This is a genomic window from Streptomyces sp. SDr-06 (assembly GCF_003324565.1).
Lineage (GTDB): Bacteria > Actinomycetota > Actinomycetes > Streptomycetales > Streptomycetaceae > Streptomyces.
Genome location: NZ_QOLA01000004.1, coordinates 1 through 57,671 on the forward strand (window position 1 = coordinate 1; position 57,671 = coordinate 57,671).

Here is a 57,671-nt window from a genome sequence, read left to right on the forward strand (position 1 = left end):
TTCGGTGGTCATAGCGTTAGGGAAACGCCCGGTTACATTCCGAACCCGGAAGCTAAGCCTTTCAGCGCCGATGGTACTGCAGGGGGGACCCTGTGGGAGAGTAGGACGCCGCCGAACAAATTGTGGGGAAAGCCCCGCACCGGATCTGTAGGAATACAGGTCACGGTGCGGGGCTTTTTCGCGTTTGAGGGATGAATGAAGAGCCTGGAAGGAGTGGAGGGAGCTCCCCCCAGGTTCCTTCCTCACCCTTTTTACAGGCGGCCTGCCGCCTTCAGTTCGAGGTAGGCGTCAGCCAAAGCAGGGGCGAGTTCGTCCGGTGGTGCATCGACGACTGTGGCGCCGTGGCGCATCAGTTTCTCGGCCGCGCGGCGGCGCTGCTGCTGAGCTTGGCTGGCCGCTGCGGCTTCGTAGACCGCCTCGACGTCACCCCGCGCGGTCGCCATCCGCTGAATGTGAGGGTCGGCCACGGACGCCACGAGCACCGTATGGCGCTTGGTGAGTTGAGGCAGCACGGGGAGCAGTCCCTCTTCGGCTGCCGCTGTGTCCAGGCTGGTGAGCAGGACGATCAGCGAGCGGCGGGGCGCATGGGTCAGGGCTGCCGCGCTGAGGCCGCGGGCGTCGGTTTCGATCAAGGAGGGCTCCAGCGGGGCCATCGCGATGACCAGCGCGGGCAGGAGTTCGCCTGCGGCCCGGCCCTGCACCTGCGCGCGTACCTGGCGGTCGTATGCCAGGAGATCGACGCGGTCACCTGCTCGTGAGGCCAGGGCGGCGAGCAGCAGTCCGGCGTCCATTGCCGCGTCGAGTCGAGGGACGTCGCCGACGCGGCCGGCCGATGTGCGACCCGTATCAAGGACGACCAGGACGTGACGGTCGCGCTCAGGGCGCCAGGTTCGTAGGGCGACATTTCCCTGACGGGCGGTGGCGCGCCAGTCGATGGAGCGGGTGTCGTCGCCGGGAACGTATTCGCGGAGGCTGTCGAATTCGGTTCCCTCTCCGCGGGTCAACACGCTGGTGCGGCCGTCGAGTTCGCGCAGGCGGGCCAGGCGGGACGGCAGGTGTTTGCGGCTTGTGAAGGGCGGCAGCACGCGGATGGCCCAGGGGACGCGGTGGCTGCCCTGTCGCGCGGCCAGGCCGAGCGGGCCGTAGGAGCGGACGGTGACGCGGTCTGCGTGCCGGTCGCCCCGGCGGGTCGGCCGCAGGGTGGTGGACAGGCGGCTTCGTTCGCCGGACGGGATCGTCAACGGGTGCCGGGACGCGGCCTGTTCGGTGCCGGACGGCCAACTGCTGGGCGGCCAGGCGTCCCTGAGCTGCGCGCGGAGGCGCCGGTTCGACGGGTTGGTGACAGTGAGGCCGACCTCGGCCGCATCTCCGAGTCGAACGGCTGTATCACCATTTCGGGTGAACTGGAGCTTCCGCACTGGCGCGGCGCATGCGTAGTCGCACAGAATTGCGAGTGCAAGGGGGCCGTTGACTGCCAGCAACCCTGTCCAGCCCGGGGCGAAGACGCCCACGGGGATGGAGCCGAGGGCGGCCAGGAGTGCGGAGCGTCCAGTGAGAGCCATGGGGCGCCTCAGCGGGGAACGGGGACGTGGGCGAGGACCGAGGCGATGACGGAGTCGGCTGTGACGCCCTCCATCTCGGCTTCGGGGCGCAGTTGGATGCGGTGGCGAAGTGTCGGGAGTGCCAGGGCTTTCACATCGTCCGGGATGACGTAGTCCCGGCCGGTGAGCCAGGCCCAGGCCCGGGCCGTGGAGAGCAGGGCGGTGGCGCCTCGGGGGGAAACTCCGAGGCTGAGCGAGGGGGATTCACGCGTGGCACGACAGATATCGACGACATAGCCGGTGATCTCGGAGGAGACCGAGGTCTTGGCGACGGCGGCGCGGGCGGCTTCGAGGTCGGCGGGGCCGGCGACCGGGCTCACGCCCGCGGCCTTCAGGTCGCGGGGGTTGAAGCCGTTCGCATGCCGGGCCAGCACGTCTATCTCGTCCTGTCGTGACGGCAGCGGGACCGTCAACTTCAGGAGGAACCGGTCCAGTTGGGCCTCGGGCAGCGGGTAGGTGCCCTCGTATTCGACCGGGTTCTGCGTGGCGGCCACCAGGAACGGGTCGGGCAGCAGACGGGGCGTGCCGTCGACCGTGACTTGGCGTTCTTCCATGGCTTCGAGGAGGGACGACTGGGTCTTGGGCGGGGTTCGGTTGATCTCGTCGGCGAGCAGCAGGTTGGTGAAGACCGGCCCCGGCTGGAAGGAGAACTCGGCGGTGCGGGCGTCGTAGATGAGCGAGCCGGTGACGTCGCTCGGCATGAGGTCGGGGGTGAACTGGACGCGCTTGGTGTCGAGTTCGAGGGAAGCAGCCAGCGCCCGCACCAGGAGGGTCTTGGCGACACCCGGTACGCCTTCGAGCAGCACGTGGCCGCGACAGAGGAGGGCCACGACCAGACCGGTCACGGCCGAGTCCTGGCCGACCACGGCCTTGGCGATCTCGGCGCGCAGGGCTTCCAGGGAAGCGCGGGCGCTGTCCGGGTTCGCTGCGGTCTCCGGGGTGCGGTCGCTCATGAAGTGCGTACCTCTCTTTCGAGGGCGTCGAGGTCGTCCGCGAGGCGGACCAGTGCGGCGTCGTCGGCGGGTGTCGGGCCGAAGAGCAGGGAAAGGGGGTCGCGGCCGGCGGCGGGGAGCCGGGCGGCGACAGCGGGGACGAGTGCTTCGGGGGAGTGCGCCGCAGAGGCGGCCACGCCCAGGAGAGGGGCCAGGCGGGTGCGGGTGGCCGACCGGAGGGTGTCGGCCGCACGGTCGCGGGCGTTCGCCTTGCGGTAGAGGCGGGCGCGGCCCTCCGTGGCCTCCGATGCGCGGATGGCGACCGGGAGTCGCTCGGTGACGAGCGGGCCCAGGCGACGGGCGCGCCAGAGGGCGGCGAGCACGGCGGCGAGGGCGAGTTGAAGGGTGGCCCAGCGCCATCCGGCCGGGATCAGGTCGAAGAAGGAGCGTTTGCCGCCATCGGTGGCCGACGCGTCACCCAGCGAGGGGAGGTACCAGACCAGATGGGGCCGAGAGCCGAGCAGTTGGAGAGCGAGAGAGGCATTGCCCTCTTTGTCGAGCCGGTGGTTGAACAGGATGTCGGGGGCGCCGAGGAGGACGGTGTCGCCCTGTCCGTGGCCCGCGGTGTCCAGCAGGGTGGGCAGGCCGCCGGCGGCGTAGCAGCCCTCGGCGTTCTCGTCCGGGGACACGTAGCGGACGCCGCCGGTGTCCGCACGGCCCGCGCGCAGAGCGGCGGGCTGCGTGCAGGCGGGGTCGCGGGGCTTGACCGGGACGGGGCTCTCGGTGTGTACGCCGGGGGCGAGGGCCGTCAGGGACGCCTCGGTGGGGGCGAGGAGGATCGTACGGCCGCCGGAGTCGGCGGTGGCGGTGCGGAGCTGGTGCTGCTGGGCGTCGGTCAGGAGGTCGGGCACCGTGACCAGCAGGGTGCTGTCGGGGCCGGCGGAGGCTGTCGCCTCGTCCAGCGTGGTGACCACCCGGGTGGAGACGCCCTGGTCCTTGAGGAGTTGGGCGACGGCGCGGCTGCCGTACTGGTCGGCGGAGCGGGGGTCGAGGCTGCCGTGTCGGGAGTCGGAGTGCAGGGCGGCGAGCGCGACGCCAGCCGTGATCAGGACGGCGAGGGCCAGCAGCAGGCCGCGGGCGCGGGTCCACAGGTCGCGTGCCGTGACCGAGGTGGAGGTGGGGGCGGTCATGCGACGGCTCCCCGGGGCGCGTCGCTCAGCGCGGGTTTGGTGCGGGTGAGGTCCTGGTCGAGGTCGCGGAGCCGTATGTACGCCGCTTCGTCGGCGGCGCGGCCGCCGTATGTGACGTCGTCGAACGTCCGGGCGGCGGCGCGGAGCCGGTCCGTGTGGCCGGGCAGCGTACGGCCCGCCTCGGCGGCCGCCTCGTCGGCGGTGCGGCCGGGGCGGGGGTCGAGCAGGGCGCGTTCCTCCAGGGAGCGGACGATGGCCCGCATCCGTTCCTGGACGGCCTCGTTCCAGCGCCGGGCCGCGGCGTGCGCCTCCGCGGTGGTGCGGTGTTCGGCGGCGCTGCGCGGACGGTCGTCGAAGACCGTGCCGCCGGACGTGGCCGTGCGCTGCGGGGTGCCGAGCCGCCACCACAGTGCGGCGATCAGCGCGAAGACGACGACGGCGATCACGATCAGGCCGAGCGGGCCGCCTGGGGTGGCTCCGGACGCGGAGTCGAAAAGTGATCCGACCCAGTCCCAGAAGGCGTTGAGGGCTCGCTGCAAGAGGCTCGGGTCGTTCTGGTGGTATGCCGGGTCGGACAGTTCGCGATGGGCCGCCTCGCGGGCGGGGTCGCGCCCGATGTCCACCGGAGGCTGTCCGGATGTGCCGTTCAGTAGTTGTGCCGTGATGAAGCCCCCCGCTCCTGACACTCCATCAGCTCCCGGGTGTCTCGTAGCCGGGCACGCCCGCGGCGCGGGCCAGCTCGAGGTCGAGCGCTTCGCGGCGGATGCGCTGGTCGATGTAGAGCAGCACGCTGACACCCGCGGCGATGGGGTAGGTGATCGCCGACGCGATCACGGCTCCGATGCCGGAGATGACCAGGTAGGTCCAGCCGAACTCGGGGGTGGTTCCGCCCAGCAGGTCGTGGAAGTTGTCGCTGTTCACCGCCATCGCGATCCCGGTGAACGGGAACATGATGATCATCGAGACGATGGCCATCAGGATCGACGTCAGCAGGGAGATGCCGAAGATCCGCCACCAGGAGCCGCTGACCAGCTTGGTGGAGCGGCGCAGGGACTGGACGATGCTCTGCCGCTCCAGCATCAGAGCCGGGGAGGCCAGGCTGAAGCGGACGTACAGCCACAGGGCGACCACGGATGCGGCGAGGCCACCGAGCACGGCGAGTGCGGCGCCACCGCCTCCCCCGAGGATCGCGCCGGGGAGGACGCCGACGGCGAAGATCGCGCCGAACATGACGAACAGGAGGGCGAGCAGCCCGAGCAGGCTCAGCAGCCGCGGGCGGGCCTCGGCCCACGCGTCGCCGAGGCTCACCGGGCGGCCGAGCACCGACCGGCTGACCACGATGGTGAGGACGGCCGTCGTGAAGAGAGTGGCGAGCTGACCGATGATCAGGGCCGGCGTCAGGTCGAGCAGGCTGGACTGCAAGGAGTCGAAGGCCTGGTTGACGGCCTCGGTGCCGGTGGCGTTCGGGTCGACCGCGGCCGGGGTCGGCAGGATGAAGCGGACGGTGAGGATCTGGGCGATCTGCGAGATCACCGCGACGGTCAGCGTCAGCCCGAGGACGGTGCGCCAGTGGGCGCGTGCGGTCGAGACGGCCCCGTCGAGGATCTCGCCGACACCCAGCGGGCGCAGCGGGATGACACCCGGCTTCGCGGCGGGCGGGCGGCCGTAGTTCTGGTTCCAGTGGGGGCCTGGGGGCTGGCCCGGCGCCTGGCCCCAGCCGCCGCGGCCCTGCTGCTGGCCACCCCAGCCCGGCGCGGGCGGCAGAGGCGTCTGACCGGCTCCCGGAGGGGACCACTGGGCGGCCGGGGGCTGGTCCTGCGACCACTTCGAGGAGGCGCGGGCCCGGTCGGAGGGCTCGGGCGTCGGGGGTGTGCCGGAGTCTTCGCCGTCGGAGGGGGCCGATCCGGGCGAGGCCCAGCCCGGAGAGTCGTTCACGGTCGTCCACCTCGTGGATTGGTCACGGGACCGGCGACTGCGCGTGCCGGCTTCTTCGGGTTGGCTGCCATGGTGCCATGTGGATCCCGGCCGCGGACCTGCCCTCGTATCTCGTTCGCACCTTCAATTGTCGGCCGCTCACGGGGCAGACTGGGCAGATGGCTGATCAGGACGTGCGAACCACCACGGGACCCGGCCCCTCCGGAATCCCCTCGCTGCGCTGGGACGAGCCGCCGGAGGGCCCCGTACTGGTCCTCCTGGACCAGACCCGACTGCCCGCCGAGGAGGTGGAGCTCGTCTGCACGGATGTGCCGGGGCTGGTGCTGGCCATCCAGACGCTGGCGGTACGCGGAGCCCCGCTGCTCGGCATCGCCGGAGCGTACGGGGTGGCGCTGGCCGCCGCCCGCGGCTACGACGTGGACGAGGCGGCGGCGCACCTTGCGGGGGCGCGGCCCACCGCGGTGAACCTCGGGTACGGCGTGCGGCTGGCGGCAGGGGCGTACCGGGCGGCTCTGGAGAAGGGCGTGGGGCAGGTGGAGGCCGGGGCGGCGGCGCTGGCCGCGGCCAAGGAGCTGCACCGGGCCGACGCCGAGGCGAGCGCGCGGATGTCCGCGCACGGGCTGGCGCTGCTCGACGAGCTGCTGCCGGGCGGCAGTCACCGCATCCTCACGCACTGCAACACCGGCCGACTGGTCTCCGGCGGCGAGGGCACCGCCTTCGCGGTCGCGCTTGCCGCACACCGGGCGGGCCGGCTGCGGCGACTGTGGGTCGACGAGACGCGGCCGCTGCTGCAGGGCGCGCGGCTGACGGCGTACGAGGCGGCGGGCAGCGGGATGGCGTACAGCCTGCTGAGCGACAACGCGGCCGGATCGCTGTTCGCGAGCGGGGAGGTGGATGCCGTCCTCATCGGCGCCGACCGCATCGCGGCCGACGGCTCGGTGGCCAACAAGGTGGGCAGCTATCCCCTCGCGGTGCTCGCCAAGTACCACCACGTGCCGTTCGTCGTGGTCGCGCCGGTCACCACGGTGGACCTGGACACTCCCGACGGCGCTTCGATCGAGGTCGAGCAGCGGCCCGGCCAGGAGGTGACGGAGCTCACTGCACCGCAGGTTCCTGGGGGCGGCTGGGGGGCCGGTTCCGGGCTGCCGGTGGCGCCGCTGGGAACGCAGGCGTACAACCCCGCCTTCGATGTGACACCGCCGGAACTGGTCACGGCGATCGTCACGGAGGAGGGCGTTCTGTGCCCGGTGACAGGCGGCGGGCTGAGGGAGCTGTGTGCCAGGTCACGCCGGGTAACGATTAGCTAATGGGATGATGACGTTTATGAAGGGACGCGTCCTTGTCGTCGACGACGACACCGCACTGGCCGAGATGCTCGGCATTGTGTTGCGTGGAGAAGGTTTTGAGCCGTCGTTCGTAGCGGATGGCGACAAGGCACTGGCGGCATTCCGTGACGCCAAGCCCGACCTGGTGCTGCTCGATCTCATGCTGCCCGGACGGGACGGCATCGAGGTCTGCAGGCTGATCAGGGCCGAGTCGGGTGTGCCGATCGTCATGCTCACCGCGAAGAGCGACACCGTGGACGTGGTGGTCGGCCTGGAGTCCGGGGCCGACGACTACATCGTGAAGCCGTTCAAGCCCAAGGAGCTGGTCGCCCGGATCCGGGCCCGACTGCGCAGGTCCGAGGAGCCCGCGCCGGAACAGCTCGCCATCGGTGACCTGGTGATCGACGTGGCGGGGCACTCGGTGAAGCGGGACGGGCAGTCGATCGCACTGACCCCGCTGGAGTTCGACCTGCTGGTCGCGCTCGCCCGCAAGCCCTGGCAGGTGTTCACTCGAGAGGTACTCCTCGAACAGGTCTGGGGCTACCGCCACGCGGCGGACACCCGCCTGGTCAACGTGCATGTCCAGCGGCTGCGCTCGAAGGTCGAGAAGGACCCCGAGCGGCCGGAGATCGTGGTGACCGTCCGTGGGGTCGGTTACAAGGCAGGACCGAGCTGAGATGACCCAAGAAGCTGGGCGCAAGACGTCCTGGGGCGGCCGGTTGCTCCAGGACGGAGCGCCCGGCGGTCCGGTGCTGCGCCTCGTCGTGCGCTGGCTGCGGCGCCCGCTGCTGCCCGCCGCACGGCTGTGGCGGCGCAACATCCAGCTGCGGGTGGTCGCGGCCACCCTGCTGATGTCGCTGGGCGTCGTCCTGCTGCTCGGCTTCGTGGTCATCGGCGCGGTGCGCAACGGCCTGCTCGAAACCAAGGAGAAGGCGGCCGAGAGCCAGTCCGCGGGCGGTTTCGCGGTCGCGAAGGACAAGGCGGGGGCGCCCGTCTCGACCGGCGGCGACGACAGCACCGCGGGCCGCGGCTCCGGCTCGTCGGTGAGCTGGCGCAACGACCTGGTGACCCAGCTGGCGAGCAGCGGCCAGGGCGCGTTCTACGTCGTCGCCCTCGGGTCGGCCTCCTCGGACTCGGACTCGGCCTCCAGCAACAGAGGGCCGCGTGCCTCCGGATACGTCGACCCCCGCGCGAGCGTTCCGCAGAGCCTGCGGGACAGCGTCGACGAGGGGGCCGGCGCGTTCAAGACGTACACCTCGATCAAGTTCACCGACGGCCAGGAGGCCGAGCCGGGCCTCGTCGTGGGCACCCGGCTCAAGGACGTCGACGGGCAGTCCTACCAGCTCTACTACCTCTTCCCGCTGGTGCAGGAGGAGAAGTCGCTCACCCTGGTCAAGACGACCCTGGCGACCGCCGGGCTCTTCGTCGTGGTGCTGCTCGGGGCCATCGCCTGGCTCGTGGTGCGGCAGGTGGTGACGCCGGTCCGGATGGCCGCGGGAGTCGCCGAACGGCTCTCCACGGGCGTCCTCAGGGAGCGCATGAAGGTCACCGGCGAGGACGACATCGCGCGGCTCGGCGAGGCTTTCAACAAGATGGCGCAGAACCTCCAGGTCAAGATCAACCAGCTGGAGGAGCTGTCGCGGATGCAGCGGCGGTTCGTCTCGGACGTCTCGCACGAGCTGCGTACCCCCCTGACGACCGTGCGGATGGCCGCCGATGTCATTCACGAGGCGCGGGTCGACTTCGACCCGGTGACCGCGCGCTCGGCCGAGCTGCTCGCCGGGCAGCTGGACCGGTTCGAGTCGCTGCTCGCCGACCTCCTGGAGATCAGCCGCTTCGACGCGGGAGCGGCGGCCCTGGAGGCCGAGCCGATAGACCTTCGCGAGGTCGTGCGCCGGGTCATCGAGGGAGCCGAGCCGCTGGCCGAGCGCAAGGGTACCCGGATACGGGTGGCCGGTGACGAACAGCCCGTGGTCGCCGAGGCCGACGCCCGGCGGGTCGAGCGGGTGCTGCGCAACCTGGTCGTCAACGCGGTCGAGCACGGCGAGGGCCGGGACGTCGTGGTGCGCCTCGCGGCGGCGGGCGGTGCCGTCGCGGTCGCGGTGCGGGACTACGGCGTCGGTCTGAAGCCCGGCGAGGCGACGCGGGTGTTCAACCGGTTCTGGCGGGCCGATCCGGCGCGCGCCCGTACCACCGGTGGCACCGGGCTCGGCCTGTCGATCGCCGTCGAGGACGCCCGGCTGCACGGCGGCTGGCTCCAGGCCTGGGGCGAGCCGGGCGGGGGCTCCCAGTTCCGGCTGACCCTGCCGCGCACCGCCGACGAACCGCTGCGCGGATCGCCGATACCCCTGGAGCCGGAGGACTCACGGGCCGCCCGTGAGCGGGCCAGGGCCGAGGCGACGTCCGCGCAGGCGCAGGGCAACCGGCTCTCCACGGTGCCGACGCCGCGGCTCGACCGTTCCACGCTGCCCGTGCCGCCCACGGCCCCGGTGCGCCCGCGCACCTCCGGGCCCGCGGCCAGCCCCGCGGGGCTGCCGGGAGGCGGCGGGGGCCGGGTGGTGGCCCGGCGCACCGACGGGGATTCCGCACGCCCCGACGCGGAGCGCGGGGAGGACACGGTGGGCCCGGAGCGGCTCACCGAAGTGAGCGACCAGGAGGGATCGGCCCGTGGGCGCTGACCGGGGGAGGGGCCGGGCACTGCTGCGGTCGGTGGTCGTGCTGGGCAGCGGCTCGCTGCTGGTGTCGGGCTGCGCGTCCATGCCGAGCAGCGGCGACGTGCACTCGGTGTCGGCGTCCCAGCGGGCCGATTCGCAGGTGCAGGTGTACGCCGTGCCGCCGCGGCCGGGCGCCGAGCCCAACGAGATCGTCGCGGGCTTCCTCGAGGCGATGACCAGCGACGACCCCAAGTTCGCGATGGCCCGCCAGTATCTGACCGTGAAGGCGGCGAAGGACTGGCAGGCGAACCAGGTCACCGTCCTGGCCGACGGCCCCGACCCGCAGCCCAACCGGTCCGGCGACCGGGGCTCGGACGCGAACGGCTTCACGTTCACGGTGTCCGGCAAGCCCGTCGCCGTGGTCGACAAGCAGCGCGCCTACCAGCCGGCCAAGCCGCAGGACACGTACAGCCAGACCATCCACCTGGTGCGGCAGAGCGGGCCGGACGGGACGGGCAAGGAGTGGCGCATCGACGCGCTGCCGGAGGGGCTGCTGCTCGGGCAGTCCGACTTCCAGCGCATCTACCGCTCCGTCAACACGTACTACTTCGCTGCCGGGCAGGACCGTCTCGTCGCCGACCCGGTGTACGTGCGCCAGCGCACCGACCCCGAGACGCAGATGAACCTGGTCACGCAGACCGTGCAGTCGGTGCTGGACGGGCCGACCAACTGGCTGAAACCGGTGGTCGCTTCGAAGTTTCCGACGGGGACGGCGTTGAAAGGCAACACCAAGTCGCTCGCCCTGGACGACCGCAACGCCCTGAAGGTGCCGCTGAACGAGCGGGCCTCCAACGCCGGTGAGGCGCAGTGCAAGCGGATGGCGGCCCAACTCCTTTTCACCCTGCGGGATCTGACGACGACTCGGATCGGCCAGGTGGAACTCGACCGGGCCAACGGCTCCCAGCTGTGCGTGCTCAGCGGCGACCAGGCCGAGACGTACGCGCCGGACCGCATGTCGACCAGCCCCGGTCAGTACTTCGTGGACGCCGGTGGTCATGTGGAGCGGATGCGGGCCGACGCCGGCGGCTCGGACAGTTCGGGCGGGGGCTCGGACAGTTCGGACAGCTCGGACGACTCGGTGGTGACCGAGCCGGTGCAGGGCCCGTTCGGCAAGGGCGAGCAGCAGGTGCGTACGGTCGCGGTCTCGCGGGACGAGAAGCGCGCGGCCGGGGTGTCGGCGGACGGCAGGTCCTTGCTCGTGGCCCCGCTCTCGGCGGGTGGTGAGCTGGTGCGGACGCGGGTGACCAGTGACGACAAGGACGCGAAGAACGGCGGCCTGTCGGCGCCCAGTTGGGACGGGCGCGGCGACCTGTGGGTGGCCGACCGCAATCAGGCCAAGCCGCGGCTGCTGCGCCTCGCGCAGGGCGCGGGGGAGCCGGAGGTCGTCGACGTCGCCGGTCTCAACGGCGGGCAGATCCAGCAGGTCCGCATGGCGGCGGACGGGGTGCGGGTCGCACTGCTCGTGTCCCAGGGCGGCCATACGACGCTGCGGATCGGCCGGGTCGAGCGGAGCGGCGAAGGCGACAAGAGCGTGGTGTCCGTGATCGAACTGCGCCCCGGGGCACCGCAGATGGAGGACGTGACCGCCGTGTCCTGGGCCGGGCGGAGCCGTCTGGTCGTGGTCGGCAAGGAGACCGGCGGCGTCTCCCAGCAGCTGCGCTATGTGCAGACGGACGGGTCGACCTCGGCGTCCGGCACCCTGCCGAGCGTCAACAAGGTCACCGACATCGCGGCCACCGACGACGACCGGATGCCGCTGGTGGCGCATTCGCAGGAGGACGGCATCGTGCGGCTGCCGCCGGGAGCGAACTGGCGGACGGCCGTCAAGAAGGGGTCGGCGCCCGCGTATCCGGGATAGCCGGGCCGCCCGGGGCCCGCGCGGAAGGTTTTCCACAGCGTTGCCCCGGGCCCGGCGCGGGTTTTCCACAGGGGTGGCCGGGTCCCGCGCCCCTTGGCACAGTAGAAGCCATGCGGGGGTGGTGGCGGGAGTTCTCCGGCCTTGTGCTGCCGACCGCCTGCGGCGGCTGCGGGAGGCCGCGTACGGCGTTGTGCGAGCGGTGCCGGGCCGCGCTGCTCGGGGCGCCCGCGTACCGGGTGCGTCCCGCGCCGGAGCCGGCCGGGCTGCCCGCGGTGTACGCGGCCGCGCCCTACGAGGACGCGGTGCGCGCGGTGCTGCTCGGACACAAGGAGCGGGGCGCCCTCGGCCTCGCCGGGGTGCTCGGGCAGGCGCTCGCGGGCGCGGCGCGGGCGGCCGCCGGGCCGACGGGGCAGGGCCCGTTGCTGCTGGTCCCGGTGCCGTCGTCGCGGCGGGCGGTGCGGGCGCGGGGGCACGACGCGACCCGGCGCATGGCGCTCGCCGCCGCGGGTGAGCTGCGCCGGGCGGGGACGGACGCCCGGGTGGCCGCCGTGCTGCGCCAGCGGCGTGCGGTGGCCGACCAGGCGGGCCTGAGCGCCCCGCAGCGGCTCGCGAATCTGGCCGGGGCCCTGGTGGTGGCGGGCGGTGGCGAGCGGCTCCTGGCGGGCGGCCGGGTGGTCCTGGTGGACGATCTGATGACCACGGGTGCATCCCTGGTGGAAGCGGCGCGTGCGATCCGTGGGACGGGGGTAGTCGGTCGTCGTAGGGACGTCCCAGGAGGAGATGGATGCCCAGAACAGGGAATTCCGGGACATCCCCGAGCGGGGACGACGCATCGCCGCCGGGGAGCCGGGGTGGAGGCGTGGGACGCCGGTGTTCCGCGCACCGTCGCCGCGGTTGTCGCGGCCCCTCCGGAATCGTTCGCGATAAACCGGAACTGACCGAGAAGCCGCATCGTTGCAGGTAGTGAGAGGACGGAAACACCTGAGTGGAGGTACGTGCGAGTAGCGGGTGCCGACATCCGGCCGGGCGAGCTATGTTCGGTTGTGAGGAATGGCGAAAGACCGTTCACTTAATGCACGGCTGAGCTTCGGCGCGTTTTCACTTACCCCCGACTTGGTGGGGTGGGGATCTTCTCGACGGGGGAGGAGGAGGTGATACGTCACCGAGTCCGACGCCCCGGCACTCACCGGGGTCTGGTGCAAAAGGGAGCAGCTCCGCTCTGAGGCGGAGTGATCCGGGAACGGAGTTCTGCGTGGACATCGTCGTCAAGGGCCGCAAGACCGAGGTGCCCGAGCGGTTCCGCAAGCACGTGGCCGAGAAGCTGAAGCTGGAGAAGATCCAGAAGCTCGACGGCAAGGTAATCAGCCTCGACGTCGAGGTGTCCAAGGAACACAACCCGCGGCAGGCGGACCGCTCGGACCGGGTGGAGATCACCCTCCACTCGCGCGGCCCGGTGATCCGTGCGGAGGCGGCGGCAGCAGACCCGTACGCGGCGCTCGACCTGGCGACCGGCAAGCTGGAGGCGCGGCTGCGCAAGCAGCACGACAAGCGCTACACGCGCCGGGGGAACGGCCGGCTCTCGGCCGCCGAGGTCGTCGATGTCGTGCCGGGTGTGGCGGAGTTGAACGGAAACGGCGAGCCGGTGGGCGGTTCGAAGGAAGAGCGCATTCCTACCACCAGGATCGGCTCGCTCGAGGTGCAGGGCGAAGGACCGCTGGTGGTCCGCGAGAAGACGCATGTCGCCGCCCCGATGACACTCGACCAGGCGCTCTACGAGATGGAGCTGGTCGGGCACGACTTCTACCTGTTCGTCGACTCGGAGACCAAGCACCCCAGTGTCGTCTACCGGCGGCACGCCTACGACTACGGCGTCATCCACCTGGAGACCGACCCGCTCGCCGGTGAGGACGCGAGTGGCGCGGGCGGTGCGCTGGGCGGCTGACCCCGGCCGGAAGGACCACGGAGGACCCGCTGGCCGGTGCGTTGAACGTCCACGGACGGCGCCCCGTACCACCGGGTGATGGTGCCCCTGGAGCCCTTGTGCGCCCCCGGGGGCACCACCGTGCGACCACGGGATCACCCTTCTGTCGGCCGGGCATGAAATCATGGCCTCGCACGCCAACCGCAGCTCCCTGGAGCGTGGTTGGGCAGCACACCAACGCGGGCCACGGCCTTCAGGGGGAGGAACGATGGCGGACAGCTTCGGGCCGGTGCACGACGGTTCCCATGCCGACAGCCCGAGGGGTGGGGACCACGAGGCCGGCATGCACGCGGGCGGGTCCCGCAAGGAGCCCATCCGGGTCCTGGTGGTGGACGACCACGCCCTGTTCCGCCGGGGCCTGGAGATCGTGCTGGCCGCCGAGGAGGACATCCAGGTCGTCGGCGAGGCGGGGGACGGCGCGGAGGCGGTGGACAAGGCGGCCGATCTGCTGCCGGACATCGTGCTGATGGATGTGCGGATGCCCCGGCGCGGCGGCATCGAGGCCTGCACCTCCATCAAGGAGGTGGCCCCCAGCGCGAAGATCATCATGCTGACGATCAGCGACGAGGAGGCCGACCTCTACGACGCGATCAAGGCGGGCGCCACCGGCTACCTCCTCAAGGAGATCTCCACCGACGAGGTGGCCACCGCGATCCGGGCGGTGGCCGACGGCCAGTCGCAGATCAGCCCCTCGATGGCGTCCAAGCTGCTCACCGAGTTCAAGTCGATGATCCAGCGCACCGACGAGCGCCGTCTGGTGCCCGCGCCCCGGCTCACCGACCGTGAGCTGGAGGTCCTCAAGCTGGTGGCCACGGGGATGAACAACCGTGACATCGCCAAGGAGTTGTTCATCTCCGAGAACACCGTGAAGAACCACGTGCGCAACATCCTGGAGAAGCTCCAGCTGCACTCCAGGATGGAAGCGGTGGTCTACGCGATGCGCGAGAAGATCCTGGAAATCAGATAGCCAGTGCCGAGGTGAGCGCCGCGGCCTCCTGCGGTGTCCCGGCCCGCTCGATCCGTACCGTCTCGCAGCCCACCCACCGGGCGGCCTCCAACAAGGCCTGCGCCATGGGTCGTACGGCCTTCGGCGAGTCGAGCGAGACCTGCTTGGCGACCAAAGTGCGGCCCTCGCGCGCCGGGTCGACCCGGCCGATCAGCCTGCCGCCGGAGAGCAGCGGCATCGCGAAGTACCCGTGGATCCGCTTGGGCTTGGGGACGTAGGCCTCCAGGCGGTGGGTGAAGCCGAAGATCCGCTCGGTGCGGGCGCGCTCCCAGACCAGGGAGTCGAACGGCGACAGCAGCGTGGTGCGGTGGCGGCCGCGCGGCTCGGTGGCCAGCGCCTCGGGGTCCGCCCAGGCCGGCTTGGACCAGCCCTGCACGGTGACGGGCACCAGACCGGAGGCGTCGACCACCGCGTCGAACTGCTCGCCCTTGATGCGGTGGTAGTCGGCGATGTCCGCGCGGGTGCCGACGCCCAGCGACTGCCCGGCCAGCCGCACCAGGCGGCGCAGGCACTCGGTGTCGTCCAGGTCGTCATGGAGCAGGGCGTCCGGAATGGCACGCTCGGCCAGGTCGTACACCCGCTTCCAGCCGCGCCGCTCCGTGCAGACCACCTCGCCGTACATCAGTGCCCGCTCGACGGCGACCTTGGACGCCGACCAGTCCCACCACTCGCCCTTGTTCTTGGCGCCGCCCAAGTCCGTTGCCGTGAGGGGGCCTTCGGCGCGCAGCTGCTTGATCACCTGCTCGTACGTGCCCTCGGGCAGCTCGTGGTTCCAGTGCGGCCGCGAGCGGTAGGCGCGGCGGCGGAAGGCGAAGTGCGGCCACTCCTCGACGGGCAGGACGCACGCCGCGTGCGACCAGTACTCGAAGGAGTGGCCACCGCTCCAGTACGCCTCCTCGACGGCCTTGCGGCCGACCGCGCCGAGGCGGGCGTACGGGATGAGCTCGTGCGAGCGGGCGAGCACCGAGATGGTGTCGAGCTGGACCGCGCCGAGGTGGCGCAGCACCCCGCGCACCCCGCCGCGCCGGTCGGCCGCGCCGAGGAAGCCCTGGGCGCGCAGGGCTATCCGGCGGGCCTCGTCTGCGGACAGTTCGGCGGCGGGAGGCGGCAGGCTCGTCATGCTCCGCACGATAGTGGCCGCCACTGACAACGAGGGGGACGGATCAGCTCCGTGCGGGCAGGTAGGGGAGCACGCCGGGCAGCCCCAGGTCGCAGGGGAGCAGGGCGCCGACCCAGCTGTCCCTGCGGGAGCCCTGGTGCACGGTCGCCGAGCGCAGGGTGCCCTCCATGGTGAAGCCGACCTTCAGGGCGACCGCGCGGGAGGCCTCGTTGCCGACCTCCGCCCGCCACTCCAGACGGTCGACGGCGGCCGCCTCGAAGGCCCAGCGGGCCGCGGCCGTCGCCGCCTCGGTCATGAAGCCGCGGCCCCGGTGCTCCTTGACCGCCCAGAAGCCCAGCTCGGCCAGGCCCGGCCCGCGCCGCGTCACGCCGAGCACGGCGACCAGGGTGGTGCTGTCCGCGGTCAGGACGGCGAAGGTGTAGTCGGTGTCGTTGCGCCAGCCGTCCGGGCCGTGGGCCGAGGTGAAACCGTCCGCGTGCTCGCGCAGGTAGGGCGAGGGGACGGTGGTCCAGCGCTGGATGTCGGGGTCCTGACAAGCCGCCCAGACGGCGTCGGCGTCCTGGGGGCCGACGGGGCGCAGCAGCAGGCGGTCGGTGGTGAGGGTCACGGGGTCCATCGCCAGATTCTCCGTGGGCCGGGCGGCCGGAGCCAACCTCATTTCCCGCTCGGCCCGGCACCTTCGGGGAGTCCCGTCCGTTGTCGTAACGGCAGACCTCCCGGCGCGGCCGGGTCCTCGCATACGATGACCGTTGCTGTACCCACACCCATAGCCACTCGACCGCGCCAGGCCCGACCGGCAAGGAGACCAACCCCCGTGTCCGTCCTCTCAAAGATCATGCGTGCAGGCGAAGGCAAGATCCTGCGCAAGCTGCACCGCATCGCGGACCAGGTCAACTCCATCGAAGAGGACTTCGTCAACCTCTCCGACGCCGAGCTGCGTGCCCTCACCGACGAGTACAAGGAGCGGTACGCGGGCGGCGAGAGCCTGGACGACCTGCTCCCCGAGGCCTTCGCGACCGTGCGCGAGGCCGCCAAGCGCGTCCTTGGCCAGCGTCATTACGACGTCCAGATGATGGGTGGCGCCGCCCTGCACCTCGGCTACGTCGCCGAGATGAAGACCGGTGAGGGCAAGACCCTCGTCGGCACACTGCCGGCGTACCTGAACGCGCTGTCCGGCAACGGCGTGCACCTGATCACGGTCAACGACTACCTGGCCGAGCGCGACTCCGAGATGATGGGCCGGGTGCACAAGTTCCTCGGTCTCGAGGTCGGCTGCATCCTCGCCAACATGTCGCCCGCCGAGCGTCGGGCCCAGTACGCCTGCGACATCACGTACGGCACGAACAACGAGTTCGGCTTCGACTACCTGCGCGACAACATGGCGTGGTCCCAGGACGAGCTCGTCCAGCGCGGCCACAACTTCGCGATCGTCGACGAGGTCGACTCGATCCTGGTCGACGAGGCCCGTACGCCGCTGATCATCTCCGGCCCGGCCGACCAGGCCACCAAGTGGTACGGAGACTTCGCCAAGTTGGTGACGCGCCTGTCCAAGGGCGAGGCGGGCAACCCGCTGAAGGGCATCGAGGAGACCGGCGACTACGAGGTCGACGAGAAGAAGCGCACCGTCGCCATCCACGAGCCGGGCGTGGCCAAGGTCGAGGACTGGCTGGGCATCGACAACCTCTACGAGTCGGTGAACACCCCGCTCGTGGGTTACCTGAACAACGCCATCAAGGCGAAGGAACTGTTCAAGAAGGACAAGGACTACGTCGTCATGGACGGCGAAGTCATGATCGTTGACGAGCACACCGGCCGTATCCTCGCCGGCCGCCGCTACAACGAGGGCATGCACCAGGCGATCGAGGCGAAGGAAGGGGTGGACATCAAGGACGAGAACCAGACCCTCGCCACGATCACCCTGCAGAACTTCTTCCGCCTCTACAAGCGCCACGACCAGCAGGGCAAGGAAATGCCGGGCCTCTCCGGCATGACCGGTACGGCGATGACCGAGGCCGCCGAGTTCCACCAGATCTACAAGCTCGGCGTCGTCCCGATCCCGACCAACCGGCCGATGGTCCGCAAGGACCAGTCCGACCTGATCTACCGCACCGAGGTCGCCAAGTTCGAGGCGGTCGTCGACGACATCGCCGAGAAGCACGAGAAGGGCCAGCCGATCCTGGTCGGCACCACCTCGGTCGAGAAGTCCGAGTACCTCTCGCAGCAGCTCTCCAAGCGCGGCATCCAGCACGAGGTGCTCAACGCCAAGCAGCACGACCGTGAGGCGACGATCGTCGCCCAGGCCGGCCGCAAGGGCGCCGTCACCGTCGCCACCAACATGGCCGGACGAGGCACCGACATCAAGCTCGGCGGCAACCCGGACGACCTCGCCGAGGCCGAGCTGCGCCAGGCGGGCCTCGACCCGGTCGAGCACGCCGAGGAGTGGGCCGCCGCGCTGCCCGCCGCCCTGGAGAAGGCCGAGCAGGCCGTCAAGGCCGAGTTCGAAGAGGTCAAGGAGCTCGGCGGCCTGTACGTGCTGGGCACCGAGCGGCACGAGTCGCGGCGCATCGACAACCAGCTGCGCGGCCGCTCCGGCCGTCAGGGCGACCCGGGCGAGTCCCGCTTCTACCTGTCGCTCGGCGACGACCTGATGCGCCTGTTCAAGGCTCAGATGGTCGAGCGCGTGATGTCGATGGCGAATGTGCCGGACGACGTCCCGATCGAGAACAAGATGGTGACGCGCGCGATCGCGTCCGCCCAGTCGCAGGTCGAGCAGCAGAACTTCGAGACCCGCAAGAACGTCCTGAAGTACGACGAGGTGCTCAACCGCCAGCGCGAGGTCATCTACGGCGAGCGCCGCCGCGTCCTGGAGGGCGAGGACCTGCACGAGCAGGTCAGGCACTTCATGGACGACACGATCGACGCCTACATCCAGGCCGAGACCGTCGAGGGCTTCGCCGAGGAGTGGGACCTGGACCGGCTGTGGGGCGCCTTCAAGCAGCTCTACCCGGTGAAGGTCACCGTGGAGGAGCTGGAGGAGGCGGCGGGCGACCGGGCCGGCATCACCGCCGAGTTCATCGCCGAGTCCGTCAAGGACGACATCTACGAGCAGTACGCCGCCCGGGAGGAGCAGCTCGGCTCCGACATCATGCGTGAGCTGGAGCGCCGCGTGGTCCTGTCGGTCCTGGACCGCAAGTGGCGCGAGCACCTCTACGAGATGGACTACCTCCAGGAGGGCATCGGCCTGCGGGCCATGGCGCAGAAGGACCCGCTGGTCGAGTACCAGCGTGAGGGCTTCGACATGTTCAACGCCATGATGGAGGGCATCAAGGAGGAGTCGGTCGGCTACCTGTTCAACCTGGAGGTCCAGGTCGAGCAGCAGGTCGAGGAGGTGCCGGTGGAGGACGCGGCGCCCGCTCCCTCGCTCGGCAAGGAGGACACCATCCCGGCCGCGCGTCCGGAGATCCGGGCCAAGGGCCTGGACGCCCCGCAGCGCCCGGACCGGCTGCACTTCTCGGCGCCGACGGTGGACGGCGAGGGCGGCGTCGTCGAGGGCGACTTCGACAACGGCGACGACGAGCCGGCCCGCTCGGAGTCGGACGGCATGACGCGCGCCGAGCGCCGCAAGGCCCAGAAGACCACGGGCGGCCGCCGCCGCAAGAAGTAGGTCGCGGTTCACGTCGTCGAGGGGCCCGGCACCGGGAAGGTGCCGGGCCCCTCGGCTATGCCGGGACGCGTTCGCCCCCGAGCTCGACCGCCGCGCACCGCCAGCGCAGATCGGCGCCCCGCTCCAGACGGAAGGCCATGGCGCGCACCTGCTCGCCCGCCGCGATGCAGGCGGCCGCCTCCACGATCCCGCGGTCCAGCGGGGCCGCGCGGCAGGACCGTACGACGGGCCGGGTGCCACGGGTGCGGAACGGGGTGCGCGGAGCCAGCCGCACCAGCTGCTCGTAGGCGTCGCCGACGGTCAGGCCCAGCATCCAGTGCACCGGCCGCTCACCGCTGAGCACCGCGAGCAGCTTCTGTGCGAACAGCTCGTGCGGGGTGAGCCGCTGCGGCCGCCGGGTCCCGGTGCTGCCGGGCCCGCGCTGGTCGCCCCGCCCCGCCGGCCCGGTCGTGGTCCTGCTCATGGCTGCCGCCCCCTTCGATACCAGTGGGTAACTTCTGTTGGGGATCTTGTACGGGGGCGGCGGGAGCGGCCGCAAGGAGCGCCACCCGGGTGCGGGAGGGGCTCACCGATTCACCTATCCGGATGAGCGAGTGGTGCGTCTTCCCAGGTGGGGGCCGTCCCGGCAGGTTCCGGAGGAGAGGGGCGCCGAGCCGGTACCGGCAGCTCGAAGGGGGACTCCCGCGCGTATCCTGAACCCGTCTCACGACCGGATGGGACGACGAGAAGAGAGCGGTCTGTCATGCGCGTCTACGTACCCCTGACCATCTCCGGTCTCGCGGCGGCACACCGGGCGGGCGAGCTGGGCCCCGGGCCGCTCACTGCCTACGCCGTCACGCCGGGCCTGCGCGAGTGGTACGTCTCCGACGACATCGAGGAGCTGGAGTACGCCGCGCTCAGCCGCGCCGCGGCCGCCTCGCTGCGGCTGCTCGCCGGAGCGCCGGACACCGCCAGGCGCCGCGTCGTGATCGCCGCGGACGTGCCGGACGGCACGGTGACCGCCGACCCCGACAGCGCCCTGGACGCGAGCTCCCTCGGCGAGGTCACGGTCGCCTCCGCGGTCGCGCTGGCCAAGGCGGCCGCCGTGCACGTGGACGCCGAGGACGCGGTGGCCGACGTGACGGCCGCGGCCGACGCGCTCGGCGCGGCCGACCACGGCGACGACGACGCCCAGTTCACCGTGGACGGAGCCGAGGACCACGAACTGCTCTGGTTCGGTGTGCAGGAGATCCCCAATCTGATCGCCTGACCTGCGCGAAAGCCCGCCCGCGGTCGATTGTCGGTGCGGGTGGGTACCGTTTTGGCATGGGGAACGGCAGGCAGGACACGGGGAAGCGCCAGGCCCATCTGGTCTGGGACTGGAACGGCACACTGCTCGACGACAACGCGGCGATCATCGAGGCGACCAACGCCGCCTTCGCCGAGCTCGGCCTGGCGCCGATCACGCTGGAGCGCTACCGCGACCTGTACTGCGTGCCGATACCCCGCTTCTACCAGCGCCTGATGGGCCGGCTGCCCACGGACGCCGAGTGGCTCGTCATGGACGCCGCCTTCCACGAGCAGTACTGGGCGCGGGCCGACGCCTGCGGGCTCACCGAGGGCGCGGCCGAGCTCCTCGCGGCGCGCTGGGCGGCCGGGCTCAGCCAGTCGCTCCTGTCCATGGCGCCCCACGAACACCTGGTCCCGATCGTGCGGCGGCACGGCATCACCGAGCACTTCCTCCGGGTCGACGGGCGCACCGGCCCCTCGCACGGCAGCAAGGCGGAGCACATGGTGCGCCATCTCACCGCGCTGCGGGCCGCGGACGCGGCGATTTCCGGGGAGCGGGTCGTGGTGATCGGCGACGCGGTGGACGACGCCGTGGCGGCGGCCGCGGTGGGCGCGCGGGCGGTGCTGTTCACCGGCGGCTCGCACAGCCCGGCCAGCCTCGCCGCGGCGGGGGTGCCGGTGGTCGACACCCTCGCCGAGGCGGTGGCCGTGGCGGAGGAGCTGGTGGCCTGAGGAGCGGGCCCGCCTAGGTGACCGGCGCCTTCGCGCGCAGCACGGTGAGGAACTCCCGCATCCAGCGGGAGTGGTCCGGCCAGGCCCGCGCGGAGACCAGCGTGCCGTCCACGACCGTCTCCGCGTCCGTGAAGGTCGCGCCCGCCGTCTGCATGTCCAGCTCCAGGGCGGGATAGGCGGTGACCCTGCGTCCGCTCAGGCCGCCGATCGCGGCCGTCAGGAGCGGGCCGTGACAGATCTGGGCGACCGGCTTGTCGGTGTCGAAGAAGGCCTTCAGGATCTTCCTCAGCTCCGGGTCGTTGCGGAGGTACTCGGGGGCCCGGCCGCCCGGAATCACCAGGGCGGCGTACTGCCCGGGGTCGACTTCCGAGAAGGCCAGGTCGGCGGGCCAGGTGTAACCGGGCTTCTCCGTGTACGTGTCGAAGCCCGGCTCGAAGTCGTGGATCACGAGCCGCAGCTTCTTGCGGGCCGGGGCCGCGATGTGGACGTCGTAGCCCTCCTCCCGCAGCCGCTGGTAGGGGTAGAGGACTTCCAGGGATTCGGCGGCGTCACCGGTCACGATGAGGATCTTGGCTGCCATGAGTGCACTCCCTCTGAGGGCTGGAGCTCAGGTGGCTGGAGGTCGATCGCACCTGCGGGTTCCGTACCGTCAACCTGCCCGCGCGGCGCCGGTTTGCCAAGAGGCTCGTTCCCGCCGCCGCGTCGCTGTCCAGAGTGTCAAACTTCGGGCCCAGCTTTTGTACACATAAGGCTCATGACGGGTCGGGGGGAAGGGGCGATAGCCTTGACCCGTGATCAGCGCGATATGCCGCGGAGGCACTGACGCCTCTGCCCTGCGCCCGGAGCACCACCGTGCCCGGGCAGTCGCTGATTCCCTCCACCCGGAATCAAGGCCCGAAGCCACAAAATTGGCCGGTAAGCGCCCGGGTATCTCTCATCGCGGCCTAGCGTCGACACCGACCGGACACCCCGCGTCGTGGCGTTGCGTCGCTTCTTTCCCCTACGTCACGCAACGGCGCGCGACAGGAGCCAGAGGACATGCAGACCAAGCTGGACGAAGCCAAGGCCGAGCTGCTCGCACGGGCGGCCCGGGTAGCTGAGAACAGCCCTGCCGGGGGGCCCGGAGGCCTGGGGGACACCCCCCGGAGCGGCCGGGCAGCCACGACCGGGGCCACGAGCGAGGAAGGTCCCGACCAGGGCGTCCTTCTCGGGTACCTCCAGCGCTACTACCTGCACACCGCTCCCGAGGACCTGGCCGACCGCGACCCGGTCGACGTCTTCGGCGCAGCGCTCTCCCACTACCGCCTCGCGGAGAACCGGCCGCAGGGCACCGCCAACGTCCGGGTGCACACCCCGACCGTCGAGGAGAACGGCTGGACCTGCAGCCACTCCGTGGTCGAGGTCGTCACCGACGACATGCCCTTCCTGGTCGACTCGGTCACCAACGAGCTGTCCCGGCAGAGCCGCGGCATCCACGTCGTGATCCACCCGCAGGTCGTGGTGCGACGCGACCTCACCGGCAAGCTCATCGAGGTGCTCGACACCGGCGCCCAGACCGCCGAGCTGCCGCACGACGCGCTCACCGAGTCCTGGATCCACGTCGAGATCGACCGCGAGACCGACCGCGCCGACCTGAAGCAGATCACCGCCGACCTGCTGCGCGTCCTGTCCGACGTACGGGAAGCCGTCGAGGACTGGGAGAAGATGCGCGACGCCGCGCTGCGCATCGCCGACGAGCTGCCCAAGGAGCCGAGGGCCGGCGACCTGCGCGACCAGGAGGTCGACGAGGCCCGCGAGCTCCTGCGCTGGCTCTCCGACGACCACTTCACCTTCCTCGGCTACCGCGAGTACCAGCTCACCGAGGACGACTCCCTCGCGGCCGTCCCCGGCACCGGTCTCGGCATCCTGCGCTCCGACCCGCAGCACGACGTGGACGGCAAGGGAGAGGTCCACCCCGTCTCCCCGTCCTTCAGCCGGCTGCCCGCCGACGCCCGCGCCAAGGCCCGCGAGCACAAGCTCCTCGTGCTGACCAAGGCCAACAGCCGCGCCACCGTGCACCGCCCCTCCTACCTCGACTACGTCGGCGTGAAGAAGTTCGACGAGCAGGGCAACGTCGTCGGCGAGCGCCGCTTCCTCGGCCTGTTCTCCTCGGCCGCGTACACCGAGTCCGTGCGCCGGGTGCCGGTCGTGCGCCGCAAGGTCGAAGAGGTCCTCAAGGGCGCCGGGTTCTCGCCCAACAGCCACGACGGCCGCGACCTGCTCCAGATCATGGAGACCTACCCGCGCGACGAGCTGTTCCAGACCCCCGCCGACCAGCTGCGCTCCATCGTGACCTCCGTCCTGTACCTCCAGGAGCGGCGCCGGCTGCGCCTGTACCTGCGCCAGGACGAGTACGGCCGCTACTACTCGGCGCTGATCTACCTGCCGCGCGACCGCTACACCACGGGCGTCCGGCTGCGGCTGATCGAGATCCTCAAGGAGGAGCTCGGCGGCACCAGCGTCGACTTCACCGCGTGGAACACCGAGTCGATCCTGTCCCGGCTGCACTTCGTGGTGCGCGTCCCGGCCGGCACCGAGCTCGCCGCGCTCACCGACGCCGACTCGGAGCGCATCGAGGCCCGCCTGGTCGACGCCGCCCGCTCCTGGGCCGACGGCTTCTCCGACGCGCTGAACGCCGAGTGCGGCGAGGAGCGCGCCGCCGAGCTGCTGCGCCGCTACGGCCACGCCTTCCCCGAGGGCTACAAGGCCGACCACTCGCCGCGCGCGGCCGTCGCCGACCTCGTACACCTGGAGCAACTCACCCACGGGCGGCGGGACTTCGCGCTCTCCCTGTACGAGCCGGTGGGCGCGGCCCCCGGCGAGCGCCGCTTCAAGATCTACCGGATCGGCGAGCAGGTCTCGCTGTCCGCGGTGCTCCCGGTGCTCCAGCGCCTGGGCGTCGAGGTCACCGACGAGCGGCCCTACGAACTGCGCTGCGCGGACCGCACGCACGCCTGGATCTACGACTTCGGACTGCGCCTGCCGAAGAAGATCAACGGCACCGGCGACTACCTGGCCGACGACGCCCGTGAGCGCTTCCAGGAGGCCTTCGCCGCCACCTGGACCGGCGCCGCCGAGAACGACGGCTTCAACTCCCTGGTGCTGCGGGCCGGGCTCAACTGGCGCCAGGCGATGGTGCTGCGCGCCTACGCCAAGTACCTGCGCCAGGCGGGCTCCACGTTCAGCCAGGACTACATGGAGGACACCCTCCGCGACAACGTCCACACCACCCGGCTGCTCGTCTCGCTCTTCGAGGCGAGGCTCTCGCCGGACCGCCAGAAGGCCGGGACCGAGCTCATCGACGGCCTCCTCGAAGAGCTCGACGGCGCCCTCGACCAGGTGGCCAGCCTGGACGAGGACCGCATCCTGCGTTCCTTCCTGACCGTCATCAAGGCGACGCTGCGGACCAACTACTGGCAGAAGACGGCCGAGGGCACCCCCCACGCGTACGTCTCGATGAAGTTCGACCCGCAGGCGATCCCCGACCTCCCCGCGCCCCGCCCGGCGTTCGAGATCTGGGTGTACTCGCCGCGCGTCGAGGGCGTCCACCTGCGCTTCGGCAAGGTGGCCCGCGGTGGTCTGCGCTGGTCCGACCGGCGTGAGGACTTCCGCACCGAGATCCTCGGCCTGGTCAAGGCGCAGATGGTGAAGAACACCGTCATCGTGCCGGTCGGCGCCAAGGGCGGCTTCGTCGCCAAGCAGCTGCCCGACCCGTCGGTGGACCGCGACGCCTGGCTCGCGGAGGGCATCGCCAGCTACAAGACGTTCATCTCGGCGCTGCTGGACATCACCGACAACCTGGTCGCGGGCGAGGTCGTGCCGCCGGCCGACGTGGTGCGCCACGACGAGGACGACACCTACCTGGTGGTCGCCGCCGACAAGGGCACCGCGACGTTCTCGGACATCGCCAACGACGTGGCGATCAGCTACGACTTCTGGCTCGGCGACGCCTTCGCCTCCGGCGGCTCCGCCGGGTACGACCACAAGGGCATGGGCATCACCGCCCGCGGCGCCTGGGAGTCCGTCAAGCGGCACTTCCGCGAGCTCGGCCACGACACCCAGAGCGAGGACTTCACGGTCGTCGGTGTCGGCGACATGTCGGGCGACGTGTTCGGCAACGGCATGCTGCTCTCCGAGCACATCCGCCTGGTGGCCGCCTTCGACCACCGGCACATCTTCCTCGACCCGAAGCCGGACGCGGCCGTCTCCTACGCCGAGCGCCGCCGCCTGTTCGACCTGCCGCGCTCCAGCTGGGCCGACTACAACAAGGAACTGCTCTCGGCGGGCGGCGGCATCCACCCCCGCACCGCCAAGTCGATCCCGCTGAACGCCCAGGTCCGCGAGGCCCTCGGCATCCCGGCGGGCGTCACCAAGCTGACCCCGGCCGACCTGATGCAGGCCATCCTGAAGGCCCCGGTCGACCTGTTGTGGAACGGCGGCATCGGTACGTATGTGAAGTCGTCCGCGGAGTCCAACGCGGACGTCGGCGACAAGGCCAACGACGCGATCCGCGTCAACGGCGAGGACCTGCGGGTCAAGGTCGTCGGCGAGGGCGGCAACCTGGGTCTGACCCAGCTCGGCCGGATCGAGTTCGACCGCAAGGGCGGACCCGAGGGCGAGGGCGGCAAGGTCAACACCGACGCCATCGACAACAGCGCGGGCGTGGACACCTCCGACCACGAGGTGAACATCAAGATCCTGCTCAACGGCCTGGTCGCCGAGGGCGACATGACCGTCAAGCAGCGCAACAAGATCCTCGCCGAGATGACCGACGAGGTCGGCCACCTGGTGCTGCGCAACAACTACGCGCAGAACGTGGCCTTGGCCAACGCGGTGGCGCAGTCGCCCTCGCTGCTCCACGCCCACCAGCGGTTCATGCGGCGCCTGGGCCGGGACGGCCACCTCGACCGCGCGCTGGAGTTCCTGCCCAACGACCGCCAGATCCGCGAGCTGCTCAACAGCGGCAAGGGGCTCAGCCAGCCCGAGCTCGCCGTGCTCCTCGCGTACACCAAGATCACGGTGGCCGACGAGCTGATCCACACCGGTCTGCCGGACGACCCGCACCTGGCCAAGCTGCTGCACGCCTACTTCCCGCAGCAGCTGCGCGAGAAGTTCACCGAGGCCGTCGACGCGCACGCGCTGCGCCGCGAGATCATCACGACGGTCCTGGTCAACGACACCGTCAACATCGGTGGTTCGACCTTCCTGCACCGGCTGCGCGAGGAGACCGGGGCGTCGCTTGAGGAGATCGTGCGGGCGCACGCCGCGGCCCGCGAGATCTTCGGCGTGAGCGCGGTGTGGGACGCGGTGGAGGCGCTGGACAACAAGGTCGCCGCCGACGTCCAGACCCGCATCCGGCTGCACTCGCGCCGCCTGGTGGAGCGCGGCACCCGCTGGCTGCTCAACAACCGGCCGCAGCCGCTCCAGATCGCCGAGACCATCGAGGACTTCTCGGCCGGGGTCGCCCAGGTCTGGGACGCGCTCGCGGACCTGCTGCGCGGCGCCGACCTGGAGTGGTACCAGGGCATCCTGGACGAGCTGACCGGCGTGGGTGTGCCCGAGGAGCTCGCGCGGCGGGTCGCCGGGTTCTCCTCGGCCTTCCCGGCGCTCGACATCGTGGCCATCGCGTCCCGCACCGGCAAGGAGCCGCTCCAGGTCGCCGAGGTCTACTACGACCTGGCCGACCGGCTGCGGATCACCCAGCTCCTGGACCGGATCATCGAGCTGCCGCGGGCCGACCGCTGGCAGTCGATGGCGCGTGCCGCCATCCGCGAGGACCTGTTCGCGGCGCACGCCGGGCTGACCCAGGACGTCCTGTCGGTCGGCAACGGCACCACCTCGCCGGAGCAGCGCTTCAAGGCGTGGGAGGAGAAGAACGCGGCGATCCTGGGCCGCGCCCGCACCACCCTGGAGGAGATCCAGTCCTCCGATGCGTTCGACCTGGCGAACCTGTCGGTCGCTATGCGGACGATGCGGACGCTGCTGCGCACGCACAGCTGAGAGCCGGGGAGCGGCGGGGCCGGGGTCGGCTCCCGGGGCCTTTCCGGGCCCCGGGGCCCGGCCCCACCCGCCGCGTTCGGCAAGCCGGTTCATGGCTTGCGCACCGGGGGCCTCGCCCCCGGACCGCCGCTCCCCACAGGCCTCAGGGGCCAGGGGGTGGTCCCCATGAGGGGCTGGACTTCGCCGCCGTGGAGGTGTGGACGGCGGACGAAGTCCCGGTCCACAGGCGTCGGCAGGACAGCAGCGCGGCCGCGAGCAGCAGGGCGTTGCGGGCGGTCATGATGCCGGTGCCCAGCGCGGTTCCGGCCATCACCTCGTCGTACAGGCAGGGGAAGGCCAGCGTGCTCAACGCGGCCGCGGGGAGCAGGAGCTGGGCCACCGGGCGCTGGGTGGTCTGCCGCGAGGTGAGGCAGACCGCGGCCAGGCCGAGCAGCCAGATCAGGTACTGGGGGCTGATCACCCGGCTGGTCACCGTGAACAGGAGCACCGCGCACAGCGCCGCGTCGGGCGGCACCGCCACCGTCCAGCGCCGGGCGCGCACCCGCCAGAACAGCAGCCAGCAGAAGGCGCACCCGGTCAGCGCGAGGCTGAGCGTGGCCAGGGCGGACACATGGGGCCCGGTGAACTCCATGGCCCCGTACCGGTAGACGACCCGGCCGGGGTGGCCGGAGGCGAGGTGGGCGAGCTGGAGCGCGGTGCCGCCGAGTGACTCGATCTGGATGCCGCGGCTGCTCTGCTGCCGGGCGAAGTCCAGGGCGTGGTCGAAGGCGAGGGCCAGCACGGCGAGCAGGGCGGCGGCCGAGCCGAGCGCCCCGAGCAGCGCGCGCCGGGCGCCGCGGCCGGGCGGGGCGCCGATGAGGGTGAGCAGGGGCCACACCTTGACCAGGGCGCCGACGCCCGCGAGCGCGCCACCCACGCCGGGCCTGCGGCGCAGCGTGAGCAGGGCGGCCACCGCGAGGGCGGTGACCTGCACGTCGTACCGGGCGTACGGGAGATGCAGGAGCAGCGGCAGGCCGCCCACCCAGAGCCAGGCCCCGGCCGCGCTGCCGCCGGGCCGGGCTCCCGCCCGGACCAGGGCGCGGGCGATCAGCGCGTCGCAGCCGACGGCGACGGCGGTGAAGGCCTGGAAGAAGGTAAGGAAGGGGAAGAGCGCGGGCGTGAGCAGCACGACCGCCGCGCCCGGCGGGTACTGCCAGGTGGGGTCGCCGAAAGGGAAGGTGCCGGTGCTGAGCTGCTCGTACCAGTGCCGGTAGAGGACGTACACCTCGCCGGTCACCCCGCCGACGCCGAGCCGGTCGGTGACCAGGAAGTGCAGCATGAGCGCGCGGGTGGCTAGCCAGCCGGCGGTCAGGGCCGCGTTCCGGGTGCGGCGGCCGAAGGCGCCCGGGTCGGGCGCGGGCGCCGGGGCGGGGATGCGGACCCGGGCGGGCGGCGGGGGCATCTGAGAGGGCGTCATCGCGCGAAGTTTATGCGCGCTTTGTCCCGATTGTGCGAGGCGCCGCGACAGCGTGGTGCGGGGCGCCCCGGGGAGCGCCCCGCCGTGTGTGGCCCGGCTACTTCTTCTTCGTGAACTGCTCGTACGCCGCGATCACCTCGGCCGTCGGGCCGTCCATCCGCAGCGTGCCGGACTCCAGCCAGAGCGTCCGCTCGCAGGTCTCCTTGATCGAGGCGTTGCTGTGGCTGACCAGGAAGACCGTGCCCGCCTCCGCGCGCAGCTCGTTGATGCGCTCCTGGCTGCGGCGCTGGAACCGGGCGTCACCGGTGGCGAGGGCCTCGTCGATGAGCAGGACGTCGTGGTTCTTGGCCGCGGCGATGGAGAACCGCAGCCGCGCCGCCATGCCGGAGGAGTACGTGCGCATCGGCAGCGAGATGAAGTCGTCCTTCTCGTTGATCCCGGAGAAGTCGACGATGTCGTCGTAGCGCTCGCGCACCTCCTCGCGGGACATGCCCATGGCGAGCCCGCCGAGGGTCACGTTGCGCTCGCCCGTCAGGTCGTTCATCAGGGCCGCGTTCACGCCGAGCAGCGAGGGCTGGCCCTGGGTGTAGATCTTGCCCCGGGCGGTCGGCAGCAGGCCCGCGACCGCCTTGAGCAGGGTCGACTTCCCCGAGCCGTTGGAGCCGATGAGGCCGATCGCCTCGCCCCTGCGGGCCACGAAGGTGACGCCCTTGACGGCGTGCACCTCGCGCATGCCGGGGGTCTCCTTGTGCGAGACGATCCGGTTGAGCGCGGCGGTGGCCCCGCCCCTGCCCTTGGCGCCGGTTCCGTTGACCTTGTAGATGATGTGCACGTCGTCGGCGATCACGGTGGGCTCGCCGAGCCCGGCCACCGCCTCGTGCGTCTGGTCCAGCGTCTGGGTGTCAGCCACGGCCGTACTGCTCCTCTGCCTTCCAGAAGTAGATGAACCCGGCGGCCAGCGCGACGACCGCCCAGCCCGTGGCCACCGCCCACACGTGCGGGGGCAGCTTGTTGGCGTGGAAGCTCTTGATCATCGCGAACCGGACGAGGTCGATGTAGACCGCCGCCGGGTTGAGCCCGAGCAGCTGCGCCACCAGGTGGTTCATCTTCTTGAGCTGCGGGCCCAGGTTCCACATCACGCCGGACATGTACATCCAGGTGCGCAGGACGAACGGCATCACCTGGGCGACGTCCGGGGTCTTGGCGGTGATCCGGGCCATCACGAGGGACAGGCCCGTGTTGAACATCGACTGCAGGACCAGCGCCGGGACGAGCAGCAGCCAGGAGACGCCGGGCAGCTGACCGAAGCACATGATGATGATCGCGAGCGCGGCCAGCGAGAACAGGAGCTGCTGGAGCTGCTGGAGGGCGAGCGAGACGGGCAGCGAGGCGCGCGGGAAGTGCAGGGCCCGCACCAGGCCGATGTTGCCGGTGATCGCGCGGGTGCCCGCCATGATCGAGTTGGCCGTGAAGGTCCAGATGAAGACGCCCGTGACCAGCCATGGGATGTAGTCCGGCGTGCTGGACTTGTTGCCCATCAGGATGCCGAAGATGAAGTAGTACACCGCTGCGTTCAGCAGTGGCGTCATCAGCTGCCAGATCTGGCCCAGCTTCGCCTCGCTGTACTGCGCGGTCAGCTTGGCGGTGGCGAACGCGGTGATGAAGTGGCGCCGGGCCCACAGCTGCCGCACGTACTCGGGCAGCGACGGGCGGGCGCCGCTCACCTTCAGGCCGTACTTCTCGGCCAGCTCGGCCGGGCTGAGGGCCTGCTCACCCGGGTACCGGGAGGACTGCATCGGGATGGAGGCCGATGCGGCCGATGGTGCTGCCGTCTGGCGCGCAGCTGCGGTCTGGCTCACTACGGTCGCTTTCGCCGGGGGATCCCGGGAGGCATTCCCGGGGCGGGGCATCGTTGGCGACGGAACGGACCCGTATCGTCGCTACGGTGAGAGTAGGACGCCTCCACGTCGCAACGCAACCGTCTCGTCGCAACGCTATGCTCAAGGCATGACCAAGACGGACCCGGAGACCCCCACGAACCGCCCGCAGCCACGCCGCGCGCCCGCCGGCGCCGCCGTGCTGCGCGAGGACGTGACGGACGCCATCCGGGCGGCCGTCTTCGAGGAGCTCGCCGCGGTCGGCTTCGCCCGGATGTCCATCGAGGGCATCGCGCGCCGCGCGGGGGTCGGCAAGACCGCGGTCTACCGGCGCTGGAAGTCCAAGCTCAGCCTGGTCCTCGACCTGGTGTCGGCCTTCGCGGAACAGGGCCTTCCGGTGCCGCACACCGGCTCCCTCTTCGGGGACATCCGCGCCCTGCTCGCGGTCGCCTCGCTGGCCCTGCGCCATCCGATCGCCTCACAGGTCATCCCCGACCTCCTGGTCGAGTCCGTACGCCACCCCGAGATCGCCGACGCGATCAAGGCCGCACTGCTCGACGGGCAGCAGGGGGTGGCCGCGGTCGTCGTGCGCGAGGCCGTCGAGCGGGGCGAGCTGCCCCCGGGTGCCGACCCCGACCGGGCGCTCGACCTGATCGTCGGTCCGCTGTACTGGCGGCTGGTCGTCGTCAAGGGCCCCCTGCCGAAGGGGTACCTCGACGACCTGGCCAAGTCGGCCGTGGCCGCACTGAAGGCCGTCGCCTAGCGCTTCCGCATCCCGTTTCGTCCGCGGCGGGCCGTCCGTGGCCGGTCGCGCGCTTCCCCGCGCCCCTCAGCGGTCCGGGGCCGCGCCAGGGCCGGGAAGCTGCCCGCACCCGCGAAGGGGCGCGGCCGTACCGGGCCCCTCAGCAGAAGGCGGCGTTCAGCGCCCCGCCCCCGAATGCGTCGTCGCCGCGGCGAACTCCTTTCCCCGCACGCGCTGTTCGGGCAGGTTCCGGGCCGCCGGAGCCGTCCCCGTCTCGCCGAGGAAGACGCGCCGCACCACCCGTTCGGCCGCGTACCCGTCGTCGTACGGGCAGAAGCGCGCGCGGAACGCGGCCCGCAGCTGGGCCGAGCGGGAGCCGCGCCAGTGGCCGGTGGTGAAGATGTCGATCAGTTCGTCCTCGGTCCGCGCGACCGCGCCGGGCGGGCAGCCGCGCAGGTCGAAGTAGGTGCCCCGGGCCGCCTCGTACGCCTCGCGGTCGTCGTCCAGGATCACGATCGGCCGGTCCAGATTGGCGTAGTCGAACATCAGCGACGAGTAGTCCGTGACCAGCGCGTCCGAGACCAGGCAGAGCTCCTCGACCGACGGGTGGCCGGTGACGTCGAGGACGCGCGGCAGCGGGGTCGGGCTGAGCGGCGCGTCGTGGGCGAAGTGGGCGCGGGTCAGCAGGAAGAACTCCGGGCCGAGCGCGCGGCCCAGCCGTTCCAGGTCGAGCGGGAGATGCTGGCCGCGGCTGTAGTCGCGGTACGTCGGGGCGTACAGGATCACCGTCGACTGGCCCGGGATGCCGAGCCGTTCGCGCAGCCGCGCCGTGTCGGCGGGGGTGGCGCGGCGCAGCACGTCGTTGCGCGGGCTGCCGTATTCGAGCGTGGTGTACGCGGCCGGGAAGGCGCGCTCCCCGGTGAGCGTGGCGTGCCGGTTCGCGGACAGGACGAAGTCCCACTTGTCGGCGTCCGCGAGCAGCCGTGCGAAGTCCGTGCCGCGGGACGCCGCCGGGCGGTCGGTCAGGTCCAGGCCCACCCGCTTGAGCGGGGTGCCGTGATGGGTCTGGAGCAGGATCTGGCCGGGCCGCTTGACCAGGCGGTGGTCGAACTCCACGTTGTTCACCAGGTACTTGGCGCGCGCCAGCGCCGAGAAGTACCCGAAGCCGCCGGGCCGCACCCGGCGGGTGGCCGCCGGGACGGTCGCGTCCTGGTCGGGCGTGGTGACCCAGGCGGTCCGCATCGCGGGGACGAGCTCACGGACCTTCGCCTCGATGGCGGCCGGGCTGCACGCGTAGCCGCGGTTCCAGTACGCCGCGAACACCGCCAGGTCGTCGCGCACGGGCAGCCGCAGCTGGACGCGGTAGTGCAGGCGCAGCGCGGCCGAACGCGCCGGGCGCAGCACGGCCGAGGCCAGCGCCCGCGCCCGGCCGCGCAGCGAGCGGATGCCCCGCAGTACGCGGTAGGTGCGGTACGTGCCGAAGCGGATTCCCGCGTAGCGCAGCCCGGCCGCGCCCGGCACCCGGTGGCGGCCGTAGTGGGCGCGGGCCAGGCGGAAGAACTCGGCGCGGGTGCGCGCGGAGAGGCCCGGAGCGGTCAGGACGTCGGCGGAGGCGGCGGCCAGGTGGTCGGCCATCCGGCGCGCGAGCACCGGCCGCCAACCGCTCAGCCCCGGGCGGGAGTCGACGAAGTCGAAGACGCGGTCGTACTGGGGGAAGAGGTCGAAGGGGCGGCCGGACGCGGCGGCCGGGCCGCGCCGCCTGCGGTGGTGCACGCAGACCCGCTCCAGGGTGCTGAGCGAACCGGCCGAAAGCAGGGAGGCGTACGTCCAGAAGGTGTCCGTGTGGCGGCCGGGCGGGAAGGCGAGCCCCTCGCGCTCGACGAACTCCCGCTTGTACGCCTTGTTCCAGCAGGGCGTGGGCTGCCTCAACAGGGCCGGGCGCTCGGCCAGTTGGAAGGAGGCGGGGCCCGACTCGGTGAGGTGCGACGGCAGCGTGGGCCGCTCCGTCCCGCCCGACCAGTGGGTATGGGCGTGGCCGAAGACCAGGACGTCGGGGTCGCCGGACGCCTTGAGCCGGTCCGCGATGTCGCGCAGGGCGTGCGGCGCGAGGATGTCGTCACCGTCGAGGAACAGGACGTACTCGCCGGTGGCGCGGGCGAGCCCGGCATTGCGCGCGGCGCCCGGCCCCTGCCCCGGGTCGGCCGGGTCCGGTGGCAGGTGGACGGGGACGACGCGGGGATCGCGGGCGGCGACCTCGTCGATGATCTCGCCGCAGGAGTCGGGGGAGCCGGCGTCGACCGCGATCACTTCCAGGTCGAACGCCGGGCTCTCGTCACTCTCGTACGTCTGACTCAGCACCGATTCCAGACACGCGTGGAGATGGGCCTGGAGCTTGTACGCGGGCACGATGACGCTGAACCGGGGCAACGGACATCCTGGGGGCGTGAGAGGGCACGGGCGGATGGCCCGTGAACGTCCGAAGGAGTGATCGGGTTACGCCGACGGTGCCGTCCGGCGTAGTCCCGCGATCATGCCCTTGACGTCGCGTCATGCCGGTGCGCGGGCATGATCGTTCGATCGGGTGATCAAGTCCGTGGTGCGTGCGCTCACTTGACGGCTCCGGCCATCACCCCCGAGACGAACTGCCGCTGGAAGGCGAAGAAGACGGCGAGCGGGATGACCATCGAGACGAAGGCGCCCGGGGCCAGCACGTCGATGTTGTTGCCGAACTGGCGGACCTGCTGCTGGAGGGCCACCGTGATCGGCGGGTGCTTGGAGTCGGCGAAGATCAGCGCGACCAGCATGTCGTTCCAGACCCACAGGAACTGGAAGATGCCCAGCGAGGCGATCGCCGGGCCGCCGAGCGGCATCACGACACGGGTGAACAGGCGGATCTCGCCCGCCCCGTCGAGCCGGGCCGCCTCCAGGAGCTCCCTCGGGATCTCCGCGAAGAAGTTGCGCAGCAGGAAGATCGCGAAGGGCAGGCCGAAGGCGACGTGGAAGATGATCACGCCGATCGTCGTCTCGAAGATCCCGATCTGCCCGAAGAGCTTGGCGACCGGCACCAGGGCGACCTGGACCGGCACGACCAGCAGGCTCACCACGACCATGAACCACCAGTCGCGGCCCGGGAAGTCCATCCAGGCGAAGGCGTAACCGGCGAGCGAGCCGATGACCACGACCAGGACCGTGGCCGGGACGGTGATCGTGACCGTGGAGAGCAGGGAGTTGGTGATCGTGCTGTTGTCCAGCAGGTTCGCGTAGTTGTGGAAGGTGAGCCGGGACGGATCGGTGAACGTCTTCCACCAGCCCGTCGAGGCGATGTCGGACGGGCCGCGCACGGAGGAGAGCAGCAGTCCGACGGTCGGCATCAGCCAGAAGAGGCCGACCAGGACGAGGAACACGCGCAGCACGCCGCCGCCCGCCCGCGACGCGATGCGCGCGGGCAGCGACTGCCTGGCCTTGACGATCCCTTCGGCAGTGGTCATCGCCTGGCCTCCCCGCGCATGCACCGGATGTTGCCGTGCTGTCCCGGGGAGCGGCCCCCGGACGCCGTGCGCCGGGCCGTCATCGCTTGGTCTCCCGTCGCATGCGGCGGATGTTGAAGAGCATCACCGGGATCACCAGGAGCAGCAGCAGGACGGCGATCGCACTGCCGATGCCCAGGTCCGCCTCGGTGCCGAAGGAGGAGCGGTAGAGCTGGAGGGCCAGGACGTTGGCGTCGGCCTGGCTGGAACCCGGCGCGATGATGAAGACCAGGTCGAAGATCTTCAGGACATTGATCATCAGGGTGACCAGGACGACCGCGAGGACCGGGGCGAGCAACGGCACGGTGACCCGGCGGAACACCTGCCACTCGTTCGCGCCGTCCACCCGCGCCGCTTCCAGCAGCTCGCGCGGCAGCCCCGCGAGACCGGCCGCGATGAGCACCATCGCGAACCCGGCCCACATCCAGATGTACGAGCCGATGATGGCCGGGGTGACCAGGGTGGGGCCCAGCCATTCGACGCCGTTGTACGGCTCGTGGAAATTGCTCTCGGGCAGCCGGAGTTGGGCCCCGTCGGCCGCTGCGGGCAGGGCGAACGTGCCGTCGGCCGCGGCGGTGGCCGAGGCGACGACCTGGCCGTCCTTCACGGCCTCGACCTTCATGCCCTTGAGGCCGAGCTCCTGGGCGTCGATGGTGTTCGGCCTGCCACCGCCGCCCTTGGTGAAGTCGAGCCACACCGTGCCGGTGACCTTGCCCGGGTCGGCCTTGGCGGGTTTGGCGGGCCCGGCCGACGTGGGCATCTTGTCGGCGGCGACCCCCACTAGGGGAAGGAGCACGGGCTGCCCGGTGTGCACCGGGGACCGGGTGACGAACGTTCCGGCGCCCCCGTCCTTGAGCGGCGCGCTGGGCAGTGGATGCGCCTTGGGATATCCGGCCGACTCGGTGAACGTGTCGTGCACGCCCACCACCACGGCGTTGGCGACCCCGCGCGCCGGGTCCTGCTCGTATACCAGGCGGAAGATGATGCCCGCGGCGAGCATGGAGATGGCCATCGGCATGAAGACGATGAGCTTGAACGCCGTTCCCCAGCGCACCCGTTCGGTCAGTACGGCGAAGATCAGGCCGAGGGCGGTGGCGATCGTCGGGGCGCAGACGACCCAGATCGCGTTGTTCTTCACCGCCGTGCGGATGGTGTGGTCCGTGAACAGCGTCTTGTAGTTGTCGATCCCGGCGAAGCCGTGGCCCGACTGATCGAAGAACGACCGGTAGATCGAGAACCCGATCGGATAGACCACGAGCGCACCGAGCAGCACGAGCGCGGGCAGCAGGAACACGGCCGCGATCCACGTGCGCGTTCCGGTGACGCTCTTGACGGTCCTGGGCGCGGGGGGCGTGGCGGGAGGCGGAGCGCCTCCCGCCGTGGCGGTCGTCATCGCCGGATCAGTTCTTGAACGCCGCGGCCGCGTCGGCCTCCAGCCTGGACTGGGTGCCCGCGATGTCGGACGGGTTCTTCAGGAAGTCCTGGAGGTCCTTCCACTCGCCCTTGCCGGGGGTGCCGCCGAAGGACTGCGGGGCCTGGTCCGACATGTCGAAGCGCACGTTGTCGCCCGCCGCGATCAGCGCCTTGGCGATGCCGCGCTGCACGTCATTGGGGTAGACAGCGGGGTCCAGGGCCTTGTTCGGCGAGATGTAGCCGCCGGCCTTCGCCCAGATCTGCGCGGCGTCGGTGGAGGCCAGCCAGGTGAGCAGCGCCTGCGCGCCCTTGGAGTCCTTCAGCGCCACCGCCGCGTCGCCTCCGGTCACGACCGGGGCCTTGTCGCCCACGGCGGGGAACGGGAACGCCTTGGCGTCGGTGCCGACCTTGGCGGAGGTCTGCGCGATGTTGACGGCGGCGAAGTCGCCCTCGAAGACCATGCCCGCCTTGGGCTGGTCACCGCCGGTGAAGGTCTGTGTGACGGAGGCGGGGAACTCGGTCTGGAGCGCGCCGTTGGTGCCGCCCGCGATCAGGTTCGGCTTGCCGAAGAGCTGGGCGAGCGTGGTGAGCGCGTCCTTGACGGACGGGTCGGTCCACTTGATCGCGTGCTTGGCCAGCTGGTCGTACTTCTCGGGCCCGGCCTGCGAGAGGTAGACGTTCTCGAACCAGTCCGTCAGGGTCCAGCCGTCCGCGCCGCCGACCGACACCGGGGTCACCCCCGACGCCGAGATGGTGTCGGCGGTGCTGAGGAAGTCCTTCCAGGTGGCGGGCGCGCTGACGCCCGCGTTCTGGAAGACCTTGGTGTTGTACCAGACCAGGGACTTGTTGGCGGCCTTGAAGTAGACGCCGTACTGGGTGCCGTCGACCGAACCCAGGTCCTTCCACACCTTGGCGTAGTTCGCGTCGAGCTGCGCCTTGGCCTCGGGGCCGACCGGCTTGGCCCACTTCTTCGCCACGGCCTGCTGGATCGCGCCGACCTGGGGGAGCATCGCGACATCGGGCGGGCTGCCACCGGCGATCTTCGTGCCGAGGAAGTTGACGATGGGGTCCTGGGCGGGCACGAAGGTGACGGTGGCCCCGGTCCGCTTCTCGAACTCCTTCAGCACGCTCACGAAGTTGGCCTGTTCGGGCCCTGTCCACACGGCGGCGACCTCGATCTTCTCCCCGTTCAGCTGGGGGAGTTTGACCCCGCCCGCCGACGCCGATCCGGAGGCGCTGGCGGACGGCGTGCTCTTCTTCCCGCCGTCGTCCCCGCACGCGGCCGCGCCGAGCGCGAGCCCGCCGATGGCCAGGGCGGATATGAGGGTGCGACCTGTCGTGGTGCGTGTGATGGTGCGGCCTGTACGAGTGCTGCGCATGCGTGCCCCGTCTCTCCCGTGCGCGTACGAACCGCCGCGCCCGGTGACGCAGGCGCCGCCGCTCTCGTCCCGTTCGACAGTCCTACGCCCGGTGCGGGGGCGTCGCAATACCGCCTTCGCTGTCGCGTTGGCGATCGTGATGGGCTTGTGACGTTGGGTCATGCGGGATGTCCCAACTGCCGCCCATTGCGGCCGGGTTGATCCACTCGGGCCGCGCACCGGCGTCGGCGTCAGGACAGCGGCGGCACCGGTGGCGCGTTGACCAACGACGCCGCGCGGTCGAGGGCGCTGGCGAGCAGGGCCAGGTCCGTCGGCCCGTTGCCGAGCTCGCGCACCGGCCTGCGGGCCGGCGGGTCGCCCATCCGCTCCCACTCCAGGACCACGACCGTCGGCCGCTGGGTGGCGGTGCGCGGTATGCGCCCGGTGACCCGGCCGCCCTGGAACGGCACCGACGCCCCGTCCGGCTGGTGCAGCCGGCCCCGGCCCGGGGACGGGTCGTCCGGCGACGGCGAGGCGGGCGGCGCGTCGAGCACCACCCGGTGCCGGGCGCCGCGCGCGAGCTCCGTGTCGGCCGTGCGGTCGGGCCGGGCCGAGGACGCCACGAGGTGCACCCCGAGCCGCTCGCCCTCGCGGGCCACCGCCTCCAGGGCCCGGACGACCGAACCCGCGGCCGGCCGGCCGGGGCTGCCGAGCGCGGGCGCGACCAGCGCGTCCAGATCGTCGACCAGGACCACCAGGCGGGGCAGCGAGGGCCCTTCCTCGGTGCGGCTGCGCGCCACCGGGCGCAGCCGCAGGGTGCTGCTGCCCGGCGGGTCGAGGTCGCCCCGGCTCTCCGCGGCGGGTGCCTGCCGCTGCCCGACGAGGCGCCCGGCGACCTCGCGCCGGGTCTGCCACTCCGCGAAGCCGAGCCCGCCGAGCACCTCGGCCCGGCGCTTCAGCTCGGCCCCGAGGGCCTGGGCGAACTCCCGCATCCGGACCGGGTCGGAGGCGATCAAGTGGGTGGAGACGTGCGGGAGTTCAGTACAGGGACGCAGGCCCTCGCCGCGCTCGCCGCCCGCGCCGTCGACCAGGATCAGGCCGAGCCGGTCGGGCCGGGCGCCCGCCGCGAGCGAGGCCGCGACGGCGCGCAGCAGCTCGGTGCGCCCGCTGCCGGTCGGTCCCTCGACGAGCAGGTGGGGGCCCTCGGAGGCGAGGTCCACCCCGACCGGGCCGTGCGGGCCGGTGCCGAGCACGGCCGCTCCGTCCGACGCCGACTCCCAACGGGCCATCAGGGAGGCCGGGGTGGCCCGGGCCAGCCCCAACTCGTCCAGGAGGCGGGAGGAGCGGGGCAGCGAGGAGGCGAGGCGCCCGGTCGAGGCGGCCGTGCCGTCGCCGGTGCGCAAGGGGGCGAGCGCGCGGGCGAACCGCTCGGCCCAGGCGCGCGAGACAGCGTCGACCGCGGCCACCGTGCCGTGCCCGGCGGGCCGGCCGCCCGCGGTGCGCAGCAGCCGCAGGGCGGTGGCCACGTCACCGCTGAGCAGGGCGACCGCCCCGCACTCGCGGAACGCGAGCGAGGCCGCGCACGCCGTCTCGTACGTGGCCGCCACCGGGGAGGCGGCCGACGCGGGCGGCGCCTCGGCGAGGCAGAGCAGATGGATACCTGCCGCGGCGCCCGCCGCGGCCAGCCGCGCGGTGGTCTCGCGCAGCGGGGCGGAGCCGGGGTCGCCGTCCACGACGACCACCGTGAACGGGCCCTCGTAGCGGGCGGCGGCCTCGGTCACCGCGGCCCGGTCCGCCGAGGCCCAGCCGGGTCCGAGCGGGCCCGCGTCGAGCCGTCTGACCAGCTCGGCGGTGCGTGCGGTGGCCTGGTCGCGGTCGTACGCCAGGAGCAGTCGGCAGTCCTGGCCGTGGGCCGGGCGGACCTGGGGGAGCCAGCCCAGCCAGTCCCACTCGGCGGTGCGCGCCTGGAGGCCGCGCGCCCGGTCCGTACTGATGAGGACGATCTCCAGCGTGGTCGGCGCGTGCAGCGCCGCCAGCTGGGCGATGCCCGAGCGGGCGAGCCCGGCCAGCCGGTCGCGCGGCCCCGCGAGCCCGAGCGAGCCCACCTCGCGCAGCCCCACCGTGACCGGCACGGCGGCCAGCTCGCCGCGGTCCGCGGTGCCGACCCGGACGGCGAGGGCCTCCGGATGGCCCGGCTCGCGCTCCCACAGCCGGGGCCCGGGGCCGAGCGCGGTCAGGAGGAGAGCGGCCGGATCGGGCCAGCTCTCCGGCGCGGGCTCGGCCGGGGCCCGCTGTGGCTCGGCGGGCGCCCGCTCGGGCACCGGCTCGCCGCGGCCGCCGGTCAGCCGTCGCGCCCACGCCCCTATCCCGCCGCGCCGACGGCCGCCGTCCGGCGCGTCCGCCCGGGCGTGCTCGACGTCCTCGGGCCCGGTGAGGGGGCCTTCGGGCAGCCGGGTGCCGCGGGTGGGAGTGCCCTGCCGTCTGCTGGGGTGCGCGGGCTCGCGGTGGTCGTCCCGGCCGTCGTGCCCGTATCCCGAGGGCGCTCCGAGCGCGTCGATCCCTGCGCCGTACGCCCCCTCGTGCGCGCCCGGCTCCAGGGGGGCGAGAGCAGAGGGAGAGCTGCCGAAGGAGTAGGCCGTCTCGCCGGTCGGCGGGCTCAACCGCGGTGCGGGGCCGGGCTGTTCACCACCGGCGGCGCAAGCGGGGGAGGAGGCCGGGGTCACCCGGAGGTGGCCCTCGCCGTCCGGCACCGTGGTCAGGGACGGCTCGGGCTCGGGGCCGCCGGCCGAGAGCCGTAGGGCGGACTCGCCGATCCGCAGCAGCGCGCCGGGCGCGAACCGGACCGGCTGGGCGCCGATCTCGCGGCCGTCGACCCGGGTGCCGTTCGTCGAGTTGAGGTCGGCCACGCTCACCCGGCCGTCCTCGCCGACCGTCACCTCGCAGTGCCGGCGCGAGACGTCCGGATCGTCCAGCGGCACGTCGGACTCGGTGGAGCGGCCGATCCCGATGCGGCCGCCGTGCAGCAGATGGACACCGCCCGCGTCGGGCCCCGCCACCACGTGCAGCCGGGCCGGGGCCGGGCCGTCGTGGGCCGGCTCGTCCTCGGCGGGGGCGCCGAGCGAGAGCACCGCGCCGTCCACCAGGGGCGGCTCGCCCAGGACGCGGCGCTGCGCGTCGAGCCGCTCGCGGCCCGCGAACAGCACCACGGAAGCGCCCGAGACCTCCGCGCCGGAGGCGGCCGAGGCCAGGCCGGACGCGACGGCCGCGAGTGCCGTCCCCGCCGGGGCGGTGACGAGCACGTCGCAGGCGCGCGCCACAGCGTGGCCGCTGCGCGGCGCGAGGACGGTCAGCCGGATCTGCATCGCCTCGGCGGTCCCTTCTGCGCGGGGGTGCCAAGAAGGGGGAGCAGCCCTGTGATTCCCCCCACCCGGCACACATGTCGTGCTGAGGGCATCCTCGCACCTGCCACTGACAACACGCCCGTCGCCCACCTCGAATTGATCTTGATTGGTCGGCTCACGACGCAAATGTGGACGGAAAAGCGGCTGGTTGCGACCGAGTGGGGCATTTCGAAGGGATGCCGGGCACGGGCGTTCGGCAACCTTCCGTGCGAAGACCGCGTCTTCCCTGAGAACCATGAGAAGACGGTGAACAACCTGGTGGCGCCGACCCCACGACCCGTCGGCGCCCGCGGGGGCGGCACTAGAGTGGGCCGGAAACCCACACAGCGATGGACGCGAGCAGCAGGGAGCGCATGACGTGCGGCCGGTAGGCAGCAAGTACCTGCTCGAGGAGCCGCTCGGACGCGGCGCCACGGGCACTGTCTGGCGAGCCCGCCAGCGAGAGACCGCGGGCTCCGAGGCGTCCGTGGCGGGCCAGCCGGGCGAGACCGTGGCGATCAAGGTCCTCAAGGAGGAGCTCGCCAACGACGCGGACGTGGTGATGCGCTTCCTGCGCGAGCGCTCCGTGCTCCTGCGGCTGCGCCACGACAACATCGTGCGCACCCGGGACCTGGTGGTCGAGGGCGATCTGCTCGCCCTGGTCATGGATCTGGTCGACGGCCCTGACCTGCACCGCTACATCCGCGAGAACGGTCCGCTCACCCCGGTCGCCGCGTCGCTGCTCACCGCGCAGATCGCCGACGCGCTCGCCGCCAGCCACGCCGACGGCGTCGTCCACCGCGACCTGAAGCCCGCCAACGTCCTCCTGGACGAGCGGGACGGCGCGATGCACCCGATGCTCACCGACTTCGGCATCGCGCGCCTGGCCGACTCCCCGGGCCTGACCCGTACGCACGAGTTCGTGGGCACGCCCGCCTATGTCGCGCCGGAGTCGGCCGAGGGCCGCCCGCAGACCTCCGCCGTCGACATCTACGGCGCCGGAATCCTGCTGTACGAGCTGGTCACGGGCCGCCCGCCGTTCGCGGGCGGCACCGCGCTCGAAGTCCTGCACCGCCACCTGAGCGAGGAGCCGCGCCGTCCCACCACCGTGCCGGCCCCGCTGTGGACGGTCATCGAGCGCTGCCTCAGCAAGGACCCGGAGCGGCGCCCCAGCGCCGAGAACCTGGCGCGCGGCCTGCGCGTCGTCGCGGCCGGCATCGGCGTCCACTCCACCCCGGCCCAGGTCGAGGCGGCCGACGGGGTGGGCGCGCTGCTCGCCCCCGACCCGGCGCCCGCCCCGGTCCCGGACGCGCCGGGCGCCGCCGACCCGACCCAGGTGCTGCCGAGCAACGCGGGTTCGTACGACCCGGCGGCGGCCACCTCGGTCCTGCCGCACACGGGCCAACCGCCGAACGCCGACCCGACGGCCGTCATGCCGCCGGTCCCGCAGGGGCAGCCGCAGCCCCAGGGGCCGCACCCCTGGCAGTCCCAGCTCCAGGCGGCGCGCGACCGCAACGAGCAGACCCAGCTCGGCTACCTGCCGCCCGAGCAGGACCCGCTGCGCCGCCGCCCGCAGCGCCAGCAGCAGCCCCCGCAGGGCTATGGCCAGCAGCAGGGATACCCGCAGCAGGGCCGCCCGCCCCAGCACCAGCAGTACGCCCCGCCGCCGCAGCCGTACCAGCAGCAGCAACCGCAGCAGTACGCGCCGCAGCGTCAGCAGTACGCACCGCCGCAGCCCCCGCCCCGGCAGCCGCAGGCCCCGGCGCGCGAGCCGCGGGAGCCCCGCGAGCCGCGCAGGCGCAGCCCGAACCGGATGCGGATCCCGGGCCTCGGCTGTCTGAAGGGCTGCCTCTTCACGTTCCTGCTGCTCTTCGTCGCGGGCTGGCTGATCTGGGAGCTGACGCCGCTCCAGGACTGGGTCGCCCAGGGCAAGAGCTACTGGCAGGCCATCGGTGACGGGATTTCGACGGTATCCGGCTGGATCAAGAGCATCGGCGACTCCACAAAGCAGTGATCACGGGGCGTGGCCCCACCGGTTCGGGACGCGACTTCGTGGATTTGTCGACTTCCAGAGGGTGATTTCGGCGCCAGAAGTGAAGGTTGGCGTCCCGGCCGCGTAGCCTCAGCGTGCACAGCCAGCCGCTGAGGGAGCAGTCTTGGCACGGAATATCGGCAGCCGGTACACCGCCCACCAGATCCTGGGCCGCGGCAGCGCCGGCACGGTGTGGCTCGGCGAAGGGCCCGAGGGCCCCGTCGCCATCAAGCTGCTGCGCGAGGACCTGGCCGCCGATCAGGAGCTGGTCGGCCGCTTCGTGCAGGAGCGCACGGCTCTGCTCGGCCTCGACCACCCCCACGTGGTGGGCGTGCGCGACCTGGTGGTCGACGGCAACGACCTCGCCCTGGTCATGGACCTGATCCGCGGCACCGACGTGCGCACCCGCCTGGACCGCGAGCGCCGGCTCGCCCCCGAGGCGGCCGTGGCCATCGCGGCGGACGTCGCCGACGGGCTCGCCGCGGCCCACGCGGCGGGCATCGTGCACCGGGACGTGAAGCCCGAGAACATCCTCCTGGACATGCAGGGCCCGCTCGGCCCCGGCGGCGCCCACCCCGCCCTGCTCACCGACTTCGGCGTCGCCAAGCTCATCGACACCCCCCGCCGCACCAAGGCGACGCGGATCATCGGCACCCCCGACTACCTGGCGCCCGAGATCGTCGAGGGCCTCCCGCCGCGCGCCGCCGTCGACATCTACGCGCTCGCGACGGTCCTGTACGAGCTGCTCGCGGGCTTCACCCCGTTCGGCGGCGGCCACCCCGGCGCCGTCCTGCGCCGCCATGTCACCGAGACCGTCGTCCCGCTCCCCGGCATCCCGGACGAGCTGTGGCAGCTGATCGTGCAGTGCCTGGCCAAGGCCCCGGCCTCCCGGCTGCGCGCCTTCGAACTCTCGGTCCGGCTGCGCGAACTGCTCCCCCTGATCGCGGGCATGCCCCCGCTCGACGTGGACGAGCCGGACGCCGAGGGCGACGACGAGGAGGCGTACGAGGACCCCTGTCCGACCGCCTCCAGCACCCCCCGCCGCGGGGCGGTCCCGCTGGTGCCGGGGGCGCAGCACGACTCCGCGAACCGGGACACCCACACCAGCATGCGCGTCCCCGGCCCCGACGAGCTGGCCGGCGGCCCGCTGGGCACCGCCCGCGCGCCCCGCTCCGCGGGTGCCCCGCGCCCCGGCTCGGCGCGCCACCGCGCCGACCAGGTCCGCAAGCGCAGGCTCGTCCTGACGGCCTCGGCGGTCGCGCTCGCCGCGGCGGTCGGCGTGGGCGGCTGGCTGGCCCTGAGCGACGACTCCGGCAAGCAGTCGCCGCCGCAAGACACCAAGAACTCCGCGCCAGCCGCCCCCTAGGGAGGCGGGGATCGGGCGGCCCGGGGAACGCCGGAGCGCGCAGCCGTTACGCTGGACCCGTGGCAGTCGTCGATGTATCCGAAGAGCTGAAGTCCCTCTCCTCGACCATGGGGTCGATCGAGGCCGTCCTGGACCTCGACACGATGAGGGCAGATATTGCTGCGCTCGAAGAGCAGGCGGCCGCCCCGTCCCTGTGGGACGACCCGGAGGCGGCGCAGAAGATCACCAGCAAGCTGTCGCACCTCCAGGCGGAGCTGCGCAAGACCGAGGCCCTGCGCGGCCGGATCGACGACCTCGCGGTGCTCTTCGAGCTCGCCGAGGAGATGGACGACCCGGACACCCGCGCCGAGGCCGAGGCCGAGCTGGAGTCCGTGAAGAAGGCGCTGGACGAGATGGAGGTCCGCACCCTCCTGTCCGGCGAGTACGACGCCCGTGAGGCGCTGGTCAACATCCGCGCCGAGGCCGGCGGCGTCGACGCCTCCGACTTCGCCGAGCGCCTCCAGCGCATGTACCTGCGCTGGGCCGAGCGGCACGGCTACAAGACCGAGGTGTACGAGACCTCGTACGCGGAAGAGGCCGGCATCAAGTCGACCACCTTCGTGGTCAGCGCGCCCTACGCCTACGGCACGCTCTCCGTGGAGCAGGGCACGCACCGCCTGGTCCGCATCTCGCCCTTCGACAACCAGGGCCGCCGCCAGACGTCGTTCGCGGGCGTCGAGGTGCTGCCCGTCGTCGAGCAGTCCGACCACGTCGAGATCGACGAGTCCGAGCTGCGCATCGACGTGTACCGCGCGTCGGGCCCGGGCGGTCAGGGCGTCAACACCACCGACTCGGCGGTCCGCATCACGCACGTGCCGACCGGCATCGTGGTGTCCTGCCAGAACGAGCGCTCGCAGATCCAGAACAAGGCGAGCGCCATGAACGTCCTCCAGGCCAAGCTCCTGGAGCGCCGCCGCCAGGAGGAGCAGGCGCTGATGGACTCGCTCAAGGGCGACGGCGGCAACTCCTGGGGCAACCAGATGCGTTCGTACGTCCTGCACCCGTACCAGATGGTGAAGGACCTGCGCACCGAGTTCGAGGTCGGCAACCCGCAGGCGGTCCTCGACGGCGAGATCGACGGCTTCCTCGAAGCGGGCATCCGCTGGCGCAAGCAGCAGGAGAAGTAACCCGCCCGAGCAGACGCGCGGTTGGTACGAAGAGGCCGGGTCCCGGACAACGGGACCCGGCCTCTTCTGTTGTGGCGGTCGCGTGTGCCCGCGGTGGCGATTGCGTAGCGGCGCGCGGCGCGGACATGGCCTGAGGCCGAATTCGCTGGCGCAAGCGGGAAGGGGGCGACTCGGCGCTTTGTCGACTTGCGAACTGGCATAGGAGAGGCGCCAGTTCCGGTCTTCTGTCACAGTCGTATTCCCGTACGCCAGGCAAGTAGGGCGTTTTCGGGCATTGCGTGCGCAACGACCTTGACGGCATCTTTAAAACTGGCAAAGCTAACGCGCGGCATGCGTATCTCTGGGGCGTGTGTGACGGGGGGAGGGGCTCAGTCGCTTTCCCGGCGTTGCCGCCCCGGGCGCTGCTCCATGACGAGACAGCTACTGGGGGTAGCAGGCAGATGACCAAGAACACGCGGGTCCGCGTCGCGCGGATAGCAGCCGGTGCGGTGATTGCCGCCGGCGCGTCCCTGACCGCGGCGGGGGCGGCCCAGGCCGTCGGCTTCGACTCCAACGACGGCAAGGCCAAGAGCACCTACGACGAGCCCTGCATCCCGGGTACGCCGCTGTGCGACACCACGGGCGGCCAGTCGACCGGTTCCACCACCGCCGGCTCGACCGGCTCCACCACCGCCGGTTCGACCGGTTCCACGACGGACGGTTCGACCGGTTCGACGAGCACCTCGGGCACCTCGGGCTCGACGGGTTCGACGGGTTCGACGGGTTCGACGGGTTCGACCGGCAGCACGGGCTCCACCGGCTCCACGGGCTCCACTGGCTCGACCGGTTCGACGAGCACCTCGGGTTCCACGGGTTCGACCGGCAGCACCGGGTCCACGGGTTCGACCGGCAGCACGGGCTCCACCGGTTCGACGGGCTCCACCGGTTCGACGGGTTCGACCGGCTCCACGGGCAGCACCGGCTCGACGGGTTCGACGGGTTCGACCGGCAGCACGGGTTCCACCGGCTCCACCGGCACGACCGGCTCGACGAGCACCTCGGGCTCCACGGGCACCACGGGCACCACGGGCACCACGGGTTCGACCGGCAGCACCGGGTCCACGGGCTCCACCGGTTCGACGGGTTCGACCGGCTCCACCGGGTCCACGGGCTCGACCGGCACCACCGGTTCGACCGGGACCGCGGGCACCACCGGCACCACCGGCAACACGGGCACCAACCCCGACACCGTCGGCTCGCAGCCGGTCGAGCAGGGGCAGCAGAAGGAGGAGCTCGCCGCCACCGGTGCGGGCGGGACCACCTTCCTGCTGGTCGGTGCCGCGACCATGATCGCGGGTGGCATCGGCTTCCGCCTCATGCCGCGTCTCGCGGGCGGCCGTAACGCCGCGTAAGCAGAACCGAACGCAGAGGAGGGCCCCGGGTGCGATCCGCACCCGGGGCCCTCTCCGCGTAGGGACCGGTCTCTCAGACGGTCTGGTGGGCCAACAGGGCGCACGCCCCTATCAGCACGATGAGCAGGGTCACCAGCGCCGCAGGGGTCAGGGAGCCCCACTGGCCCTCCTGCTGCAGGCGCTCCCGGTTCGCCCGGCAGACACGGCAGCGGCCCTCGCTCACGGGCGCCGCGCAGTTGGCGCACACCAATCGGTCATAGGTCATGCGCTCTCCTCTCCCGCGCGGCGGAGCCGGCGCATACAGCGTTCAACCCGCTATCTCTCCGCTCAACGCTCAGGGGAACGCAACCGTTCCCCCTACCACTGTGCCAGCTCCCGCGCGTTTCGGCGCGCCCCGCCTGATTCATCCCGGTCCCGGACCCGCAACCGGAGGGACATAAGGTGCATCCCAGGACGGGGCCTGCGCGGGCTCGTCCCGTTCGCGTAAGGTCACGCACACCTATACTCCCGGCCGACCCGTGGTGCACCCGTGATCCGATTCGACAATGTCTCCAAGACCTATCCCAAGCAGAACCGACCAGCCCTGCGGGAAGTCTCCCTCGACATCGAGAAGGGGGAGTTCGTCTTCCTTGTCGGCTCGTCCGGTTCCGGGAAGTCGACCTTTCTGAGACTGATCCTGCGTGAAGAGCGCGCCAGCCATGGACAGGTGCACGTGCTCGGCAAGGATCTCGCCCGGCTCTCCAACTGGAAGGTGCCGCACATGCGGCGCCAACTGGGCACCGTCTTCCAGGACTTCCGGCTGCTCCCCAACAAGACCGTCGCGGAGAACGTCGCGTTCGCCCAGGAAGTCATCGGCAAGCCGCGCGGCGAGATCCGCAAGGCCGTGCCGCAGGTGCTCGACCTCGTCGGGCTCGGCGGCAAGGAGGACCGCAGGCCCGGTGAGCTCTCCGGCGGTGAGCAGCAGCGCGTGGCCATCGCCCGCGCCTTCGTCAACCGGCCCATGCTGCTCATCGCGGACGAGCCGACCGGCAACCTCGACCCGCAGACCTCCGTCGGCATCATGAAGCTGCTCGACCGGATCAACCGGACCGGCACCACCGTCGTCATGGCGACGCACGACCAGAACATCGTCGACCAGATGCGCAAGCGCGTCATCGAGCTGGAGTCCGGCCGTCTCGTACGTGACCAGGCGCGCGGCGTCTACGGCTACCAGCACTGAGCGCCGTAGAGCACTCGTCGAGCACTGAAAGGCTGAAATCGTCGCCATGCGCGCCCAGTTCGTACTCTCGGAGATCGGGGTCGGTCTCCGTCGCAACCTGACCATGACGATCGCCGTCGTCGTCTCCGTCGCCCTCTCCCTGGCCCTGTTCGGCGGTTCGCTGCTGATGCGGGACCAGGTCAACAACATGAAGGGCTACTGGTACGACAAGGTCAACGTCTCCATCTTCCTCTGCAACAAGGCGGACGCCGAGAGCGTCGCCAAGTGCGCCAAGGGCGCGGTGACCGCCCAGCAGAAGAAGGACATCGAGGCCGACCTCAAGAAGCTGGACGTCGTCCAGACGGTGTCGTACGAGTCGGCCGACGAGGCGTTCAAGCACTACAAGGAGCAGTTCGGCAGCTCCCCGATGGCCGGTTCGATCACGCCGGACCAGATGCAGGAGTCCTTCCGCGTCAAGCTCAAGGACCCGGAGAAGTTCAACGTGGTCGCCACCGCGTTCGCGGGCCGCGACGGCGTCCAGTCCGTCCAGGACCAGAAGGGCATCCTGGAGAACCTGTTCGGGCTGCTCAACGGCATGAACGTGGCGGCCATGCTGGTCATGTTCGTCATGCTGATCGTCGCACTGATGCTGATCGTCAACACCGTGCGCGTCTCCGCCTTCAGCAGGCGGCGCGAAACGGGGATCATGCGCCTGGTGGGCGCCTCCAGCTTCTACATCCAGGCGCCGTTCATCATGGAGGCCGCCTTCGCCGGGCTGATGGGCGGCGTGGCCGCCGCAGGCTTCCTGGTCGTCGGCCGCTACTTCATGATCGACCACGGGCTCGACCTGGCGCACAAGCTGAACCTCATCAACTTCATCGGCTGGGACGCGGTGTTGGCGAAGCTCCCGCTGGTCCTCGCGGCCAGCGTCCTGATGCCCGCGCTCGCGGCCTTCTTCGCGCTGCGCAAGTACCTCAAGGTCTGACCGCGCGTGTGACATACGCCCCGGGCGCCGTAGGAGCAACAGCCCCTACGGCGCCCGAGCCGTGTCCTAGACTCGGCGCCATGCCGGGCCCGGACCTCTGTCCCAGGCCCCGCGGTGTGCGCCGCGGGGCTGCTCTGGCATTGGTCTTCGCGAGCGTCCTGGTGACGGCTGCCGCCACCAACTGCCTGCCGCGCGCCGAGGAACGGCCCGCCCCGCTCGCCGCCGGACGGGCCGTCGCGGGGCTCGACCCGCGCGAGGGGCACACCACCCGCGGCGGCGACCGCACCGCCGAGGACGTGGCCCGCGCGGCCGCCGAGGCCCAGGCCGACGGGAAGTCCGCCACCCGCGCCGCCGAGGAGGCCGTGGGCCGCAGTGGGGACCGCTGGGGCGCGGTGTACGACAAGGCGCAGTACGAGCAGTACGCGGACGCCCTCGACGGCCGCTACACCGGAGTGGGTCTGTGGGTGTCCCGCACCGCCGACGGCCGCACCGAGGTGACCCGCGTCCAGGACGGCGGTCCCGCGGCGCGCGCGGGCATCGAGGCGGGCGACCTGCTGCGCAGCGTCGACCACTGGTCGGCCGACGGGCAGCCCGTCACCGAGACCGTCGCCCGGCTGCGCGGCGACGCGGCCGGGAGCAAGGTGGTCCTCGTCCTGGAGCGCGGCTCGCGCACCTGGACGCGGACGCTGGACCGGGCGGTCCTGGACACCGAGCCCGTGGCCGTCGAGAGCCTCTCCGCCAAGGTCGTCATGATCAAGGTGGCGGCCTTCACCAGGGGCTCGGGCGAGCGCGTACGGGCCGCCGTGCACCGGGCCCCCAAGGGCGCCGGCATCCTGCTCGACCTGCGGGGCAACAGCGGCGGCCTGGTCGGCGAGGCGGTCACCGCCGCCTCCGCCTTCCTCGACGGCGGCCTGGTCGCCACGTACGACGTGCACGGCAAGCAGCGGGCGCTGTACGCGGCCGACGACGGGGACGACGCCAGGCCCCTGGTGGTGTTGATCGACGGCGGCACCATGAGCGCGGCGGAACTGCTCACCGGCGCGCTCCAGGACCGCGGTCGCGCGGTCACCGTGGGCTCGCGCACCTTCGGCAAGGGGTCGGTCCAGCTGCCCACCGGCCTTCCGGGCGGCTCGGTCGCCGAGCTGACCGTCGGCCATTACCGCACCCCCTCCGGCCGTGGTCTCGACGGCAGGGGCATCACCCCCGACCTGCCGGTCACCGACCGGCCGCTCGAACACGCCGAGACGGTGCTGAGCGGTCTCGGCGGCACGTCGTAAACCTGTTGCGCCGGGGTGCGAAAATGGCCGCACTATGGCTAAGAACACGGGCAAGGACAAAGAGAAGGACAGCAAGCGCAAGCTGGTCGCGCAGAACAAGAAGGCACGGCACGACTACCTCATCATCGACACCTATGAGTGCGGTCTGGTGCTCACCGGCACCGAGGTGAAGTCGCTGCGCCAGGGCCGCGCCTCGCTGGTCGACGGTTTCGTGCAGATCGACGGCGGCGAGGCCTGGCTGCACAACGTGCACGTGCCGGAGTACGCGCAGGGCACCTGGACCAACCACAGCGCGCGGCGCAAGCGGAAGCTGCTGCTGCACCGGGCGGAGATCGACAAGCTGGAGTCGAAGTCCGGGGAGTCGGGTCACACGATCGTGCCCCTCGCGCTGTACTTCAAGGACGGCCGGGCCAAGATCGAGATCGCGCTCGCCAAGGGCAAGAAGGAGTACGACAAGCGCCAGACGCTGCGCGAGAAGCAGGACCGGCGCGAGACGGACCGGGCCATCTCGGCGGTCAAGCGCAAGGAGCGGGCGAGCCTGCGGCAGGCCCGCGCGGAATAGGCTGGCACCCTCGGGCGTTGGTCACGTACGATGGCACTGCACCTCAGCGAAGGTGCGGCACCACCTTGAAAAAACAACATGGGGATGATCGGTTTCGACAGCGGATGTCGAAGCAGGGGAAGCGTGTCGAGGAAGCGGCAATGATCTCGTAAACCATATGTCGCAAACAATAATCGCCAACACCAAGCGCGATACCTTCGCCCTCGCTGCCTAAGTAGCGACTTGCGAAGTGTCAGCCCGGGGCTGTTCCCGACCCGGATCCTGGCATCAGCTAGGGAACTAAACTTCCGGACCCGGTCACGGGGTCCGGAAGGAAATCAAACAGTGACTGGGCCCGTCGGCGACTTGTTCGCGTGATTGCCGGGGCCGAGAAAATCGCAGCGAACTGCACACGGAGAAGCCCTGTTTTTGCACCGTTGGACGCGGGTTCGATTCCCGCCATCTCCACGATCGAGGAGAACCGGATCTCCGGATCACCTCGCCCCATGTAGGCAAAGGCCCGGTCGCTTTCGAGCGGCCGGGCCTTTGTCGTGCCCGGACCGGGCTTTAGGCGACCGGCTGGCCGGTCAGCATCCCCAGGAGCTGGTCCATCTCGTTGCGCCACAGCCGGTGGACGTTCATGCGGGTCGGCTTCGGCTGGCCGGGCAGCTGGCAGCGGAACGAGCTCCACAGGGTGTTCCGCCGGACGTCGCTGATCATCCGCAGGGCCTCGGCCGGGGGGATCGCCACGACGAGCTCCCGCGGGCGGTTGTTCCACCGGCTGGCCCGGTGCAGCAGCACGGCCTGCTGGGTCACGGTGATGAAGTAGTACGTCAGGAAGGCCTGGCCTATGACGCCGAACATGCTCATCAACCAGACGCTGGGGCCCGCTATCGCCTGGATCATGACGATCGGACGGTCCTGCGGGTTGGCCTGCGCGATCGCCTCGGCGACCTGCTGCTGGATGGTCGACTTCTTCATGGCCATGGGGATGGGCCTTTCCTGACGCGGGGCACGCCGGAGCGGAGGGTGTCACGCTCAAGCGGAAGGGGACGTCCCGCTCAGCTGCGGGGCGGTGCAGCGTACCGCCCGTGTCCCGTGGCGCACACCACCAGGGCGACGGCCGCAGCGCAGACCGGGACCAAGTAGCCCATCGCGGCGCCCGCTTGCTCGACGACCTGGCCCCCGGTGGCCGAACCGGCCGCGATGCCGCCGAGGATCGCGGTGACGGCGAGGGTCATGCCCTCGTTCAACCGGCCCTCGGGAGTGAGGCGCTGGACCAGGGTCATGCCGGTGACCATGGTCGGCGCGGTGGCCGCCCCTGCGCACAGCAGGGCGGCCGCGAGGGCGGGGAGCGACCCGCCGGTCCGCGCCGCGAGCAGCGGCAGCCACATCAGGGCGGTCATCGCCGCCACGCAGCCGACGAGCCGCCGGAACACGCGGCGGGCGGGGCGCACCGATCCGTACAGGAGTCCCGCGACGCACGAGCCGGCCGCCTGGAGCGCGAGCACCGGGCCCGCCGCCGCGCCGAGGCCGAGTCCGTCGGTGTACGCGATGGTCACCACCTCCAGGGAGCCGAAGACCGCCCCGGTGGCGAGGAAGACCGCGAGGAGGGGAGCGAACCCCCGTGTGCGGAAGGGGGACTTGGCTGATCCCGTGCGGAGCGACGGGGGCGGTTCGGTCGCGCGCTGGGCCGCGAAGAGCAGCACGCCCGTCATCAGCAGCACCGCGCCCACGAGCGTGCCGGCCTCGGGGAAGAGGGCCGAGCACAGGAAGGCGGCGACGACCGGGCCGAGCATGAAGCAGAGCTCGTCGGCGGCCTGTTCGAAGGAGTTGGCGGTGTGCAGGGCGGCCGCGTCCTCCCGGGAGGAGCCACGGTGCAGATGGGCCCAGCGGGCGCGGGACATGCCGCCGGTGTTGGGGGTGGTGGCGGTCGCGGCGTACGCGGCGAACAGGGTCCAGTTCGGGGCGCCGAAGTGCACGCACAGGAGCAGGGCGAGCGAGCCGAGGACCGCAACCGCCGTCGCCGGTACGGCGATTCGGGCCTGGCCGTGCCGGTCCACGAGCCGGGCGGTCCAGGGGGCGACCAGCGCGGTCGCGGCGAGGCCGGTGGCGGTGACGGCACCGGCCAGCGCGTACGAGCCGCGCGATCCGGCGATCATGATCACGGCACTGACGCCGAACATGCCCATGGGCAGCCGGGCGATCAGATTGCCGAGCGTGAAGGCACGGGTTCCGGGGGTGCGGAAGAGGCGTATGTAGGGGTTCGGGTGGCGGGCGGGCGAGGTGGGCTGCGGCATGCCCCGATCCTTTCCGGGGCCGGGTCGGCGGGTCCAACACCTGATCAGCGCCCATTCACCCACTCTTGTTGTCAACGCCCTTGATGCTGTTGACTTCCGCGCGTGCCCCGCGACCTGGATCCGCGGCTGCTGCGCTCGTTCGCGGCCGTCGCCGACGAACTGCACTTCACCCGCGCCGCCGCCCGCCTCTTCGTCGCCCAGCAGGCACTGAGCCGCGACATCCGGCGCCTGGAGGGGGAGTTGGGCGCCGAACTCTTCTCGCGGACCACCCGCGCGGTGGCGCTCACCGCGGACGGGGCACGGCTGCTGCCGTACGCCCGCAAGGTGCTCGCCGCCCATGACGAACTGCGCGGCGCGTGGGGGGAGCAGGGCCGGGCGCGGCCGCTGCTCGTCGATGTCTCGGCGCCGGTCGGCACCGGTGCGCGGGTGCTCGCCGAGGCCCGCGAACAGGCGCCCGGCGTCGAGTTCGTGGCCCGGTTCATCAGCGGGCTCACCGGGGCCGCCGCCGAGATCCTCGCCGGGCGGCTCGACGTCTCCTTCGGCCGGGCCGCCGGGCTCGACCCGGCGGTGCTCGCGGGCCTCGCCCACCAGCCGGTGCGTTACGAGCGGATGGCGGTGCTGCTCGCCGAGGACCACCGCCTCGCGGGTCTCGCCGAGGTGCCGCTCGCGGCGCTGGCCGGCGAGACGCTGTACGCGGCGGCGGGCAATGGGGCCACCCGGGAGTGGACCGACCTCGCCGAGCGGCTCTTCGCGGGGCGCGGCATCCGCACGGCCGCGCCGTTCCCGGAGATCGCGGGCGAGGAGGAGTTCGTGCGGGTGGTGCGCAAGCAGGGCTGGTCGGTCCTCGCCAGCACCGAGTTCATGGACGTGCCCGGCATGGTGGTCCGCCCGCTGACCGGACCCGTACCGCTCGCCCCGGTCTCGATGGTGTGGCGCAAGGGGTTCTCGCATCCCGGCGTCGAGGCGCTCCGGCGGGTCGCCGCCGAGGCCTCCGCGGCGCACGGCTGGCTGCGAAGACCCGCCGGAAGCTGGCTGCCCGAGCCCGACTTGTCCCTGATGGCGGCTGATGCCCCGCACGCGTCCCATCGAAGTCGAACATCACGCGATACGTGAACACATGTCCATGGACTCGTGCGCTACATTCATCGCCCGGGTGCGGCGGGATGGTGGGGGCGCTCGGAACGGGTGGGTTCTCCCCGTTCCGGCTGAGGCCCCCGGGAGTCGTGCGCGCAACCCGCGAAACACAGGTCAGGGAGTGCGTACGAACATGGACAGTGGAATAGTCGGCGGGCCGGGGGGACAGCCCCGTCCCGACCGCTCGGAGGGTGGCGGGCCGCCGCGTGACGCCACCGTGCGACTCGGCTTCTTCGCGGAGCAGTTGAGCCCACCCGCGCACCCGCTCGGCAAGCCCGACCCGCGCCTGAGCGTGCCCCGGCCGCGGGCGGCCGAGCCCGAGCCGGTTCAGCGCTCCGCCACGCAGAAGATCCCGGTCTTCAAGCCGTTGCGGGCGGCCTCGGCCGAGCGGGCCGTGTTCGTGGACGCCAGCGGACGGCGCGGCAAGAAGATCCGCTGGCTCGGCTGGATCTTCGGGCTCGCCGCCACCGGCTTCGCGGTGGCGCTCGTCGGCTCGCTGCTCGGCGGCAGCGCCCGCGCCCCCGGCCTCAACCTGCCCGAGGGCAGCAAGGCCGACTCCGTGACCGCGCCGCCGCAGGCCGCCGCCTCGCAGCCGCCGTCACCGAAGGCGTCCTCCACGAAGAAGGCCCTGACCCCGGTGCACAGCCCCTCCAAGGCGCCCTCGGCCAAGGCCTCCAGGTCCGAGCACGGCGCCACCCCCGCCACGGGCCACAGCCCGGTGCGGTCCTCCCCGCACCCCAGCGCCTCGCACAAGCCGTCCGCGCGGGCGGCCTCCCTCACCGTCGGCGCGACCGGCGCCTGAGCACCACCGTCCCGGATCCGCCCGCAGTGGCCCGGTCGGCGGCCCTGAGTCCCGCCTCAGCACCCCTCACCTCCTGAGCACCAACCCCGTACGGCGACCCCGGCGTACCGGCCCGAAGGCGTAACGACACCTGCCATGAGAACCACCAAGGCCAAGCCGCGGCCGGCGCGGCGCAAGCGGCTGCCCATGCGCTACCTGCTGCCGCTGCTGCTGCTCGTCGCGCTCGTCGCGATGCTGATGCTGCGCGGCTACGTGCACAGCGAGATCTCCGCGGACCACCGCGTCCGCGACCCCGCGCCCACCGACAAGGTGCCCGAGAAGATCATCGACGGCGGCCCGGTCATCGACGCGCGCGCCCCCGGAAAGCCGGTCAGCCTCCAGATACCGGACCACAAGATCGTCATCACCTTCGACGACGGCCCGGACCCCACCTGGACGCCGAAGGTCCTGGACGAGCTGAAGAAGTACCACGCGCACGCCGTCTTCTTCGTCACCGGAACCAACGCCTCGCGCTACCCCGACCTCATCAAGCGCATGGTCGCCGAGGGCCACGAGGTGGGGCTGCACACCTTCAACCACCCCGACCTCTCCTACCAGTCGAAGTCGCGGATCGACCGGGAGCTCTCCGAGAACCAGCTCGCGCTCGCGGGCGCCGCGGGCGTGCACAGCTCGCTGTTCCGGCCGCCGTACTCCTCGTTCGCCGACGCCATGGACAACGACACCTGGCCGGTCGTCCAGTACGTCGGCAGCAAGGGCTATGTCGTTGCGCTCGACTCCACCGACAGCGAGGACTGGCAGCGGCCCGGGGTCAAGAAGATCATCCACAACGCCACCCCGGAGGACAACAAGGGCGCCATCGTCCTGATGCACGACTTCGGCGGCGACCGCTCGCAGACCGTGGCCGCGCTCGACAAGTTCCTGCCGGACATGCAGGGGTCGGGCTACACCTTCGTCAACCTCACCACCGCGCTCGGCGCGCCCAGCGCGCTGACCCCGGTCAGCGGCATGGACCTGTGGAAGGGCGAGGCGTTCGTGGGCGCCGTCCAGGTCGCCGAGCACACCACCGACTTCCTCGTCGTGGGCCTCGCGATCGTCGGCGTGCTGGTGTTCACCCGGTTCGGCCTGATGCTGCTGCTCTCCTTCGCGCACGCCCGCAAGGTCCGCAGGAAGGACTTCCAGTGGGGGCCGCCGGTCACCGAACCGGTCTCGGTGCTCGTGCCCGCCTACAACGAGCGCGAATGCATCGCCAACACCGTTCGTTCGCTCATGGCGAGCGACCATCCGATCGAAGTGATCGTGATCGACGACGGTTCGAGCGACGGCACCGCCGACATCGTCGAGGCGCTCGGCTACCCCAACGTGCGCGTGGTGCGCCAGGAGAACGCGGGCAAGCCCGCCGCCCTCAACAACGGCATCGCGCACGCTCGTTACGAGCTCGTCGTGATGATGGACGGCGACACCGTCTTCGAGCCGTCCACCGTCCGCGAACTGGTCCAGCCCTTCGGCAACCTGCGCGTCGGCGCCGTCGCGGGCAACGCCAAGGTCGGCAACCGGGACTCGCTCATCGGCGCCTGGCAGCACATCGAGTACGTGATGGGCTTCAACCTCGACCGCCGCATGTACGACCTGCTCGGCATCATGCCCACCATCCCGGGCGCGGTCGGCGCCTTCCGGCGCCAGGCCCTGGAGCGGGTCGGCGGCATGAGCGAGGACACCCTCGCCGAGGACACCGACATCACCATGGCCATCCACCGCGACGGCTGGAAGGTGGTCTACAGCGAGAACGCCCGCGCCTGGACCGAGGCCCCCGAGTCCGTCCAGCAGCTGTGGTCACAGCGCTACCGCTGGTCGTACGGCACGATGCAGGCGATCTGGAAGCACCGCGGCGCCGTCAAGGACCGCGGCCCCTCGGGCCGCTTCGGCCGCTTCGGCCTGCCGCTGGTCGCCCTGTTCATGGTGGTGGCGCCCCTCCTCGCCCCGCTCATCGACATCTTCCTGCTGTACGGGATCGTCTTCGGCAAGACCGAGCAGACCATCGTGGCCTGGCTCGTCGTGCTGATGATCCAGGCGATCTGCGCGGCCTACGCCTTCCGGCTCGACAAGGAACGCCTGACCCACCTGCTCTCGCTGCCGCTCCAGCAGGTCCTGTACCGGCAGTTGATGTACGTCGTGCTGCTCCAGTCCTGGATCACCGCGGTGACCGGAGGCCGGCTGCGCTGGCAGAAGCTGCGCCGCACCGGCGTGGTCGAGGCGCCGGGCAACCCGGCCGCGCGAAAGGCCGTCGGATGACCTCGTACGCGCAGGCGCCCGGGGCGGTGGCCGATCCCGCCGCCCCGGCGCCCCGGCCGCCCGCGCGCGAC

Annotated in this window: 44 protein-coding genes, 1 rRNA gene and 1 other RNA gene (1 of these 46 running past the window's edge); 26 read left to right on the forward strand and 20 right to left on the reverse strand. The window is 71.7% G+C overall.

Annotated features, from left to right (window positions below; genetic code table 11):
• Positions 1-117, forward strand: a 5S ribosomal RNA gene (gene rrf / locus DT019_RS10910).
• Between the two features lie 134 nt (positions 118-251).
• Here the strand turns inward: rrf and DT019_RS10915 are convergent.
• Genes DT019_RS10915 through DT019_RS10935 form a run of 5 tightly spaced genes read right to left on the reverse strand, consistent with a single transcriptional unit; the run spans position 252 to position 5,658 of the window.
• On the reverse strand, positions 252-1,562 hold the full coding sequence (locus DT019_RS10915) for a DUF58 domain-containing protein (RefSeq protein ID WP_114036562.1): 1,311 nt from the start codon (positions 1,560-1,562) through the stop codon (positions 252-254).
• Positions 1,563-1,570: 8 nt separating this feature from the next.
• Positions 1,571-2,554 (reverse strand): AAA family ATPase, encoded by a 984-nt coding sequence (locus DT019_RS10920; protein ID WP_114036563.1) that lies wholly within the window; start codon positions 2,552-2,554, stop codon positions 1,571-1,573.
• Positions 2,551-3,723, reverse strand: a complete 1,173-nt coding sequence (locus tag DT019_RS10925) for a DUF4350 domain-containing protein (RefSeq protein ID WP_114036564.1) — start codon at positions 3,721-3,723, stop codon at positions 2,551-2,553. The genes DT019_RS10920 and DT019_RS10925 overlap by 4 nt, the downstream gene beginning before the upstream one ends.
• Complete coding sequence (locus DT019_RS10930; protein ID WP_114036565.1) at positions 3,720-4,409, reverse strand: DUF4129 domain-containing protein; 690 nt, start codon at positions 4,407-4,409, stop codon at positions 3,720-3,722. Before DT019_RS10930 ends, DT019_RS10925 begins: the two co-directional genes overlap by 4 nt.
• 4 nt (positions 4,410-4,413) lie before the next feature.
• Positions 4,414-5,658, reverse strand: a complete 1,245-nt coding sequence (locus DT019_RS10935; protein WP_114036566.1) for a hypothetical protein — start codon at positions 5,656-5,658, stop codon at positions 4,414-4,416.
• Between the two features lie 158 nt (positions 5,659-5,816).
• Between DT019_RS10935 and mtnA the strand changes: the two genes are divergently transcribed.
• From mtnA to DT019_RS10970, 7 genes are all read left to right on the forward strand, one after another.
• Complete coding sequence (gene mtnA, locus DT019_RS10940; RefSeq protein ID WP_114036567.1) at positions 5,817-6,965, forward strand: S-methyl-5-thioribose-1-phosphate isomerase; 1,149 nt, start codon at positions 5,817-5,819, stop codon at positions 6,963-6,965.
• Between the two features lie 4 nt (positions 6,966-6,969).
• A complete protein-coding gene (mtrA, locus tag DT019_RS10945; protein ID WP_189389435.1) occupies positions 6,970-7,659 on the forward strand; it encodes a two-component system response regulator MtrA in 690 nt (229 codons plus the stop codon).
• 1 nt (position 7,660) lies between these two features.
• Positions 7,661-9,661 (forward strand): MtrAB system histidine kinase MtrB, encoded by a 2,001-nt coding sequence (mtrB, locus tag DT019_RS10950; RefSeq protein WP_189389437.1) that lies wholly within the window; start codon positions 7,661-7,663, stop codon positions 9,659-9,661.
• A complete protein-coding gene (locus DT019_RS10955; RefSeq protein ID WP_411292698.1) occupies positions 9,651-11,555 on the forward strand; it encodes an LpqB family beta-propeller domain-containing protein in 1,905 nt (634 codons plus the stop codon). The genes mtrB and DT019_RS10955 overlap by 11 nt, the downstream gene beginning before the upstream one ends.
• A gap of 110 nt (positions 11,556-11,665) precedes the next feature.
• On the forward strand, positions 11,666-12,493 hold the full coding sequence (locus DT019_RS10960) for a ComF family protein (protein WP_114036568.1): 828 nt from the start codon (positions 11,666-11,668) through the stop codon (positions 12,491-12,493).
• 314 nt (positions 12,494-12,807) lie between these two features.
• The gene (gene hpf / locus DT019_RS10965; RefSeq protein ID WP_223279413.1) at positions 12,808-13,497 is read left to right on the forward strand and encodes a ribosome hibernation-promoting factor, HPF/YfiA family; all 690 of its coding nucleotides are present in this window, start codon (positions 12,808-12,810) and stop codon (positions 13,495-13,497) included.
• Positions 13,498-13,744: 247 nt separating this feature from the next.
• Positions 13,745-14,503, forward strand: a complete 759-nt coding sequence (locus DT019_RS10970) for a response regulator (RefSeq protein WP_114036570.1) — start codon at positions 13,745-13,747, stop codon at positions 14,501-14,503.
• On the opposite strand, the gene DT019_RS10975 is transcribed toward DT019_RS10970, so the two are convergent.
• Complete coding sequence (locus DT019_RS10975) at positions 14,496-15,662, reverse strand: winged helix-turn-helix domain-containing protein (RefSeq protein WP_114036571.1); 1,167 nt, start codon at positions 15,660-15,662, stop codon at positions 14,496-14,498. The two genes, DT019_RS10970 and DT019_RS10975, sit on opposite strands and share 8 nt — an antisense overlap.
• 43 nt (positions 15,663-15,705) lie before the next feature.
• Positions 15,706-16,278 (reverse strand): GNAT family N-acetyltransferase, encoded by a 573-nt coding sequence (locus tag DT019_RS10980; RefSeq protein WP_114036572.1) that lies wholly within the window; start codon positions 16,276-16,278, stop codon positions 15,706-15,708.
• A 198-nt stretch (positions 16,279-16,476) separates the two neighbouring features.
• On the opposite strand from DT019_RS10980, the gene secA reads away from it, so the two are divergent.
• A complete protein-coding gene (gene secA / locus DT019_RS10985; protein ID WP_114036573.1) occupies positions 16,477-19,326 on the forward strand; it encodes a preprotein translocase subunit SecA in 2,850 nt (949 codons plus the stop codon).
• Positions 19,327-19,381: 55 nt separating this feature from the next.
• On the opposite strand, the gene DT019_RS10990 is transcribed toward secA, so the two are convergent.
• Positions 19,382-19,789: an Rv3235 family protein gene (locus DT019_RS10990; RefSeq protein ID WP_114036574.1), complete on the reverse strand. Its 408-nt coding sequence runs from the start codon at positions 19,787-19,789 to the stop codon at positions 19,382-19,384.
• A gap of 279 nt (positions 19,790-20,068) precedes the next feature.
• On the opposite strand from DT019_RS10990, the gene DT019_RS10995 reads away from it, so the two are divergent.
• The gene (locus DT019_RS10995; RefSeq protein ID WP_114036575.1) at positions 20,069-20,575 is read left to right on the forward strand and encodes a DUF6912 family protein; all 507 of its coding nucleotides are present in this window, start codon (positions 20,069-20,071) and stop codon (positions 20,573-20,575) included.
• A gap of 56 nt (positions 20,576-20,631) precedes the next feature.
• The gene (locus DT019_RS11000) at positions 20,632-21,327 is read left to right on the forward strand and encodes an HAD family hydrolase (protein WP_114036576.1); all 696 of its coding nucleotides are present in this window, start codon (positions 20,632-20,634) and stop codon (positions 21,325-21,327) included.
• A 13-nt stretch (positions 21,328-21,340) separates the two neighbouring features.
• Here the strand turns inward: DT019_RS11000 and DT019_RS11005 are convergent, their stop codons facing one another.
• Positions 21,341-21,907, reverse strand: coding sequence for a DJ-1/PfpI family protein (locus DT019_RS11005; RefSeq protein WP_114036577.1), 567 nt, complete (start codon positions 21,905-21,907; stop codon positions 21,341-21,343).
• Positions 21,908-22,365: 458 nt separating this feature from the next.
• Between DT019_RS11005 and DT019_RS11010 the strand changes: the two genes are divergently transcribed.
• Positions 22,366-27,366, forward strand: coding sequence for an NAD-glutamate dehydrogenase (locus DT019_RS11010; RefSeq protein ID WP_114036578.1), 5,001 nt, complete (start codon positions 22,366-22,368; stop codon positions 27,364-27,366).
• A gap of 142 nt (positions 27,367-27,508) precedes the next feature.
• Here DT019_RS11010 and DT019_RS11015 read toward each other — a convergent pair whose 3' ends face one another.
• From DT019_RS11015 to DT019_RS11025, 3 genes are all read right to left on the reverse strand, one after another.
• Positions 27,509-28,822 carry a glycosyltransferase 87 family protein gene (locus DT019_RS11015; RefSeq protein WP_223279417.1) on the reverse strand — a complete coding sequence of 438 codons (1,314 nt, stop codon included), beginning with the start codon at positions 28,820-28,822 and terminating at the stop codon, positions 27,509-27,511.
• Positions 28,823-28,919: 97 nt separating this feature from the next.
• On the reverse strand, positions 28,920-29,732 hold the full coding sequence (locus DT019_RS11020) for an ABC transporter ATP-binding protein (protein WP_223279418.1): 813 nt from the start codon (positions 29,730-29,732) through the stop codon (positions 28,920-28,922).
• Positions 29,725-30,618: an ABC transporter permease gene (locus DT019_RS11025; RefSeq protein ID WP_114036579.1), complete on the reverse strand. Its 894-nt coding sequence runs from the start codon at positions 30,616-30,618 to the stop codon at positions 29,725-29,727. The genes DT019_RS11020 and DT019_RS11025 overlap by 8 nt, the downstream gene beginning before the upstream one ends.
• 211 nt (positions 30,619-30,829) lie before the next feature.
• Between DT019_RS11025 and DT019_RS11030 the strand changes: the two genes are divergently transcribed.
• Positions 30,830-31,462: a TetR/AcrR family transcriptional regulator gene (locus DT019_RS11030; RefSeq protein WP_114036580.1), complete on the forward strand. Its 633-nt coding sequence runs from the start codon at positions 30,830-30,832 to the stop codon at positions 31,460-31,462.
• 156 nt (positions 31,463-31,618) lie between these two features.
• Here DT019_RS11030 and DT019_RS11035 read toward each other — a convergent pair whose 3' ends face one another.
• From DT019_RS11035 to DT019_RS11055, 5 genes are all read right to left on the reverse strand, one after another.
• On the reverse strand, positions 31,619-33,868 hold the full coding sequence (locus DT019_RS11035) for a bifunctional glycosyltransferase family 2 protein/CDP-glycerol:glycerophosphate glycerophosphotransferase (protein ID WP_114036581.1): 2,250 nt from the start codon (positions 33,866-33,868) through the stop codon (positions 31,619-31,621).
• 179 nt (positions 33,869-34,047) lie between these two features.
• Positions 34,048-34,929 (reverse strand): carbohydrate ABC transporter permease, encoded by an 882-nt coding sequence (locus tag DT019_RS11040; RefSeq protein WP_114036582.1) that lies wholly within the window; start codon positions 34,927-34,929, stop codon positions 34,048-34,050.
• A 79-nt stretch (positions 34,930-35,008) separates the two neighbouring features.
• Positions 35,009-36,361, reverse strand: coding sequence for a carbohydrate ABC transporter permease (locus DT019_RS11045; RefSeq protein ID WP_114036583.1), 1,353 nt, complete (start codon positions 36,359-36,361; stop codon positions 35,009-35,011).
• 7 nt (positions 36,362-36,368) lie between these two features.
• Positions 36,369-37,760: an ABC transporter substrate-binding protein gene (locus DT019_RS11050; RefSeq protein ID WP_189389439.1), complete on the reverse strand. Its 1,392-nt coding sequence runs from the start codon at positions 37,758-37,760 to the stop codon at positions 36,369-36,371.
• 230 nt (positions 37,761-37,990) lie between these two features.
• On the reverse strand, positions 37,991-41,101 hold the full coding sequence (locus DT019_RS11055; RefSeq protein ID WP_114036584.1) for an FtsK/SpoIIIE domain-containing protein: 3,111 nt from the start codon (positions 41,099-41,101) through the stop codon (positions 37,991-37,993).
• Positions 41,102-41,498: 397 nt separating this feature from the next.
• Here DT019_RS11055 and DT019_RS11060 point away from each other — a divergent pair, with 397 nt between their 5' ends.
• The 4 genes from DT019_RS11060 to DT019_RS39120 all read left to right on the forward strand — a co-directional run bounded on the left by DT019_RS11060 (position 41,499) and on the right by DT019_RS39120 (position 47,074).
• Positions 41,499-43,133: a serine/threonine-protein kinase gene (locus tag DT019_RS11060; RefSeq protein ID WP_114036585.1), complete on the forward strand. Its 1,635-nt coding sequence runs from the start codon at positions 41,499-41,501 to the stop codon at positions 43,131-43,133.
• A gap of 142 nt (positions 43,134-43,275) precedes the next feature.
• Positions 43,276-44,517, forward strand: a complete 1,242-nt coding sequence (locus tag DT019_RS11065) for a serine/threonine-protein kinase (protein WP_114036586.1) — start codon at positions 43,276-43,278, stop codon at positions 44,515-44,517.
• Between the two features lie 59 nt (positions 44,518-44,576).
• Entirely contained in the window at positions 44,577-45,683 is a 1,107-nt protein-coding gene (gene prfB, locus DT019_RS11070) for a peptide chain release factor 2 (protein ID WP_114036587.1), read from the forward strand.
• A gap of 440 nt (positions 45,684-46,123) precedes the next feature.
• On the forward strand, positions 46,124-47,074 hold the full coding sequence (locus DT019_RS39120) for a hypothetical protein (protein WP_147267295.1): 951 nt from the start codon (positions 46,124-46,126) through the stop codon (positions 47,072-47,074).
• 73 nt (positions 47,075-47,147) lie between these two features.
• Here DT019_RS39120 and DT019_RS11080 read toward each other — a convergent pair whose 3' ends face one another.
• Complete coding sequence (locus DT019_RS11080) at positions 47,148-47,339, reverse strand: hypothetical protein (protein ID WP_114036588.1); 192 nt, start codon at positions 47,337-47,339, stop codon at positions 47,148-47,150.
• Positions 47,340-47,603: 264 nt separating this feature from the next.
• Here DT019_RS11080 and ftsE point away from each other — a divergent pair, with 264 nt between their 5' ends.
• From ftsE to ssrA, 5 genes are all read left to right on the forward strand, one after another.
• Positions 47,604-48,293 carry a cell division ATP-binding protein FtsE gene (gene ftsE, locus DT019_RS11085; protein ID WP_114036589.1) on the forward strand — a complete coding sequence of 230 codons (690 nt, stop codon included), beginning with the start codon at positions 47,604-47,606 and terminating at the stop codon, positions 48,291-48,293.
• A 46-nt stretch (positions 48,294-48,339) separates the two neighbouring features.
• Entirely contained in the window at positions 48,340-49,257 is a 918-nt protein-coding gene (ftsX, locus tag DT019_RS11090; RefSeq protein WP_114036590.1) for a permease-like cell division protein FtsX, read from the forward strand.
• An 80-nt stretch (positions 49,258-49,337) separates the two neighbouring features.
• Complete coding sequence (locus tag DT019_RS11095; RefSeq protein ID WP_114036591.1) at positions 49,338-50,534, forward strand: S41 family peptidase; 1,197 nt, start codon at positions 49,338-49,340, stop codon at positions 50,532-50,534.
• A 34-nt stretch (positions 50,535-50,568) separates the two neighbouring features.
• Entirely contained in the window at positions 50,569-51,096 is a 528-nt protein-coding gene (smpB, locus tag DT019_RS11100; protein WP_114036592.1) for an SsrA-binding protein SmpB, read from the forward strand.
• An 80-nt stretch (positions 51,097-51,176) separates the two neighbouring features.
• Positions 51,177-51,546, forward strand: a transfer-messenger RNA (tmRNA) gene (gene ssrA / locus DT019_RS11105).
• A gap of 96 nt (positions 51,547-51,642) precedes the next feature.
• Here ssrA and DT019_RS11110 read toward each other — a convergent pair.
• Positions 51,643-52,062, reverse strand: a complete 420-nt coding sequence (locus DT019_RS11110; RefSeq protein WP_114036593.1) for a hypothetical protein — start codon at positions 52,060-52,062, stop codon at positions 51,643-51,645.
• Between the two features lie 74 nt (positions 52,063-52,136).
• Positions 52,137-53,375, reverse strand: a complete 1,239-nt coding sequence (locus DT019_RS11115; protein ID WP_114036594.1) for an MFS transporter — start codon at positions 53,373-53,375, stop codon at positions 52,137-52,139.
• Between the two features lie 102 nt (positions 53,376-53,477).
• Here DT019_RS11115 and DT019_RS11120 point away from each other — a divergent pair, with 102 nt between their 5' ends.
• The 4 genes from DT019_RS11120 to DT019_RS11135 all read left to right on the forward strand — a co-directional run.
• Positions 53,478-54,488 carry a LysR family transcriptional regulator gene (locus DT019_RS11120; RefSeq protein ID WP_114036595.1) on the forward strand — a complete coding sequence of 337 codons (1,011 nt, stop codon included), beginning with the start codon at positions 53,478-53,480 and terminating at the stop codon, positions 54,486-54,488.
• Between the two features lie 154 nt (positions 54,489-54,642).
• Positions 54,643-55,311 carry a hypothetical protein gene (locus DT019_RS11125; protein ID WP_147267296.1) on the forward strand — a complete coding sequence of 223 codons (669 nt, stop codon included), beginning with the start codon at positions 54,643-54,645 and terminating at the stop codon, positions 55,309-55,311.
• Between the two features lie 186 nt (positions 55,312-55,497).
• A complete protein-coding gene (locus DT019_RS11130) occupies positions 55,498-57,600 on the forward strand; it encodes a bifunctional polysaccharide deacetylase/glycosyltransferase family 2 protein (protein ID WP_114036891.1) in 2,103 nt (700 codons plus the stop codon).
• On the forward strand, positions 57,597-57,671 hold the start of the coding sequence (locus tag DT019_RS11135; protein WP_114036597.1) for an acyltransferase family protein. The gene runs 1,083 nt beyond the window's last position; only the first 75 of its 1,158 coding nucleotides appear in the window; its start codon is at positions 57,597-57,599; its stop codon lies beyond the right edge, outside the window. Before DT019_RS11130 ends, DT019_RS11135 begins: the two co-directional genes overlap by 4 nt.

Excerpts from the sequence above, each read along its gene's own strand:
- DT019_RS11115 (WP_114036594.1), bottom strand. The coding sequence starts at position 53,375 with ATGCCGCAGCCCACCTCGCCCGCCCGCCACCCGAACCCCTACATACGC.
- mtnA (WP_114036567.1), top strand. The coding sequence starts at position 5,817 with ATGGCTGATCAGGACGTGCGAACCACCACGGGACCCGGCCCCTCCGGA.
- DT019_RS11045 (WP_114036583.1), bottom strand. The coding sequence starts at position 36,361 with ATGACGACCGCCACGGCGGGAGGCGCTCCGCCTCCCGCCACGCCCCCC.
- DT019_RS11125 (WP_147267296.1), top strand. The coding sequence starts at position 54,643 with ATGGACAGTGGAATAGTCGGCGGGCCGGGGGGACAGCCCCGTCCCGAC.
- smpB (WP_114036592.1), top strand. The coding sequence starts at position 50,569 with ATGGCTAAGAACACGGGCAAGGACAAAGAGAAGGACAGCAAGCGCAAG.
- DT019_RS11005 (WP_114036577.1), bottom strand. The coding sequence starts at position 21,907 with ATGGCAGCCAAGATCCTCATCGTGACCGGTGACGCCGCCGAATCCCTG.
- DT019_RS10920 (WP_114036563.1), bottom strand. The coding sequence starts at position 2,554 with ATGAGCGACCGCACCCCGGAGACCGCAGCGAACCCGGACAGCGCCCGC.
- DT019_RS11000 (WP_114036576.1), top strand. The coding sequence starts at position 20,632 with ATGGGGAACGGCAGGCAGGACACGGGGAAGCGCCAGGCCCATCTGGTC.
- ftsX (WP_114036590.1), top strand. The coding sequence starts at position 48,340 with ATGCGCGCCCAGTTCGTACTCTCGGAGATCGGGGTCGGTCTCCGTCGC.
- DT019_RS10995 (WP_114036575.1), top strand. The coding sequence starts at position 20,069 with ATGCGCGTCTACGTACCCCTGACCATCTCCGGTCTCGCGGCGGCACAC.
- DT019_RS10990 (WP_114036574.1), bottom strand. The coding sequence starts at position 19,789 with ATGAGCAGGACCACGACCGGGCCGGCGGGGCGGGGCGACCAGCGCGGG.
- DT019_RS11030 (WP_114036580.1), top strand. The coding sequence starts at position 30,830 with ATGACCAAGACGGACCCGGAGACCCCCACGAACCGCCCGCAGCCACGC.
- DT019_RS10980 (WP_114036572.1), bottom strand. The coding sequence starts at position 16,278 with ATGGACCCCGTGACCCTCACCACCGACCGCCTGCTGCTGCGCCCCGTC.
- DT019_RS10925 (WP_114036564.1), bottom strand. The coding sequence starts at position 3,723 with ATGACCGCCCCCACCTCCACCTCGGTCACGGCACGCGACCTGTGGACC.
- DT019_RS11080 (WP_114036588.1), bottom strand. The coding sequence starts at position 47,339 with ATGACCTATGACCGATTGGTGTGCGCCAACTGCGCGGCGCCCGTGAGC.
- DT019_RS11055 (WP_114036584.1), bottom strand. The coding sequence starts at position 41,101 with ATGCAGATCCGGCTGACCGTCCTCGCGCCGCGCAGCGGCCACGCTGTG.
- DT019_RS11040 (WP_114036582.1), bottom strand. The coding sequence starts at position 34,929 with ATGACCACTGCCGAAGGGATCGTCAAGGCCAGGCAGTCGCTGCCCGCG.
- mtrB (WP_189389437.1), top strand. The coding sequence starts at position 7,661 with ATGACCCAAGAAGCTGGGCGCAAGACGTCCTGGGGCGGCCGGTTGCTC.
- DT019_RS11110 (WP_114036593.1), bottom strand. The coding sequence starts at position 52,062 with ATGGCCATGAAGAAGTCGACCATCCAGCAGCAGGTCGCCGAGGCGATC.
- DT019_RS10970 (WP_114036570.1), top strand. The coding sequence starts at position 13,745 with ATGGCGGACAGCTTCGGGCCGGTGCACGACGGTTCCCATGCCGACAGC.
- mtrA (WP_189389435.1), top strand. The coding sequence starts at position 6,970 with ATGATGACGTTTATGAAGGGACGCGTCCTTGTCGTCGACGACGACACC.
- DT019_RS11025 (WP_114036579.1), bottom strand. The coding sequence starts at position 30,618 with ATGCAGTCCTCCCGGTACCCGGGTGAGCAGGCCCTCAGCCCGGCCGAG.
- DT019_RS10975 (WP_114036571.1), bottom strand. The coding sequence starts at position 15,662 with ATGACGAGCCTGCCGCCTCCCGCCGCCGAACTGTCCGCAGACGAGGCC.
- DT019_RS11015 (WP_223279417.1), bottom strand. The coding sequence starts at position 28,822 with ATGACGCCCTCTCAGATGCCCCCGCCGCCCGCCCGGGTCCGCATCCCC.
- DT019_RS11130 (WP_114036891.1), top strand. The coding sequence starts at position 55,498 with ATGCGCTACCTGCTGCCGCTGCTGCTGCTCGTCGCGCTCGTCGCGATG.
- DT019_RS10960 (WP_114036568.1), top strand. The coding sequence starts at position 11,666 with ATGCGGGGGTGGTGGCGGGAGTTCTCCGGCCTTGTGCTGCCGACCGCC.
- DT019_RS11010 (WP_114036578.1), top strand. The coding sequence starts at position 22,366 with ATGCAGACCAAGCTGGACGAAGCCAAGGCCGAGCTGCTCGCACGGGCG.
- DT019_RS39120 (WP_147267295.1), top strand. The coding sequence starts at position 46,124 with ATGACCAAGAACACGCGGGTCCGCGTCGCGCGGATAGCAGCCGGTGCG.
- DT019_RS11050 (WP_189389439.1), bottom strand. The coding sequence starts at position 37,760 with ATGCGCAGCACTCGTACAGGCCGCACCATCACACGCACCACGACAGGT.
- DT019_RS11095 (WP_114036591.1), top strand. The coding sequence starts at position 49,338 with ATGCCGGGCCCGGACCTCTGTCCCAGGCCCCGCGGTGTGCGCCGCGGG.
- DT019_RS10915 (WP_114036562.1), bottom strand. The coding sequence starts at position 1,562 with ATGGCTCTCACTGGACGCTCCGCACTCCTGGCCGCCCTCGGCTCCATC.